At 42.3% G+C, this 57671-nt stretch carries 36 protein-coding genes (2 of these 36 cut by a window edge); 13 read left to right on the top strand and 23 right to left on the bottom strand.

Translation table 11 applies throughout. The annotated features are described in order from the left end of the window. Nucleotides 1-1307, top strand: the 3' portion of a protein-coding gene (locus ACE1EF_RS17115) for a T9SS type A sorting domain-containing protein (protein WP_375721916.1). 1615 nt of this gene lie to the left of the window's left edge; the window shows 1307 of its 2922 coding nt (coding positions 1616-2922); its start codon lies beyond the left edge, outside the window; it ends in the stop codon at nucleotides 1305-1307. 65 nt (nucleotides 1308-1372) lie between these two features. Here ACE1EF_RS17115 and ACE1EF_RS17110 read toward each other — a convergent pair whose 3' ends face one another. From ACE1EF_RS17110 to ACE1EF_RS17090, 5 genes are all read right to left on the bottom strand, one after another. Beyond that, on the bottom strand, nucleotides 1373-2428 hold the full coding sequence (locus ACE1EF_RS17110) for an AAA family ATPase (protein WP_375721915.1): 1056 nt from the start codon (nucleotides 2426-2428) through the stop codon (nucleotides 1373-1375). A gap of 226 nt (nucleotides 2429-2654) precedes the next feature. Beyond that, on the bottom strand, nucleotides 2655-4427 hold the full coding sequence (locus ACE1EF_RS17105) for a TolB-like translocation protein (protein ID WP_375721914.1): 1773 nt from the start codon (nucleotides 4425-4427) through the stop codon (nucleotides 2655-2657). Further along, entirely contained in the window at nucleotides 4424-5317 is an 894-nt protein-coding gene (locus tag ACE1EF_RS17100; protein WP_375721913.1) for a PorP/SprF family type IX secretion system membrane protein, read from the bottom strand. Before ACE1EF_RS17100 ends, ACE1EF_RS17105 begins: the two co-directional genes overlap by 4 nt. 3 nt (nucleotides 5318-5320) lie before the next feature. Then, nucleotides 5321-16162 carry a T9SS type B sorting domain-containing protein gene (locus ACE1EF_RS17095; RefSeq protein ID WP_375721912.1) on the bottom strand — a complete coding sequence of 3614 codons (10842 nt, stop codon included), beginning with the start codon at nucleotides 16160-16162 and terminating at the stop codon, nucleotides 5321-5323. A 349-nt stretch (nucleotides 16163-16511) separates the two neighbouring features. Further along, on the bottom strand, nucleotides 16512-18182 hold the full coding sequence (locus ACE1EF_RS17090) for a T9SS type A sorting domain-containing protein (protein ID WP_375721911.1): 1671 nt from the start codon (nucleotides 18180-18182) through the stop codon (nucleotides 16512-16514). A gap of 617 nt (nucleotides 18183-18799) precedes the next feature. Here ACE1EF_RS17090 and ACE1EF_RS17085 point away from each other — a divergent pair. Beyond that, nucleotides 18800-19882, top strand: coding sequence for a response regulator (locus ACE1EF_RS17085; protein WP_375721910.1), 1083 nt, complete (start codon nucleotides 18800-18802; stop codon nucleotides 19880-19882). A gap of 45 nt (nucleotides 19883-19927) precedes the next feature. On the opposite strand, the gene ACE1EF_RS17080 is transcribed toward ACE1EF_RS17085, so the two are convergent. From ACE1EF_RS17080 to ACE1EF_RS17070, 3 genes are read right to left on the bottom strand one after another with little or no spacing between them, the layout of a single operon-like run. After that, nucleotides 19928-20185, bottom strand: a complete 258-nt coding sequence (locus ACE1EF_RS17080; protein ID WP_375721909.1) for an anti-sigma factor family protein — start codon at nucleotides 20183-20185, stop codon at nucleotides 19928-19930. A gap of 16 nt (nucleotides 20186-20201) precedes the next feature. Further along, nucleotides 20202-20780 (bottom strand): sigma-70 family RNA polymerase sigma factor, encoded by a 579-nt coding sequence (locus tag ACE1EF_RS17075; RefSeq protein WP_375721908.1) that lies wholly within the window; start codon nucleotides 20778-20780, stop codon nucleotides 20202-20204. A 35-nt stretch (nucleotides 20781-20815) separates the two neighbouring features. Next, nucleotides 20816-21544, bottom strand: a complete 729-nt coding sequence (locus ACE1EF_RS17070) for a biotin--[acetyl-CoA-carboxylase] ligase (protein ID WP_375721907.1) — start codon at nucleotides 21542-21544, stop codon at nucleotides 20816-20818. A gap of 158 nt (nucleotides 21545-21702) precedes the next feature. On the opposite strand from ACE1EF_RS17070, the gene ACE1EF_RS17065 reads away from it, so the two are divergent. After that, nucleotides 21703-22119, top strand: coding sequence for a DUF134 domain-containing protein (locus tag ACE1EF_RS17065; protein ID WP_375721906.1), 417 nt, complete (start codon nucleotides 21703-21705; stop codon nucleotides 22117-22119). Nucleotides 22120-22214: 95 nt separating this feature from the next. Further along, a complete protein-coding gene (locus ACE1EF_RS17060) occupies nucleotides 22215-23738 on the top strand; it encodes a GDSL-type esterase/lipase family protein (protein ID WP_375721905.1) in 1524 nt (507 codons plus the stop codon). A 10-nt stretch (nucleotides 23739-23748) separates the two neighbouring features. Here the strand turns inward: ACE1EF_RS17060 and ACE1EF_RS17055 are convergent, their stop codons facing one another. Both ACE1EF_RS17055 and ACE1EF_RS17050 read right to left on the bottom strand, forming a co-directional pair. Then, on the bottom strand, nucleotides 23749-24759 hold the full coding sequence (locus ACE1EF_RS17055) for a radical SAM/SPASM domain-containing protein (RefSeq protein WP_375721904.1): 1011 nt from the start codon (nucleotides 24757-24759) through the stop codon (nucleotides 23749-23751). A gap of 3 nt (nucleotides 24760-24762) precedes the next feature. Then, nucleotides 24763-26865 carry a M3 family metallopeptidase gene (locus ACE1EF_RS17050; protein ID WP_375721903.1) on the bottom strand — a complete coding sequence of 701 codons (2103 nt, stop codon included), beginning with the start codon at nucleotides 26863-26865 and terminating at the stop codon, nucleotides 24763-24765. Between the two features lie 184 nt (nucleotides 26866-27049). On the opposite strand from ACE1EF_RS17050, the gene ACE1EF_RS17045 reads away from it, so the two are divergent. Continuing rightward, a complete protein-coding gene (locus ACE1EF_RS17045; protein ID WP_375721902.1) occupies nucleotides 27050-27631 on the top strand; it encodes a DUF6992 family protein in 582 nt (193 codons plus the stop codon). Nucleotides 27632-27730: 99 nt separating this feature from the next. On the opposite strand, the gene ACE1EF_RS17040 is transcribed toward ACE1EF_RS17045, so the two are convergent. The 8 genes from ACE1EF_RS17040 to ACE1EF_RS17005 form a co-directional block, all read right to left on the bottom strand. Next, a complete protein-coding gene (locus ACE1EF_RS17040; protein ID WP_375721901.1) occupies nucleotides 27731-29473 on the bottom strand; it encodes a bifunctional metallophosphatase/5'-nucleotidase in 1743 nt (580 codons plus the stop codon). Nucleotides 29474-29656: 183 nt separating this feature from the next. After that, on the bottom strand, nucleotides 29657-31813 hold the full coding sequence (locus ACE1EF_RS17035; protein ID WP_375721900.1) for a hypothetical protein: 2157 nt from the start codon (nucleotides 31811-31813) through the stop codon (nucleotides 29657-29659). A 147-nt stretch (nucleotides 31814-31960) separates the two neighbouring features. Beyond that, on the bottom strand, nucleotides 31961-35752 hold the full coding sequence (locus tag ACE1EF_RS17030; RefSeq protein ID WP_375721899.1) for a DUF4450 domain-containing protein: 3792 nt from the start codon (nucleotides 35750-35752) through the stop codon (nucleotides 31961-31963). A gap of 4 nt (nucleotides 35753-35756) precedes the next feature. Further along, a complete protein-coding gene (locus tag ACE1EF_RS17025; protein ID WP_375721898.1) occupies nucleotides 35757-36845 on the bottom strand; it encodes a glycoside hydrolase family protein in 1089 nt (362 codons plus the stop codon). Nucleotides 36846-37173: 328 nt separating this feature from the next. Next, on the bottom strand, nucleotides 37174-38499 hold the full coding sequence (locus ACE1EF_RS17020; protein WP_375721897.1) for a DEAD/DEAH box helicase: 1326 nt from the start codon (nucleotides 38497-38499) through the stop codon (nucleotides 37174-37176). A 12-nt stretch (nucleotides 38500-38511) separates the two neighbouring features. Further along, entirely contained in the window at nucleotides 38512-39696 is a 1185-nt protein-coding gene (locus tag ACE1EF_RS17015) for a class I SAM-dependent rRNA methyltransferase (protein ID WP_375721896.1), read from the bottom strand. Then, nucleotides 39680-40276 carry a 3'-5' exonuclease gene (locus ACE1EF_RS17010; protein ID WP_375721895.1) on the bottom strand — a complete coding sequence of 199 codons (597 nt, stop codon included), beginning with the start codon at nucleotides 40274-40276 and terminating at the stop codon, nucleotides 39680-39682. The genes ACE1EF_RS17015 and ACE1EF_RS17010 overlap by 17 nt, the downstream gene beginning before the upstream one ends. A 3-nt stretch (nucleotides 40277-40279) precedes the next feature. Further along, nucleotides 40280-40909, bottom strand: coding sequence for a DUF5063 domain-containing protein (locus tag ACE1EF_RS17005; protein WP_375721894.1), 630 nt, complete (start codon nucleotides 40907-40909; stop codon nucleotides 40280-40282). 99 nt (nucleotides 40910-41008) lie between these two features. Here ACE1EF_RS17005 and ACE1EF_RS17000 point away from each other — a divergent pair, with 99 nt between their 5' ends. The 7 genes from ACE1EF_RS17000 (at nucleotide 41009) to ACE1EF_RS16970 (ending at nucleotide 48520) form a co-directional block, all read left to right on the top strand. Then, the gene (locus tag ACE1EF_RS17000) at nucleotides 41009-41335 is read left to right on the top strand and encodes an FtsB family cell division protein (protein ID WP_375721893.1); all 327 of its coding nucleotides are present in this window, start codon (nucleotides 41009-41011) and stop codon (nucleotides 41333-41335) included. A gap of 8 nt (nucleotides 41336-41343) precedes the next feature. Beyond that, complete coding sequence (locus ACE1EF_RS16995; RefSeq protein ID WP_375721892.1) at nucleotides 41344-41676, top strand: hypothetical protein; 333 nt, start codon at nucleotides 41344-41346, stop codon at nucleotides 41674-41676. Nucleotides 41677-41772: 96 nt separating this feature from the next. Then, a complete protein-coding gene (lpdA, locus tag ACE1EF_RS16990; RefSeq protein WP_375721891.1) occupies nucleotides 41773-43140 on the top strand; it encodes a dihydrolipoyl dehydrogenase in 1368 nt (455 codons plus the stop codon). A gap of 183 nt (nucleotides 43141-43323) precedes the next feature. After that, complete coding sequence (locus tag ACE1EF_RS16985) at nucleotides 43324-44295, top strand: diacylglycerol/lipid kinase family protein (protein WP_375721890.1); 972 nt, start codon at nucleotides 43324-43326, stop codon at nucleotides 44293-44295. A 35-nt stretch (nucleotides 44296-44330) separates the two neighbouring features. Then, nucleotides 44331-45098, top strand: coding sequence for a 3-deoxy-manno-octulosonate cytidylyltransferase (gene kdsB / locus ACE1EF_RS16980; protein WP_375721889.1), 768 nt, complete (start codon nucleotides 44331-44333; stop codon nucleotides 45096-45098). 86 nt (nucleotides 45099-45184) lie between these two features. Then, complete coding sequence (locus ACE1EF_RS16975; protein ID WP_375721888.1) at nucleotides 45185-46954, top strand: Na+/H+ antiporter NhaC family protein; 1770 nt, start codon at nucleotides 45185-45187, stop codon at nucleotides 46952-46954. Nucleotides 46955-47047: 93 nt separating this feature from the next. Next, entirely contained in the window at nucleotides 47048-48520 is a 1473-nt protein-coding gene (locus ACE1EF_RS16970) for a family 43 glycosylhydrolase (RefSeq protein WP_375721887.1), read from the top strand. Between the two features lie 164 nt (nucleotides 48521-48684). On the opposite strand, the gene recG is transcribed toward ACE1EF_RS16970, so the two are convergent. From recG to ACE1EF_RS16945, 5 genes are all read right to left on the bottom strand, one after another. Continuing rightward, nucleotides 48685-50787 carry an ATP-dependent DNA helicase RecG gene (gene recG / locus ACE1EF_RS16965; protein WP_375721886.1) on the bottom strand — a complete coding sequence of 701 codons (2103 nt, stop codon included), beginning with the start codon at nucleotides 50785-50787 and terminating at the stop codon, nucleotides 48685-48687. 115 nt (nucleotides 50788-50902) lie between these two features. Next, a complete protein-coding gene (locus ACE1EF_RS16960) occupies nucleotides 50903-51508 on the bottom strand; it encodes a helix-turn-helix transcriptional regulator (protein ID WP_375721885.1) in 606 nt (201 codons plus the stop codon). After that, nucleotides 51495-52247 (bottom strand): hemerythrin domain-containing protein, encoded by a 753-nt coding sequence (locus ACE1EF_RS16955; RefSeq protein ID WP_375721884.1) that lies wholly within the window; start codon nucleotides 52245-52247, stop codon nucleotides 51495-51497. The genes ACE1EF_RS16960 and ACE1EF_RS16955 overlap by 14 nt, the downstream gene beginning before the upstream one ends. A gap of 113 nt (nucleotides 52248-52360) precedes the next feature. Further along, nucleotides 52361-54730: a TonB-dependent receptor gene (locus tag ACE1EF_RS16950; RefSeq protein WP_375721883.1), complete on the bottom strand. Its 2370-nt coding sequence runs from the start codon at nucleotides 54728-54730 to the stop codon at nucleotides 52361-52363. 63 nt (nucleotides 54731-54793) lie between these two features. After that, a complete protein-coding gene (locus ACE1EF_RS16945) occupies nucleotides 54794-55150 on the bottom strand; it encodes a hypothetical protein (RefSeq protein WP_375721882.1) in 357 nt (118 codons plus the stop codon). A 314-nt stretch (nucleotides 55151-55464) separates the two neighbouring features. On the opposite strand from ACE1EF_RS16945, the gene ACE1EF_RS16940 reads away from it, so the two are divergent. Then, a protein-coding gene (locus tag ACE1EF_RS16940) for a SusC/RagA family TonB-linked outer membrane protein (protein ID WP_375721881.1) crosses the window boundary here: on the top strand, nucleotides 55465-57671 show its 5' portion. Its footprint extends 907 nt past the window's final position; only the first 2207 of its 3114 coding nucleotides appear in the window; the start codon lies at nucleotides 55465-55467; the stop codon falls past the right edge of the window.

Below are 57671 nucleotides of genomic sequence, written 5' to 3'. Positions count from 1 at the left end.
ATGAGGATACGACCTCTGTCTTAAACGGATTTACAATAACCGGAGGAAAGGGAATACGATATTATGCCAACGGTTCTTATTTCAGGGCTGGTGGCGGTATCTTCAGTATACACGGTGCAAAGATTATAAACAACATTATCTCCAATAACGAATTGACCGTTGGATCCATTTCCACATTTGGTGCCGGAATTGCATGTAATTCAAGCTATGGGAACCTGATTATAAGAAACAATCTTATAAAAGAAAATAAGTCAAATACTGGCTTATATAGTCAGGGAGGTGGAATAGGCATTCATGGAACCGGTTATTTCTATTTGATTGAAAACAATTCCATCATCAATAATTCAGCAATGTCTACTGCAAACAGCACAACAGCAGGTGGTGGTATTTTTTGTTCTTCAGTAAATCCTAAGAACGCCATTCTGATTCTTAGAAACAACAAAATTATTGATAATGAAACAACCGGTACAAATTCTTCCGGGGGAGGACTGTTTTATTTAATTAATCCATTTACAGAAGCACAAAATGGACTGGTTCCAAACGCTGAAATCTACAATAATATCGTTTCAGGAAACAAGGCATTGCGGCGTGGTGGAGGTTTTCTGTTTATTGATACAAATAGTGCATATTCCGATCTCGCTGAACCAGCAATAAAGGTCATCAACAACACTATAGTCAATAATACTGCACCGGCAGGAAGAGAAATTTACAACGAGGCGTTTAAAATACTGTTAGTAAATAATATCATCTGGAATGATCTCACACCTTTATTTGCTACAAATAAGGGTACTTACCAGGCCTGGAATAATTGCATTAAAGGTGGTTACCAAAGTGAATTTGGAAATATAGATACTGAGCCGTTGCTTGATTCATTAACTTTCGAATTGGGAACAGGAAGCCCCTGTATTGATGCAGGCATTGATTCTGTAGAAGTTGATGGACTATGGTATTATGCCCCACTACGTGATTTCAGGGATTCAATTCGTCCAAAACCGGTAAATACCAATCCTGACATTGGCGCCTTAGAGTCCTCAAGGCCCTGGGATGTTGGCATCCGGCAAACAAGGCTTCTTGATGAGTTTGTTTTGATCTATCCAAATCCTGCGTCAGATATATTACAAATTGAAGTTTTACAAGCAGAACAATTCAACATTCAAATCATTTCCCTCAATGGCCAAACAGTCTTTGAAACCGAAATGGATGGTACAGAAAAACAAATTGACGTATCCGCTTTGAAAGCAGGATTGTATCTAATCAGGATCAGCTCGGAAGATCTGGTTGTGACAGAGAAATTAATTAAGCTCTAGGATAAAAATTAGTTGGAATGGAAAGGCGCAGGCTATGGTCTGTGCCTTTCTGTTGCACTTTTCAATTAATTAAAATAATATTTTTTAAGCCAGTTTCTGTATAATGGATCCAAAAATTCAATTTTTCTTCCAACACTATCAATTATTTCCTTGTCGTTTAGAACTTTCTTTATTTTGATTACATTAGCTGAAGTGCCCAGATTATATTTCTTTAATACTTTTTGCGAAGAGACCTGATCCTCATTATTAACCAAAGCGTTTAAAAAATTAACCTGTTTTACACTTAATTCATCTGTTAGCTGCTGAAAAAGCATGCTAAGCTGGAGAATCAAAACTTCAAATGCATCCTTTATAATTTCAGATCCACACTGTTTATCAGTTCTTAACCAGGCCTGCTGTGCTAACTGTTGGACATAATAAGAATGATTCTCACAGTATCGGGCTATTTCGCCTGCATTTTCGGTATTAATGCTTTTCCCTGTATCGTTAAACCTTTTAGTGATAAATTCCACCCATTCTTTTTCTTTGATCTTCTCCATAAAAATTATATCTCCAAATTTATAAAAGGGCATAGAAGGAGAACTAAACACTTCCATCAACATGTGTCGTTTGCTACCATATAAACAATATGATACGTTGTGATGCAATTGCCAGTGAGCCCTGAGTTTCTTCTGGAAACTAAGAGGATCATCGAATGCAGCTATATTTTGAAACTCATCCACACAAATAACTATTGATTTCTTAATTTTTATCGCAACTTTTTCAGCCAGATCCAAAATATCATCCGGTTCTTTCTTTACTTCATCCCAGTTTAATGACAATTTCAAATCCGCACCCGGGTCCGGGCTAAAACTTAAATTTGGAATAAATCTTCCCAGAAAATGTCCTGCATTTTCCAGAATTGTATCAAGCTTTGTGGCTGACACCTGTAAAACTTTTGTTGCCAACAGCTTATAAAACTCCTCTTCCGTGCGGATATTAAACAAATCTATCATGCAAACAACGATATCGTCAGACTGCTTCTGTACCTGTCCGGCAGCTTTATATACCAGGGATGACTTTCCCCATCTTCTTGGAGAAATCAGAATTGTGTTAATAGAAGATTTAAAATTAGAAATCAACCTATTAGACTCAACTACCCTGTTGGTATAATCGTCTTCACCGACTAATTTTCCAAATGTAAAGGGACCTTCATTTGTGTAATTTTTAACAAAAAAAAATTACACCATCTTACCAAAGGGTAAGTTGCCAATTAGTAAGTCACTTGAAGGTAAGTTAATTAATAGTATCCAGTTTATGACAGGATATCCGGCAATTTCTGTTGTTTCTGATATGAGAATTTACATCTTATGGTATATACAATATCCGCTGCCGGTCGTTAATTTCTTCGGTTAATCCGTTGACCTTTAAAAGCTGGCTCAGCGATACATTGTAATCCTTTGCGGTTTCCTTCAGATCATTGCCCTTCCATACCATCGTAATGTCTTTAACAGGCAGAAATATTACATCATCCGGGACCTCGAGAAACGGCTTAATCATTAATTCGGCATAGGTCATAGTAGAAGTGGATATACCAAAACGCTGCGCTACGATATCGCGGTCTTCTGATGCCTGCAGTTTATATGCCGCAAGGAATTCAGGGACTTTACGATTTTTATATAAATACACTACGCCAACATTATTCTTTCCTTTCACACCGAGATCGGATTTTACAGACTGAATGTAATCACCGGCAGCAATGACATGGACATTCTCTTCAGGAACATCATTATACTCCGTCAACTGCATTTTAAAGGTGTTCGCCTGAAAATAGGACCGCATCATATTCAAATCCTGACCACCTGGAGCAGCGGCAAAACCAATAATCATTGAACTTGATCCATCAATATCTTTCATCAGCTGGGCAATTTTTCTCACTCCGATTGCCATGGCCTCATCCAGACTGAACTTGTCAGACTGGAATTCAGGATCATCAAACTCAACCGGCAATAAAAAGGACACATCCACAATGTTATCCGTGTTCATCACCTTCTGAATAGCCCTGACGATGAGCTTATTAAGCTTTATGCTGTCTGTAAAAATATCTTCCGGTTTCTCAACAATCAGTCGTTCGCCATAGTTTACAAAAAACATTTCCTTAGCCCGTTTCCCAAGCTCTCTGTAAATTTTAATGACATCATTGGCAGGAGGTTCCAGCAAAGAATCCGGAATTTCGTTAACCAGTACCGGTTCTTCACCCAGATTGAAATGGACATTCTTGTAACTTATTCCCTTTTTGTTTTCTACAGCCATCAATGAAACCGAATCATTCTTAAAAACGATGGCTAACTCATTATCTCTTGTCTGCAGCTGTTTAGGAAAAAACAACCTTGGGGGATCATCAGTCCGGAAATTATAATAAAAGAGGTCAAAATTGCCCGGCTCTATCCTGTCGGATGAAAAAAACAGGATTGAATCGTTATAAACATATGGGTATTTCTCATCTGCCGGACTGTTGTATTTAAACGGATTGGCATGTCCTGTTTTGGAATCCCATAAATAAAGATCATAACCATTTCCTTCACCAACAAAAACCATGCGCCTGTAATCCTGAATGTAACCCGGAGAATAGACATACTCACCAAAAGAGTTTCCTTCCCATGGCCGGATAACGCGCAAGGTATTCCCCTTGAGATCGACATAATACAGCTGACTTTTTTTCAGAGAATAGCTCAGTTCAGGCATAAGTCCCGACTTTGAACCTGGCCGTAATACCAAACCTCCGTTTTGCGGTGCTGAGTTTACATCGCCTTTTAACAGTATTGTTTTATGATTCTTTTCATTTAAGAAATTCGTTACCAGCACCTGCCTGCTTTCCCTGAATTTTTCCCGGAGCATATCATTTTCTCCGGCTTCCATATCCGATTCGTCAAGTTCCGGAAGGTATTTTGCAGAATAAAACAGCGAGTCGCCATCAAGGGTCATACCCAGAAAGACATCCGTATGCAACCAGGGACAATCCGTAACTTTAACCCCTTTTACAGGGCGTAAGCCAAAGACTTCCTTAACCAGAATCGTATCTGATGCGTGCATCCCCGGAGCTGCAATAATCAGTAATATGTAAATCAGATATTTCTTCATTTTATTTCTGCAAGATTACTCTTTCTGTTTCGTTCGGGAATGGTAATATGTAATTGTATTTCATGGCTAGAGCCGGTAAAATTAGCCAGTTCCCCTACTCCCATGGCATAGCTGTATCCAATTCTGATAAAGTCAGACAGCTTTACATCAAGCATCGTAATTGCTGCGCTTTTCATCCGGTATGAAAGACCTAACCATGCAATGTCTTTAAACAGAAAAAACGCGCCCCCTTCGTAAATTGAAGAATAATTTCCTCTTGTTTTATATAAGCCGGCCAGCTTTAGCCTCCAGGCATCATCAAGCCTGAACCAATATGATACATTTGAATAAAGTGTGAGTTGGTTTGTAAGTTCAGAACCTGTTTCATTAGGTGCTATCTGATAGAATCCACTTGCCCCAAAATGCAGGCGCTGTACAAACAGGTTCACACCGGTCCCGACAATGGTAGAATTATAATTGTAAATATCACTGATCTGGTCAAGGTATGCCGTTGTTGCATTTTCAAGGTTGTAATCAATTAACTGATAACCTCCCATTATTCCAAGTGTAAGGTATGAAGAAGCCCCGATTCTTATATCTGCATCCACTGTCACCCCCCCTGTTCTCAGGTCGCGATGGCCCAACGACTCATTTGTAAATAAAGCGCCAAAACCAAGATGCTTTGATTTCAGTGGAACATGAATATTAGCCACAGCAGTAGTCGGGGATCCCGGGAATCCATTCCACTGATTGGTATAAATAATGGTACTTGTAATATTTTTTTGTATCGCATTATATCCCGGATTAATAAATTCAACCGACTTTATCAGCTGATTAAACTGCAGCTCATATTGTCCTTTTACCAGGGAAAAGGCAGATAAAAATATCAGGGTGATCAGAATCTTTCTCATGCGCTACTTTTTAATAACCTCCACATAGTTCCTGTACTCTTTTCTCACACCCTCATCCGTATAACTTACCGTGTAATAATAAGTCCCGGCCGGATAATTTATAAAATCAAACTCATTCTGATAGTTGTCAACTTCATATATCATATTCCCCCAACGGGTAAATATTCTTATTTTATTATCCGGAAAATGTTGCAGACCACCAATGATTAAACGGCTGTCATGGATACCGTCAATTACAATCAGGTCTATCAGCTGGGCATCCAGTTTAAAATTCAGATTTTCTGACGGCACAGACCTGAAGCTGTTATTGGTAGCTGCCAGACGAACGAGAATTTCCCGGTTACCTCCTATTTCAATTGTTGTGTTAACATCAATCGACGTCCAGTCGCCCAAATCAATTTTATATTCAAGATTATCTGATGCTGTCGCCTTTCTGCTGTTCACATAAATGGCCCCCTTATCACTTACAATGTGTTCGAGTTTTACAAACGGAAGCTCCGGCCTCGAAGGAATGACTACAAACTGTGATTCTGAAGCAAAATGTGTCAGGCCATCGGATTCAATACGGGCTTCGATTGTCACAATGGAATTATCCTGGATAATACCGGTGAGACTAAACCAATCCTGATCGAGCTGATAGACATCTTCTCCCACCACAACCTGCATTTCAGCGGACAAGCCGGTCAATAATTCATTCTCATAATCAATAACCGGTCTGCCCGGTTTATCCGGCCGGATCGGGACTTCAAGCATATAAGACGGACTGCTGTAGCTTGTATCTGTGGCTGCATAGGCAAACCATGTATCCTTACCCGGTGCGAGCGGAATGACATCATTCTCTGCCCTGTTCTTAACCGTAAACTGCGCATCGAGCGACCAGATCACTGCATCCGATGCAATTTCCATCGTTGACTCATTATAATAGTCGATCGTAAATACAGGTGCTTCTGGACGTTCAGGCGCAACTAAAGTATCCACGTATGATTTAAACGACGCATCCGTAGCATATTGCATGAACATTATTTTATCACCCGGCTCAACCGGAATAACGGTATTGTCTCCTCTTACAGAATCAGATTGATCCGGTTCGGTCCACCATATCATAGCCTCCGGAATAATCCGCGAGCTTACCTCGGCCTCAAAATCAATTCCCATATTCAGATCCGGACGGGCGGGAATAACCAGTTCAGATATCTGAGACGCTAAAGTGGTTTGCGTAGCCATCGTTCTGAAATAAAGTACTGAATCGGTGTGATCCGGTTCAAGCGGCAGAACTGTAACATCGTCACCGGCAACGGCATCTCCCATATCAGACTGGGTAGCATACTCATCACTGCTGCTGACAGGTGAAGCCAGCTGTTCGTTATAAAAATCAATCCGATATGTGGGTCCGGAAGCCGGCGGATCAACATACAGGATCATATCCTGATTAAACTCTTTGCCGATCTGACGCATCAGGATTCCGAAATCTCCGTTCTGTGCGTATTCAAATATTGTAGTCTCATCATTGCAGTTTACCCACGTCGTATCGTTGCTCCCCTTTGGCAAAATGCTGTACTGCATCATCTGCGAAGTTCCGGAAAGGGTGTTGGTCAACAGGTTCACATTAACCACCTCGAAGGATAAAATATCAGTATATGTAAACGGATTTTCCGATTCTGCCATCTCACCTTTGAACCGTTGAGCTTCATTGTCAGCCTTAACCCTTAACCTGATAACGCCGGCGTCCAGGTTAATATTTCCAACACTGATGGTGAAATCTTCAGCCACAGTCCATGTCACACCACTATTCAGGGAGTACTCATAGGCATCAGGCGCTTCTATTCCGGTCAATGCACCAAAGCTGAATGTATCAAATACATCGTTATACGTAGTAAACGAAGGAGCTTGCGGCCTTGGCCTTATTGTAACGGTATTTGGAAGAGATGCAAATGTTGAACTGGTAGACAGAATTTTAAAATCAGTAACAACTTCATTCTCATCCGAAGCCGGAATATAATCAACCAAGCTCAGGCTATCTGCCACGGGTTCAAAGTTCCCGCTTATATTCCACTGGCAGTTCGTTGGAACATCGTAAATTATTTCTTTGACATAATTGATTCCAACATCCGGAGTAACCGGTCTTGCCGGAAGAATCAACAAAAGCTTATCCGATGCAAATGACGTATCTGTTGGTACTAATCTGAAATACAACGAATCATTCTTATCTTGTGGATTGAGAGCCAGTCTTGTACCTTCGCCCGCCTTTGCATTAGTCATATCACTGTTATCAGCCCATTCTATTGAATCGTTAAGAATTTCATTGGTTGCTTCATCCGGGAAGTTTATGGTGAACTGAGGCGCATCAGGTCTGGCTGGAATATACAGTTGCTGTACCTCCGAAGGAACCCGCAATGAATCGGCCATCACTCGCAGATAAATAAAAGAATCCTTTTTAACCGGAATAATTCTGTAAGCATTATTCTGACCTGTTATTGCATCTTCCATATCTGATTTAGCGGATATCTGAATGGTATCAGCAACAGCTTGATCCAAATATTCCGTATAGAAATCAACGGAAAAATCAGGAGCCGGTCTTGGTGTTTCAACATCAAAAACCTCACTGAAATTCAGGATTTTATTTTTTTGCCGTACAAACACTTTATAACCGCCATCGATAGGATAATCCACAAAAGTGGTGTCGTTCAATGCTGTGAACCAGTCTCCGTTCTCACCATCTGTAGAGGTGAGACTGTATTCCATTTCAGTACTTGTTCCTGTTAATAATCCTTTTACAATATTGATATAAACCGAATCCAAACCAATTAATGCAATGGCAGTAAATGCAACATCGTTGGTAGCCGCATCGCTGGCAAAATGCTCACTACCTGCGGTATTATTTCCTTTTAACCTGAGTTTGAAACTTCCTACAGGAATAATTATATCACCCACATATATTGTAGATGAGTCGCATTGATTCCATGTACTACCGTTATTCACGGAATATTGATATAAACCCGGGGCATTATAGCCGGGTATTGTACTCCAGGTTAACGAATCACCTTCATCATCTATGGTCAGAATAGCAGGTGCCTGAATTCGTGGATTCAAAGTCACAGTTTTATCTGGTGAGGCAAATGAATTATCTGTAGCTTTATACCTGACCAGCAACTCGTTTGCCGGTTCAGTAGACGAAGGAACAAATGCTGATATATTTTCACCTTCACTTATCGGCTCATAAGAACTGTTCATATACCACTCACAGGCTTCCTCAATATTTATCAATGCCTCATTTACATAGTCTATGCCCGGATCAGGTGCAGCGGGAGGATATGGAGCTGCCAGTTCAAATATAGCAGATGCAAATTTATTAACTGATGCTTTGGTCCTGAAGAACAACGAAGTTCCCGGAGTAACAGCCACTTTTGCGCCTGTACCCTGAACAGCACTGCTCATGTCAGACATGGTACTGTACACAATGGTATCTGCAATATTTTCTGCCGTTGTTTTATTCGCAAAATCTATTGTAAATGCAGGAACAGGTGTTCTTCTGTTCGGCACAACCATCTCATATACAGCCGATTCAAACTGATCAATATGTGCCCTGCGTTTAAACCATATATTCTGGGAAGGTGTAACCGGAATAACTGTTCCGGCACCGACATTGTAATTGGTAAACCCTGAATTCAAAGCCCACTCAACATCCGAATCAATGGCTTGATTGGTTGTTTCATTGATAAAATTAATGGTATAAGACAGAACTTCTCTGGCCGGTATTGTTAAAGACTGAACTTTTGATGCTACGACATACTGAGATAATGCCGTTCTGATATATGCCGTTGTTCCGCTTGTAGTGATATTCAATGTAGGTTCTGTTACACCATCACCCTTTACAAAACCAGTCAAATTACTGTTCCAGGTCATCTCATCACCGGAATCCAAAGGATCATTCAGGGTTTCATTGATATAATCTATACTGTAGGAAGGTGCATCAGCCTGAGCTGCCACATTATATATCAACCGTTTATTTCCTGTGAGATCTGTCTGTCGGACGTATACTTTAAACCCTCCCAAAATATCATAGCTTATACTTGTATTACCATTTGAACAGGTTGTCCAGGTTCCGTTTGTTCCATTGGTGGAGTTAAGACTATACTCCATTTGATTTGTGGTGCCCGTAATTTGTGAAGCAATAAGATCCAGATCAACAGTGCTCAAATCCAAAGGAGGTGTCCCGGTAAACGTAACTGTCGATGCATAAGATTCACCTGCAAATCTTGGTTCATCATTATCGGCTGCCAATCTCAACAACAAATCACCTGCAAGAATCTGCAGATCAGAAGGAACTTCCTGCGTGATATTAGTTGTTGGCTCCCAGCTTGTATTATTAATATTGTACTCGTAATCTGAGTACTGTATATATCCAAATATAAAGCTGTAAGTAAATGAATTCGGATCGGTGGCATCATTATAAAACACAATTGTTGGTGCCTGTTTCCGTGCCGGAATAGTTAAGACCTGTGCTCCGGACACAAAGGACGAGGCGGTCGCCTTAACCTTGAACACAATATTTTTAACCGGATTTCCATAATCAGGAATATAAGCTGTCAATGACGCATTGTTGAACACATCTGTAAACAGTCCTGTCACATCCCACTGGCAATATCCGGGAACATTATAAATGGTTTCATCCACATAATTGACCTGAACCGAAGGCACAGCGGGCCGTGGTGGGACAATAAGATGAAAAATCTGGGACGAGTATCTGTCCACGGATGCTTTTTTCCTGAACCAGATATCCTGTCCCGGAGTAAGTGGAAGAACAGCACCGGTTCCCTGGGTAGCACCTATCAAATTTTCATTATCTGCCCAATATACATCTGTTTCCACAACTTCGTTGGTACGTTCATTAAAATAATCAATTGTAAAATTCAGATCCGGACGGGATGGTACAGTTAAGGCAGGAGATACTGCAGAAGCAAATGTTGAGCTGGTTGCCTTTGTTCTGAAATAGTAACTGGTTGACGGATCAAGAGTGATCTTTGCATCTGTTCCCGTGGTTGATCCGGTCATATCGGGTTGGGTAGACCACTCTACCGTTGACGGAACAGGAGCAGTAGTAGTTTCATTTGTATAATCGATAGAGAATGTCGGAGAAACCGGCCTTCCACTCACATCAAGATATACCGTATTTGATTTTAAGGACACGTCAGGAACAGCAGGTTTAATAAACCACATATCCTGACCAGGTGTAATGGGAACGACAGCACCGGTTCCTGTAGTAGGATTGCTTAAATCGGATGATTTTGACCAGATGGTATTGCTGTATACGATCTGATTGGTCTGTTCCTGCACATAATCTATCGTTACATTTAGTGAAGGCCGTAATGGCACATGTAATTCCGGAGATGTTTCAGATACAAAATTTGCATTTGTGGATTTTACCCTGAAGAAATAATTTGTGTCTGGCGTTAAGGGCAACTCCTGTCCGGTTCCACTCTGTGGACTGGCCATATTAGACTGGTTAGACCATTCTACAGTAGTCGGCACAATCGACTTGGTTTTTTCTGTAACATAATTCGTTTCATACGAAACCGAAGCTGGTCTGTCAGGTACGCTTAACTGAAAAATATTCGATTTATACGCTATACCATCCTGTGCTTTTTTCCTGAAATAAACATCCACTCCAGGCGAAAGTGCAAGGTAGGTACCAGATCCGGATGTTGCACCTGACATGTCTGAGTTGTATGACCATGAATAAGCATTTGTCACCAGTTCAGAAGTATGCTCATTGGTATAATTAACCGTAAAACTGATATCCTCTCTTGCCGGGACTTCCAATGGCGCCGACACCTCGGATTGAAATTTTGTTGCCGTTGCTTTTTCCCTGAAATAATATTTTGTGGCAGGAAGAATTGAAATAACGCTTCCGGTTCCGGTATTGGGATCTGTCATTACAGCAGACAGAGACCACTGAACGGTCGATGGGATCAATTCATTTGTGGTTTCATTAAAATAATCAATAGTGTAAGCTGCCGGTATCGGTCTGGCAGGTACAATTAATTCATAGGGATCAGATGCATAAGACGTAAACTGCTGTGCCTCCTGCATAAACCATAAATGTACACCCGGAGTTACTACAATGGACGAACCGGTTCCATGGAGAGATGAACTAAATCCGCTGTTATCGTCATAAATAACCGTAGATGGAACTGCAGCATTTGTACGTTCCAGAGGGTAATTAATGCCAATCGTAAATACTGGTCTGACCGGAACAGTAAAATTAATTGCTAAAGACGCAAATGTAGTAATTGTAGCTTTTCTCCTGAAATAATATGTTTTCTCAGGATCCAGATTTACATACGTACCGGAACCTGATATTGAAGTTGAAAAGTCCGGTTGATTGGACCACTCAACCGTTGCCGGAACAGTTGTATTCGTTCTTTCATTTACATAATCTATGCTGTAGCTCACAGAGGAAGGCCTGCCAGGAACAGTAAGAGTGAAAGGTGTAGATGCCAACGAAACATCAGCAACAGCAACCTGCTTTAAGTACATATTTGTGCCTGGCGTAACCGGCACTTTAATGCCAGTACCGTTTTGGGGTGAACCAAAGCTGATATTATCATCATAAATTACACCAGCAGGAACAGGCTCTTTTGTTGTTTCATTAATGTAGTCGATGGAGAAATTAATGGTTGGCCTTGACGGAACAGCAACCTGATCCACCAACGATTTAAAACTGTTATCTGTGGCCTTTATTCTGAAATAATACGTTGTACCCGAGCTTAAACTCACATTACTACCGTCGCCAATTGCGGGACTGCTAAATACTGCATTATTGTCCCATTCAACCGTTGACGGAACGGTTTGTTTGGTTTTTTCATTCACATAATCCAGCGTATAATCAGTTACCACAGGACGCGCTTTTATTCGTAAACTTTGAACTGAAGACGCAACGGCAGTTGAGGTGGCTGAAGTCCTGATATACAATGTATCAGCAACCGAACCTGGATTTAATGCTACCGTTGCTCCGGTTCCCTGAACCGGACTGCTAAAATCGGCATTCCAGGAGTATTCATCGGTGGCTGCTATTCCGGTTTTTGTCCTCTCGGTGTAATAATCCACTTCATAAGAAGGAGCAGGTAACTGTGCACCCACAGAATAAACCAACCTGTAATTTTCCGGCAATGCAATCTGCCTGATATAAACCAGATAGCCTCCTGCGGCATCAAAGCTAACAACTGTATTTCCGTTCTCAGCAGAGCTCCAGCTACCATCCGTTCCATCCGTGGAATTAAAGCTGTATTCCATGGCAGTGGAGGTGTTTGTAATTAATCCGGAAGAAATATCAATACCTACACTGTTCAGATCGGTAGCAACCGTACTTGAATAAGCCTTGGTTGATGCAAACTCCATTCCGGCAAACCTTAATGCTGAACTGCTTGCTTTTAAACGTACTTTTAAATCACCAATTTGAATTGCTAAATCAGACTGTATTATTGGTGAAAATGTTGTACACGACATCCATGCAGAACTGTTGTATTTGTATTCATAATAAGATGGATTTGCAAAACCGTTCACAGGTGCAAACGTGAATGTATTGGGTTCGCTTACATCGTTGTACGAAGTAATAACAGGAGCTGCAATCCTTGGATTAAGGGTTAATGTTTGTTGCTCAGAGCGGAATGAACCTGAAGTAGTATCAATTTCAACCTTAATCGCGACCGGAGAACCACCATTTTCCGGTATATATGGTGTTAATGATGTATCGTTGGCTAAATCCGTCATTTGTCCGGATGCATCCCATTGTGTATTTGGGACTACCGCACTGACTGTTTCTGTCTCATAATCAATACTAACAGATGGTGTTGCTGGTCTGTCAGGTACTGGAAACGGAACTGTATCTGACGCAAACAGACTTCCATCATTTTCTTTCCAGAACCATAAATCTGTTCCCGGTGTCACACTTATAGGTACATTATTTCCCTGAACAGACGAACTCATTGCGGCATTATCAGCATACCACACATTCGTCGGAATATTTTCTTTGGTTTCTTCCTGATCATAATCAATACTATAACTTATCACTGCACGAGCCGGCGTTGTTAAGGCATCCGAAGTATCAGATTTAAAATGATAAGCGGTGCTTTTATACCTGAAATAGTAGGATGTTGACGGATCAAGTGACAAAGCAATATTTCCACCATCCTGTGCACCCGACATATTACTTTGACTATCCCACTCAACGGTATCCGGAACAATTTCATTTGTAGTTTCAGCAGCGTAGTTTATAGAATAAGTTGGTGCCGTTGGACGAATACCGACAACTAACTGAAAGGTATCAGACGCAAACAAGCCGCCACCACTTTCTTTCCGGAACCACACATCTGATCCCGGCGTCACGCTAATCGGTACATTATTTCCCTGAACAGGCGAACTCAGTGCGGCATTATCAGCATGCCACACATCAGTCGGAATATTTTCTTTGGTTTCTTCAGTTCCAAAATCAATGGAATAGTTAATTTTTGCACGGGTTGGTGTAGTTAATGCAGTTGATGTATCAGATTTAAAATGTGTAGTGCCACTTTTATATCTGAAATAATAAGATGTTGACGGATCAAGTGACAAAGCAATATTTCCACCATCCTGTGCACCCGACATATTACTTTGACTATCCCACTCAACGGTATCCGGAACAATTTCATTTGTAGTTTCAGCAGCGTAGTTTATAGAATAAGTTGGTGCCGTTGGACGAATACCGACAACTAACTGAAAGGTATCAGACGCAAACAAGCCGCCACCACTTTCTTTCCGGAACCACACATCTGATCCCGGCGTCACGCTAATCGGTACATTATTTCCCTGAACAGGCGAACTCAGTGCGGCATTATCAGCATGCCACACATCAGTCGGAATATTTTCTTTGGTTTCTTCAGTTCCAAAATCAATGGAATAGTTAATTTGTGCACGGGTTGGTGTTGTTAATGCAGTTGATGTATCAGATTTAAAATGTGTAGTGCCACTTTTATATCTGAAATAATAAGATGTTGAAGGATCAAGCGGTAAAGCAATATTTCCGCCAACCTGTGCAGAAGCCATACTGCTTTGCGTATCCCACTCAACGGTATCCGGAACAATTTCATTTGTAGTTTCAGCGGTGTAATTGATTGTATATGATGGAGCTGCCGGACGAGCATTGACAACCAAATGAAAAATCTGAGATGAAAAATTACTGCCATCTGCACTCATTTGAAGCCAATAATCTGTACCCGGAGTTACGCTCAATGAGTCATCAGGTCCAGGATTAGGAGCTGACATATCAGACATTTCTGAATAATTCACATCTGATGGTACTATCTCGTTTGTCTTTTCTCTGTTATAATTTACAGTATAATTTATAGTAGGTCTTGATGTGATTAGTAGGTCCTGTTGCTGCGAAGCAACGGTATATTGTGTCGCTTTAATTCTAAAAAACACTAAAGTATCGGTATTCCCAACAGCAGAAGACAAATCAATTACCGTTCCGGGCCCATCCGTTTTATCACTCCAGTCTGTATGCCAGGCATATTCAGTTGTTGCAGGAATTATTTCAGCTGTTGTTTCATTTACATAACTAATGGTATAATTCGGAGCCGAAGCTGCAAGAGGAATTGTCCTTACCAATTGCTTATTTGTAGTATCTGCAGCTTGTCGTACATACACATTAAAACCGCCGGCTGAATCCAATTCATTCAAAATGGAAGTTTCTGTATCGATACAATTATTCCAGATCGTATCGGTAGTTCCAATTAAGATTACCGAATATTGCATTTCTGTTGTCGTACCCGTTAACTTTGCACTGTCAATATGTACATCCACTCCTGAAAGAATTAATGGCCCAACTGCTGTAAATGTAACGGTTGATGTATCTGCTAAATTAATAAACTGATTTGATCCTGCTTTTAACCGTAATAAAACCTGTCCCGGGGCAAGATCTACAGCACCTATTGTCTGAGGCCTTGCATCGCAATCAGTCCAAACGAATCCGCCATCTTTTGAATACTCGTAATAAGTAAAGCTATTGAACGAAGCTACATCAGTCCATGTTATATTATCATTTTCATCATCTTCGGTCATTACAGGAGCCGGAAAACGTTTTGGAATAATCAACTTCTGTGTATCTGACCTGAAATGTGTATTTGCCAGTGATGGTAGAAATATGAATGCCGTATCATTATCAGCCGGGTATAAAGGAATAGAATCTGTTATTGAAAAACCATCTGAAATTGGTTGATTTCCGGTTTTGCATATCCAGCTTAAGCCACTGGCACTTGTTAGCGTTTCAAGCGTATAGTCAATTACTACATCAGGGGTGTCCGGCCTGGAAGAGATGTTAAGTTTTAAAGTATCTGACCTGACTGTTGTATCCGTTGGCAAGGTAAACAAGAACAAACTCTTATCTGAATTGCCCACTGCCAGATCAACGTTGGTACCTGTTCCTGCTATAGAACCAATTAGATCTGCATTCCAGGAATAGGCATCTGTAGAAGCTAAAACTTCGTTGGTTTGTTCAAGATCATAATTAATAGTATATAGAGGAGGAGATGCCTGAGGCGGTATATATTTCACCACCCTTATACTATCAACATAAGCTGTATCCCAGATATATACGTTGTAATTTCCGGAATCGGGGAAACTAAAATTTGTAACACTGTTAGTGCAGGTGTCCGTCCAGCCCAGGTTTGTCGTATCCAGACTAAGCCTCATACGATCAGTGGTATTGCTCAGCGTATTATCTTTTATGCTGAGTGTTACGTCTGAAATCTGAGCTTTAATCAGGAGCAAACAAAACAGAAACAGTATTACTACAACAGACCTTTTCATAAGCGATTTACCAAGACTACCTCAATTCCTGTTAAAAACTTGTTGACAAGATACGGATATTTATCCACCTAAACCGAAAAGCAAATTTAAATTTTCAGCAATAAAACTTTAGGGATTTGGTTATATCACCCAAGTACATGCACTTTCCAAGGTTAAAGTAATGGAATTAATAACCATTTCTTAAAACGTTCCAATGTATACAACAGCTCAGAACCTTTTGTTTGTTCATTCCCGGCAAGCCATTTAACATTCGCAGGAGGTAAGCGTATATAAAAAAAGCAGGACCCGGATAGTCGGGGTCCTGCTTTTTACTACGCTAAATCTCTATAATAACTACCTGTAAAATTCTTTAATACTGAAGATTTATCTTATTGACCTTAACCGAATCTCCAACGGTGGTCTTTACCAGATATACGCCCTGCGGTCTTCCTGTAAGATCAAACGATTCCGCCGTATAATCAAGATTACGGTGTTCGATGATTTTACCGGTAACATCATATATATCCACCATACAATTTTCGTTTTGGGCAGCTTTAATGTTCACTGTAAAGATGCCGCTTGTCGGATTCGGAAAGGCGCTAACCCCAAAAGCTAAATCTTCCGGTTTGTCGTTAAGTACGATGTTTAGTTTTACAAAAGAGCTTTCAAGTTTTACAAACTTATCAGAGCCTTTCAGATAGATCGGATTTACACTCCTGACCACTTTCTCACCGGCCTTGTATATTTTATAGGTTATATAGTCCCCCTCTTCAAAACCCGGATCCTCAGCAAATGCCGATGCTGCATTAATGACGGCCGCATTTTTAGAGATATGGTCCTCTGTGATTTTTACAGCACCTACACAATATTCACCATCGTACACTGCGATTTCGTCATTGATCTGCAGTTCAGATGCATCAAGCGCCAGAATATTAATATTCATATGATCCAGGCCATTACCTTCGTAGACTGTCGCGAAGTATGTCGGATCAGCACTTAAGCTGTAAATCTCCTGTGACTTGTTAAACTGTGTGGAGATTGTAAGGGTGACATCGCCACTGACATGTACTTCATAACCTTCTCCGGGCCTGCAATTGCCTATATTATTGACCCAGCCACCGTAGATACCCCAGTCTTCCAGAGAATTACCACGTTCATCCTTTACTTTTTCCAGCGATCCATTATCTATGAGCGACTGGAATACATCTTTAGCATCCACCTGGTAATTGACCGGGAATGATATGATATTCCATCCTTCATGCAGATTGATATCCACGGGTACGGTAACCGGTAACCCTCTTAAGGCAAGATTGCAGTCATTCAATACTTTAATTTTGTAACCTTCGGTACTCTTCATGTTACCAATATTGTTTTTCCAGCCACCCAAAGCTCCAAGATCTTCAAGTGTTTTACCGGATTCATCCTGAACCTTTATCAAATCACCTTCATTAATAAGGCTGTCCAGTACATGTTTCATATCTGGATTTTCATCTAAAACATATCCAGAAAACAGGTTCCAGCCTGAAGAAAGTTCGATATTCTGATAAAAATCGGACTGAATTACAAGGTCAACAAACGATGACTCATTAAATCCATAATGCCCGTCCGTTAACCAGGTTGATACGTCCTGCCTATAGTTAATCCTGGTTACAAATTTTTCGGCCTGATCGCTGCTATCCCACACTCTGAAAAGGATTGAATCTCCATTGACAAAACCATTTCCTGTTCCGTCATCAAGTGATGCGACCAGATTGATAAGATCGTTATTTGACGCCGTGGTCAGAGTCGTTGCTCCCACGCATACATCATGACTGAAAACAGCAATTTCATCTCCTGCCTGAAGCGGTAGTTTGTCCAGAGTGGCAGTCACAATATAAATATTCATATGACCAAAACCATTTTCACCATCCCAGACCGTGACAAAATGATTATCTCCTGTTGAATTTTCTGATGCGGCCATCAGATTTCCAAAACTTCCAACAAAAAACAGATTAAGAATAAATAAACTGCATGTTATCTTTCTCTTCAATAATCGTCCCATTATTTATCTATAAAACCAATATTTAACATTAATTTACCTTAACTCGTGGTCAAAGTTACAATTTATTAACAATAAATCAAATTTTAATACCCGAAAGATTTAAGATATGTCATCAATAAATCTTTCAAAGCCTGATTTTATGGATATTATGGACTATTGTTTAGATTTAATACAAATATAACACTGTCAAACAAATCAACCTTATAGATGACTTAATTACGTCTGAATTGTATGTAAATTTAGCCCGGAAGGAATTCGGAATAATTAACACATTGTTTACATTTCCAAAAAATTATCTTTCTCCCTCATTTTCAATCATATAAACACATATTTATCCGTCAAATCAAAATCAATCAACCTGAAAACGATATTTTCAGGTTACTATTTTGTTTTAATTCTTAAAAAGTCTTAATTTTGTTTTTCTGTTGACCTACAGTATTGTTGTTGTAAGAACAATCGGAAACCTGCAACTTGCATCCACGAATAACATTTGTTCTTCTTCCCAATGAGCGATAGATTAATTAAGCTATGTTATGAAATTATTTGTACTTTTAGCGCAGCATTCTTGCTGGGAGCGAAAAGTGCCTTAACATTATTGTTAATAAAATTCTATCCTGATGAGTAGTAAAAAGAAGATTCTGGTAATAGAAGATGATGCGGACATAGGAATGCTAATGACAACTGTACTTAACAGTAACGGGTATCATTGCGTATATACAAAAAACGGTGCCGAGGGTATTCAAAAGGCATTCGAACAAATTCCGGATCTTATATTGTGTGATATCTGCATGTCTCCGATGGATGGCTACCAGGTATTCAATATCCTTTCCGAAAGCTCGTTAACTAAACATATCCCTTTCATATTTATCAGTGGCAGAGCTGCAGCTGAAGATATCAGTCTGGGACTGAAACTTGGTGTGGATGATTACATTATTAAACCATTCCACAATAAAAGCCTTGTTAAAACAGTACAGACCAGGCTGGAGAAACATGACAGGTTAATAGGTGTGGGCAGAACTCAGTTAAGAACCCTTCTTGATATGATGCCAAACGCTGTATTCCTGACAGATTGCAATGCCATTACACAGGTAAATGAATCGTTTAAGAAGATATTTGGTTATGAAGACAAGGATATTCCTAATCTGAAAATCAACCTGTTATTTGACAATAAAAGCCTGAAAAACCTGCAGAACATATTACAGGACTGCAATAATAATGTACTCGATTCCTATAGTGGAGAGATTAATATTCAGTTGAGGGACGGTTCAGTACAAAAGGCTTTACTTTCACTTTCAAAAACGGACCGACATCCAACGGGAGGGAAATTTATTGGACTTATAACTCCCTTAAAAGCTAATATAAGTACAGGGTTTACACCTAAACACATCGAGGCGATATCGAAGGTACTGAAAGATGAAAACATTGATGTAACCGATAGCCTGATCCAGAAACTGAGTTACGTGACTACAGACAAAGAGATCAAACACAAACCGGAGCCTGATGTTGTTTTTTCTAAACGGGAAAAGGAAGTACTGAAACTTTCCTGTGATGGTCTGCCAATTAAACTTATCGCGGACAGGCTTTGCATTTCAGACCGGACCGTGGAAAAGTACAGGGCAAGCCTGATGACCAAGACCGGATCAAAAAATATTGTGGAAGTATTGGTCTACGCCATAAAGAGCAGTCTGATCGAGATTTGAAGCCCACACAACTACCGCTAAAACAGTAGCTGAACAGGTGTAATTTTATACTTCATGAATGGCATCACTGATCACCTTTTTCCTGTGATCGGAAAGTTTTAATTCATTATTTTTTTCTGTCGATTCAATATATGTTCTTACAGCATGATCAATAAATGTATTCTGAGCATCGAATTTACGACAGGCATGACAAACCGTATGGTGCATTTTCAACTGCAACTTTTCAGTGAAAGACAACTTACGAAATGACTTTTGAACCGTAAGCTTTGTTGCTTCCAGGCAGGTCAGCATTATTCTGTTCATCCATTCCCACATTGCCCTAACTATTAAACCAGTTTTTTTCAATACATCCACGGAGCTGCAATTTTGCCCTGTGAATTATTACCCAAAGATTAGACGATGTAATTCCCAAATCCTTACATATTTCATCCGTTGTTTTATCGTCTATACTTTTTAAAGAAAATACAGATGACCACAAATTGGGCAACCGCTCCATACAAAACGCAAGGATTTTCAGAAATTCCTCATTGCTCAGGTCCTGATCAGCATCCTTACTCCAGGGCTTGGGCATTCTCGTTTCATCCCAGAAGCCATCAGGTTTAAAGAAGCCTGAATAAATATCCTGATCATCCCTGTTTTCAGCAGTCCTGCTTTTCGCTGCCTTTCTCCGGTAGAAATCAACAATACGATTTTTAAGTATATTATACAACCAGGTCTTCTCACTGCAATCTCTGCGGAAATTTTCCAGATTTTTCAAGGCTGAAAAAAACGTATCCTGCACTAAATCCTCAGCTTCTTCCCTATCTCCGACACGGGCAAATGCAAACCTGAAAAGTTCATCACTATATGCCTCCACCCAACACATCGGATCGCAAGGGTATGTTTGCTGTTCGTTCATTTAATGCATGCTCACCGGCGAATTTCCGGAAAGGTTTAACCAATTATAAATTCTACTTCTTTGAACCAAAACGTTTTGTCACCGTCATTTGTTGCAAGCACTAACTGCCCTGTCGGAAGAACCTCTTTTATCTCCGCTTCAAAAGGGGTATCATCTGTTTTGAAAAGCCACTTTCCGGATTTACGGTAGAGCGATTCTGTATACGCTTCATCAATCAACTCAAACTGGCGGTCCTGTAAAATATTAAACCAATGAATAAGATACAGTTGTAATTCCTTTACCAGATTCTGAAGATTGTATATTTCTCCGGTAATCATGTTCAGACTCACAGGATTTGGCAGATCGGTACTGAACACTGACTGGTTGACATTTAATCCAATGCCCACGATGGTATTTGAAATTGAATTCCCGATAATACTGTTCTCAATCAGAATTCCCCCGGCTTTTTTGTCGCCAATATAAATATCATTGGGCCATTTCAGCGCCACTGATTTTCCCAGAAAGCCCAGTAACTCTTTACAAGCTATTGCTGCAGCTTTGGAAATATAAAACTGATTTGCAGGTTCCAGAAATTCAAATGAGAACCAGGTGGAACATAAAATATTAAGACCTCTCTCGGACTCCCATCTGTTTTCGGCCTGACCTCTGCCTCCCGTCTGAAAATCCGTTACCACCATAAATCCCTCAGGCAGATTATCATTGTTGGGTAAGTGTGCCAGGTAATGGTTCGTTGAAATTACTTCATCAATGTAGTGAATGTGCATCCTTGAAATTGTGTTTAAAACAAATTTATCCAGAATATTCCTTATGAAGGGGATTTTACGGGTTTAAAAAACATATTGTTTGACATACTTTTAAAAAAGTCTACACAAAAAGCTCCATTATGAGCATATTCTCATTAAATTTGTACTAAACTCAAAATATGCCAAGGAAAAGACGCTTACGAAACATAACAGCACCTCCAGGGTTCAGAGGATATAAACCCTATGGATGTACGAGACCTAACGATTCTGTAAATTTAAATTATGAAGAGTATGAAGCCTTAAAACTGGCTGATTATGACCTGATGAATCATGAGGAAGCTGCTCTTAAGATGGATGTCTCCAGAGCTACATTCGCCCGGATTTACGAAAGTGCCAGAAGGAAAATAGCAGACGCCCTTGTAAATGTAAAGGAGATCAGAACCGTTTTCGGGAATGCCAACCTTAATAACAACTGGTACAGCTGCAAGGAATGCTTTACCCGCTTTACTGTTCCGGAAACCCTGGCTGAACACAACTGTCCGGTTTGCAAGTCGGATCAGGTACTTAAAATCAATAAGGAAAACTTTTCAAAATGACCTCCATGAAGACACAAGAATCAAGACACAGGACACAAGACAATCGTTGTACGAATGTTTTTCATTATTTAAACCCGTTTCTAATATTCATTTTAATGCTGTTCGTATCGTGTAACAGAACTTATAAACCAACGGATACGGAATTGGTTTTTGCAGAACAGCCCAATATTAATATCGATGGTCAGTTTGATGACTGGGACCAGGCGGAACACGTTCGCATTTTTTCTGATGAGTATGGCAACATACCCAACCCGAAAGATTTAAAAGTCCAAATGAGTGCTGCATGGGCAGGAGAAGGCATTTACCTGTACTTTGAAATTAATGATGACATAAACTACATCCATCCTGACTCGTGTTGCAGGAGTGATGCGGTTGACATTTTTATCTCACCCGAAAAAGGGAAAGATGATATTGTACAGTATTCCATTCCACTGACTTTTTACCCCAATGGTGACGCGATTATTTATGTAACGGATCACCGGAAGAAATGTTATCTGCGTTCGGTTGGACCTTCTCAAAAAGCGATGGGTCATACCGAAAACGGCACAACCAAACTGGAGGTCTATATCGCTACCGAAGCCATTGGAAATAAGCCGCAGGTTGGCTCAACGCTCTCTTTACAGATTTATGTAAATGATCCGGATATGAAAAACGATCCCGACATGAACAGTCTAAAACTATATGCCGGAAATTTCAGTAACGAGACATCATTTACCCATTATCCGGTCAGGCTGGGCAAAGCAGAATCAAAACTGTATGAAACAACCAGTAAAGCTACCGTTACTGATGATAAGGATATTACCCTTGCCATTACTGGCTTTACAGGAAGAGGCAAACTTGCAATCTACAAAGGGGATCAGCTTGTCAAGGAGCTGTCTATAGAAAACAACGATGCCGATAAAGCTGTTGAAATTGATCCCGGATCCGGATTTGATGTAATGAACGACACTTTATCTGTCATTCTTAACGGCCAGACCATCGGTTTTCATAATCTGATTGTGTCACCAAGAAAATATGTCCATATTCCGGCTCCTCGGTTCTATGAATCGTTTAATATATTCCATTTAAAGGACAGGATCAGTTTTCCGGAACCTGACGGAGCTCTGTTTATAGGCAGTTCCAGTATGCGGATGTGGGGATCGGTTCATGAGGATTTTCCGGAATTGAATGTGATTCACCGCGGATTTGGCGGATCCAACTCCAAAGATGTGCTTCTGCACATGAATGATATTGTTCTGCCCTATAATCCGGCGATGATCGTTTATTACGAAGGTGATAACGACATTGTTGACAAGTTTCCACTGGATACCATTATCCGCAATATGGAACAGTTTATCAGCGAAGTACAAGCGAACAGGGCAGATACCAGAATATACTTTTTGTCACCCAAACCATCCATAGCGCGTATGGCTTACTGGGATCAATACAAGGAGCTGCATCAAAAAATGAAGGACATGGTAAAGACACACAACGATGTGTATTATGTGGATATCTCCACCCCAATGTTCAATGCTGACGGGACTTTAAAGAAAGATATCTTCTGCAAGGATAACCTGCATATGGTACATAAGGGCTATATTATCTGGAAACACACCTTACGTGAAGCACTGGGACTTTAACTACAGCATATTAACCCTTTAAAGGACAGTTCCGGCATATGGATAAATACTCTCCCTCCGCTACCCTTTGCCGGAATTGTCTCATTTTATGGCCTTGCCAAATCTGATCTGTACTTCCATCCTGAATTTTCCCTGGTGAGAATAATGCGTTTTTATCCATGCAACACAGCGCTGTTTCACCCCCTGAACATACCACCATGCTGGTCCACATTTTTTTACATCCCGATGCGGCACTGTTTTTAATCCTTGAGTTATCGCTGCTACTGTATCGTGCATACCTGCTTTCCTGCGGCATCCAGTTTTTGGCTCTCTCTGCATCGTAAAACTGGGCTGTTTTAAGGACGAACCGGTCTGCTCCCCAATTATATACTTTTTTTCGGGCTTCCTGAATTTCATGCTCATTGAACCGGAATACGATGAACTGAACCTCAATTAGCGGAAACACACTCTTATACTTTTTTCTGGCTTCCACAAGATTGGCAATGCCATCAAGCACATGCTGCAGTTTTCCCCGTACCCTGTACTTCGCATACGTTTCCTGGGTGAACCCGTCCATGGAAACCACAATTTTCTTCAATCCGTTTTTAACCAGTTGTTCTGCTTTTTCAGGTGTCAGGTTTTGGGCATTGGTAGATATGATTGAATAGATGCCGGCATCCGATGTTTCTGCAATGATCTTAAAAAGATCCGGATTCAGCAGAGGTTCACCCTGAAAATACAGATTGGCTACAATAGCATGGGCCTTTGTCTGCGCTATCACCCCGGAGGCATCCCCGGCTGACATCCAGGATGTGGCCCTTTTCAAACCGTTCATCCCCGTGACACATTCCGGACAGGACAGATTACAGCTATTTGTTGTTTCCAGTGTTAAATAGGCCGGTTTGCCACGGTGCAAATTTCGTTTCAGCAGTTTTGAAAGGCTATGTGATCCATACAAAAGAAAAAGGTTCGAAAGCCTCTTCGCAGTCAAACTGCCAAGCAAAGCCCGAACCTCTTTATGATATCCTTTCAGTAACGACATGTATCAGGATGCGCTTTTCAGACCACTGCGCATCAACAGTGCATCGATCGAAGGTTCCTGGCCACGAAACCGTTTGTAGAGTACCATTGCGTTTTCAGTACCCCCTTTTTCCAGAATATTTCTTCTGAATGATGTGGCCACATCCTTATTGAATATTCCTTTTTCACGGAACAGTGAAAATGCATCGGCATCCAGCACCTCTGCCCATTTATAACCGTAATATCCGGCAGCATAACCACCTGCGAATAAATGGCCAAACTGTGTACTCATACACACACCGTCTATTTCAGGAAACAGACGTGTCGGTGCCCAGGCTTGTTCCTCGAACTCTTTCACATTGCCGTCATAAGGCTGTTTCAATGTATGCCAGGCCATATCAAGCAAACCAAAACTCAGCTGACGAACGGATTGATAACCGGCATTAAAGTTCCGTGAATCCACGATCTTCTGAACCAGTTCAGCAGGAATGGGCTCACCTGTTTTATAATGAACCGCAAACTTGTCGAGGAACTGTTTTTCGGGTCCCCAGTTCTCCATAATCTGGGACGGTAGTTCCACAAAATCCTGGAAGACATTGGTTCCGGAAAGTCCGGGATAAGTAGTGGCGGCAAACATACCGTGCAAAGAATGGCCAAATTCATGCAGAAAGGTCTCCACTTCGTCATACGTCAGAAGCGAAGGAGCATCTTCAGTGCTTGGTGTAAAGTTCATCACAATGGTAATATGCGGTCTGCTGTCTTTTCCGTCTTTTTTCCACTGTCCTTTAAAATCGTTCATCCAGGCACCGCCTCTCTTTCCCTTTCTGGGATGGAAATCGGCATACAACACGGCAAGAAAGGAACCATCCTGATCGTATACCTCATACGGAATGACTTCAGGATTGTACACCTGAATATCCCTGTTTTCTTTAAATGTGATGCCATACAGATCAGTTGCCAGGCCAAATACACCACTGATCACATTTTCAAGCTTGAAATAGGGCTTCAGCATTTCATCATCCAGATCGAACTTTTCGCTTTTCAGTTCTTCAGAATAATACGACCAGTCCCAGGGCATCAGTTCTCCCTTAAATCCCAGCGCTTTAGCTTTGGCAGTCACTTCTGCTTTTTCTTTTTCAGCAGCAGGCAAGGATGCAGCAAGAAGCTTGTTCAACAAATCATAAACATTATCCGGATTTTCTGCCATGCGGCGTACCAGCACATAATCGGCATAGGTATCATAACCCAGAAGATGGGCTCGTTCAAGGCGTAACCGGGTCAGCCGTTTAACAATAGCTTCATTGTTATTTTCATTGTCCTGAAAACCTTTTTGTCCGTAGGCCATGTACAGCTCGTGGCGTAGATCACGGTTATCTGCATATTTCATCATGCTCACATATACCGGCATGGTAATATCCACCAGCCAACCCTCCTTGCCTTCTTTTTTAGCCTTGGAAGCCAGAATCGATTTCATACCTTCAGGTATACCTTTCAGTTCTTCCTCGTTGGTGACCAGTTTTGTCCAGGCGTTGGTTTCAGCCAGTACATGATTATTGAAATCCAGTGAAAGTTTTGACAACTCCTCGTTTATGGCCCGCAGCTTTGTTTTATCTGCGTCATCCAGATTCGCACCGTTACGGGCAAAACCGGAGTAGGTATCTTCCAGCAATTTCGTTTGTTCCGTGGTCAGTCCCAGCTCATTCCGCTTATCATACACAGCCTTCACACGTCCGAATAATGCATCGTCCAGCGTGATATCGTTATGATACGCTGTCATTTTAGGCGACAGGATCTGAGCTATTTCCTGCAATGTGTCCGATGTTTCAGAACTCAACAGGTTATAGAACACACCCGATGTTCTTGACAACAAGCTCCCGGCATAATCCAATGCCGCAATGGTATTCTCAAACGTCGGTTCTTCTGCATTGTTTTTTATGGCATCAATTTCTTCACGCCCCTGTTTAAAAGCCTCCTCAAAGGCGGGCATAAAATCTTCATTCTTAATCTCATTAAACGGTGCAGTTTGATGAGGGGTCTTAAATTCTTTAACTAATAATGGATTCATCTCTTTTTCTTTACAAGACCATACTGCCAAAACCAGCAGTAGTAATAGTGTTTGCTTTTTCATGTTGGTGATTGTTGTGTTCAATCACAAATATACATAACAGAATGCATGCGATTTCGTTTAATGTTATTTTTTTTGATTTTTCATCCTGTCATGATTATTCCGACCTACCCTTTGTATATTAGTTCAATATAATCCGGTTGTTCAACCATTAACACATCCTCCTTGTTATTAAAAATAAAATCGTATGCGGAAACACCTGATCATAGTATTACTGGCATTAAGCCTGCCCATTCTGGCCCAGGATTATCCTGACCTGTATGCTAAATCGTTGAATATAAACCAGACCGGCATGTATGTATTGGGAGGCTGGGCATTGGCCAACATAGCCACCGGGGCCTATGGCTGGAGTAAATATGATGGCAATCAAAAATACTTTCACCAGATGAACCTCTTCTGGAATACGGTCAATCTGACCATTGCCGGCATCGGGCTTTACAGTGCGATCCATACAGATCCTTCTCTGATGGATGCAAAAAGCATTCTATCAGCACAACAAAAAACTGAAAATACGTTTCTGATCAATGCGGGTCTTGATGTACTCTACATGGCAGGTGGCTATTATATGACTCATCTTTCGCAGAAAAAGGAAAAATACAGGGATCTGCTGAATGGTTACGGAAAGTCGGTAATGCTTCAGGGCGCATTTTTGTTTGTGTTCGATCTTGTTATGTATGGCATTCAGCACCACCATGGCAATTCATTTGGCGGTGCATTATCACAGGTAGCTTTGTCTCCGAATGCTTTAACGTTACGGTTTGTGTTTTAGTTATTCTCCTTTGAAAAAGGAGATCCCGATGTTCATCGGGAGAGGATTTATAATTAATTTTTTAGACCTTGGTCAATCAGATATAGTACAATAGTTCTTTTAATTAAATTCAATTTTATACCTTTCCGGTACATCCGGAATGCCGTTGCCATCTAAATCTTTAAATGATCCGGCATATTCTATCAGACTTTTCCACACTTTGATTTCCTGAACTCCCGGTTTTATTTTATCGCCATCAATTATGGTTGCATTAATATCCACAACAGGCATACCGTCTTCCATTTTGGGAATTACTTTGAGTAATCCAAAGCTTTTCTTTTTAATCAGCGAAAGATTCCGCATCATGTAGGTATCCGCCGTTACCGCATATAATTTCTTATTCTTTTTTGAAAGATCAATTGCTTTAAATATTCCGTTTTGATCCGGCATTTTTATGGCAGCAATCTTCTTAAAGAACCCTCCATCCTCATTCCTGACGATCTCCATTCCACTTGCATGAATAAAATAGGTGGGATCATTCTTTGCCATCATCTCCAGCATTTCCAGTACCGTTTTAATTTCGTGTGCCGTAAAATACATGCGGGATAAGGCATAGCCCGGAACCTTGTCATTCCCTTCTCCCAGCGATGCCACACTGAAAATCTGCGGCAGGGCATAGCTGCCCGGCTCGAGTCCCGAGCGAATCATCCCCTGGGCAATGAGTGAAATATCGGTTCCTGTCGCGTCTTTTTGATTCACATTATATTGAATAGCATCGGCAATCAGCGGCGCAATATTGCTTTTGGCTGGTTCTTCATCCATATACTGCAATGGGAAAGCTGTTTCCAGTATCTTTTTGTTGTAATCGATACCGACGTATTTTTGCAAGGTATCCTTCAGATGCTGAAACTGTATCTCAATCTTTACTTCCACTGTACCGTTCTCAGGTCTTTCACCAGTCACCGGAATCAGTTCATATTTTAGTTCTGACGGATTGTTCTTTACAAGCGTTAGCTTGCCGATATTCTCACCATAAGCTCCGGTTTGCACGATGGGTGTCCCGTTATATATCAATGGCTGATCCAAACGCGTATGGGTGTGTCCGCTGATAATGGCATCAATGCCGTCGGTTTTCGAGGCCAGCTCAATATCTTCTGACATATCCCACTCCCCTTTTTCATTTTTATAAACACCACTATGCGATAGACAGATGATAAAATCCACCTGGTGCTCCTCCTTCAGAGTTTTAATGATCTTTTTGGCAGTCTTAATCCGGTTCTCCAGCTTGTAGGCATAAAGGTTGGGCGTGTAGTCGTAGGCAATATCTCCCAGAATGCCAAAAAATCCGACTTTTACGCCATCCTTTTCCACTATGGTATATGGGGCTACAATGGAATCCCTGTAAAGTCCGGCGAGACCTTCATCATTTTTATTTTCTGCATAATCTATATTGGCAAGTACTAAAGGCGGACAACCTATGGCACTGGCTTTCCTTGCATAATCGACAAAGGGTTTAACACCAAAATCAAATTCATGATTCCCGATACTAACGGCATCGTAACCCATTGTTTTCATCAGGTTCAACTGAAAACCCGATTCCATCTCAATCATCTGAAACAGCGTTCCCATAAGGAAATCACCGGCATCGGCTACAAAAACCGGGTGATCTGTTTTATGCTTTTCTTTCTCAATCACTGCGGAAAGCTGTGCAAAGCCACCCGTTAATGTTCCGTCGGGTGATTTTTCTTCCAGAATATGCGCATGCATATCGTTAGTATGCAAAATGGTAATGGTCTGAGAAAAAAGAGGGAAACATATCAGACTGAACAGCACAATTATTGTGCATAGGTACCTGAATTTCATAAACTATATCAATTTAAACCAAACACTAAAGTAAGTGATTTCTGTTTCTCTGGTATTTCAAATCGTTTAAATAGATTATAAAAATTATAACCATTCGATCTGAAAAAATCCCCTGTCCCGATCTGAATCGGTACACCCCCTTTTGAAAAAGGGGGACTTTTCAAACAACCAAAATGCTCCTAGCTAAAACACCGGTTGCAATCCTTCCCATTTCACGTTCCAGTCTTTGGGGAATCCCGGATTATTTGTTGTACTCCCCTCATAACCCGCACACATCATGGCAACAGCTGTGAGCAGTCCGCCATTACCCGGCAGATAAATGCGCAGACGTGTACCCTGATAATTATGTCCATTGGGCAGATAGGTATTTTTCAGCACATCTTTCATCAGCAGATCAATGGCTTTGTCTGGTTTTCCAAGGCGTGTAGCACTCATGGCTGCCATCGGGTAATCCCAGCCCCAGGTTCTGTCCCAGTTCCAGTGTTCCTCTATATAATCAAACGTATTTGCCATTACCGAAGTATCCACACCAACTGTATTCGGCAGGATACCAAACGCGCCCAATACCATCGGATGATCCGAGTAGTGTTCCTCGTTGGTATATGAATCCGGCGCACTTTCAGCCGCCAGGTATAGTCCATCCTTCCGGGCGAAAGTCGGCAGGCCTTCGATCACTTTCTGCCATTCCGGATTCGGTTCTTTACCCATTCGTTCCTTCCATTGTTGTGCAATACTAAGGCCCCAGTACCAGTAACCCAGTTCAAAAGGCGGATTCACAGTCACCTCGCGTTGCAGGCTTTCCTGAGCCGGGATCAACGGAGGACCCAGATAATAGCGGTCATTTTCAGCATCGTAACGCGCAAAGTCAGCCATAAAATCTGCGGTGGCAAAAACGACTTTGGCATATTTCTCCAGGGTGGCCTGATCAGGATGTGCACGATAGCACAACTCTGCATAATAGATGATGTGCGGCTCCTGCCAGATCAGAAATTCGCCCACACCGGACGGACTGTCATCGCCCTGATGATCGGTCATTTTGGGCCAGCGTACACCGGCATACCCCTGGATCTCTGCCTTGGTTTTAGCTTTATCATAGATGTGATTATAATAATCCAGACTTTTTTCCAACAGATCGGTCCGATTCCAGTAAGCCCAGTGCACACCATGCCACCAGTGCATTTCCAGATGCGGTTTACCATACCAGCTGTTAAACGTCAGTCCCGTTTCCTGCGGTGGAAAATCCGAAGCACATTGCAGGCGTGTAAGATATTGCGACAACACAATGCGACGTTCCAGTTCTGCAGCACGTGTATCTTTGGTTCCTGAAAAATCCACGACACCAGTGGTTGTCCAGTAATTTCCCCACATGCCAGCTGATGCCGATTCCACATCGGTGTATGCCACGGCTGTTTCAAAATTGTTGTGAGCATTGAATTCAACAGTAGCTTCAAACGTTGTATTCTCAGCATCCGGCATCAAAACAAAATAATGTGCCTTTTTCTTATTCAGGTCTGCTTTACCGGTCCATACAAGCCTTGCAAAATATACCGTAGTATCAATGGTATGTTTAAAAATCACACTGTTTTCGTCCTCAGATACGATCTCAGATTTATGTTTATCATCGTGTCCGAAGTCGCAGGCATCATCCACATGACCACCTGTCGGATAGGGGAAAATTACTTTTATACCGGTTTCACCCTTCACAATTTTATTGGTTTCCAGACGAATTCCAATCAGGTCCTTTTCAGGGTGACAAACGGTTTGAACCATAATATTTTCACCGTTCACATCGAATGAACTGGAGATCAGACCTGACCACATATCCAGTTTCTGGTCAATATTCTTCAGCGTTTCAATCTGAACCGGTGATTTATCGTCGTTGAGTAATTCAAGACCGACAATACCCAGATGCAGGCGGTGTGGATTTTCGCGCAGATAATTCGCTGCGTCCCTTTTTCTTCCGGGTTCACGCCACTGTACCGCATACGGAATCTCCCGTCCTTCCACATCGTAATATTTGTAGGTATCGCTCAGTTTGTAATCACCGGTATTCGGGAAGCTGTGCCAGCCCCACTCCGACATGGTCCCCAGGCAAACACCTTTTTCATATACCTCAGGAAAAGTCTGAAGTCCGGTAACATCTACGGTATAGGCAAAACTGCCATTCCCGACGGAAAGTGATGCCAGTGTATCGACAGCGGTCAGTTCCACATTATGGCGGGTGACCAATACTTTGCGGTCAATTTTTGAAGCCGTTTGTTCTTTTGTGCCACACGAAGAAACCAGTACGGCCATAACCAGCAGCACCAGCATCAGGATTGAATTGGATTTTAAGGTCATATTATTGTGTTTTTAATTTCAAACTTCCCGCAGTCCCGATAGCTATCAGGATCGCTGATTATTCAATTGTTTTTAAATTATTATTTTCCATTATAATTACGATTCTACAAACGTTGTATTATCTGTGCAATCAGCGGGAATAACTTTTTATTTCACCCGCTGTAATGTTGCCGCCATCAGTCCGATCACCACATCGGTGGTATTGGTCATAAGGGTCAGCGACTTCAGCTCCTTATCCGGATTTAACGGCAGATCCAGAAGCGTGGCCGCACCACCTTCAATCTTATTGGTGCCGTTCTTTCTCAGCACATCATAGGTATCCATATGCCATTCGCCGCTTTTCAGATAAAGACGCGGAGGACGTGGCGTGTGCACCTCAAAGGCATAGCCATCTTCATAATAATCCTGCTCGATGGGCCACCAGTTTTCAGGACTTTTCAGCGGCAACACGACATTTGAACCATCGGCATATTCCACCCGAACCCGGCCATTCATCATGTTCACCTGCATGTGATGCATTGATCCGGCCATCAGCAAATAGATATGCGATGCCTTTCCGGACAAATCAACCTGTGCTGAATCCGGATAATTATCCCATTGCGATGTAAAGAGGATATTTTCACCCTCTTCAGATGAAATGGCAAAGGGGATGCCCTCCGGTGAAGTGATTTCGCCCTGTGCACCGGCTTTTTCACGAATTCCAGCATCATCAATCTCTTCTGTCTCGCGGTAGGAACACCAGTCGCCTATGCCCTGAACCGGTATGCTCAGTGTTGGATACGGTGAGCGTGGATGGTAATACTGCTCCTTAAAAATGCTCGTTACCCTGTCATTAAATGCCTTGTCCAGTGAAACAGTTTCAAATTCTGCTCCGGGTGCCTTTTTTATATTCCAGTTGATGACTTCTTCCGCTGTAGCACTTTCTCCGGATGTCACCAATATGATATTTGTTCCGGGAACCAGGTATTCAACGGGGACAGATTGCAACGGGGTTTCCTGACGGGGCTGCAATGTCAGTTCCTGTCTGAATGAGCCAATACTGTAAAACCCTTCAAATTCGTTTTCAGAATTATTCCGGATTCTAAACTCAATTTTATCTTTCGGCTGTGCTTTGTCATAGACAATATCAACCGGAGCCCGAAGTTCAAAGGTCAGGGGCTGCCACCAGGTCATATCGCCCTGACTGAGCCTGACAAACATAGTCCGCCAGCCTTTTTCACCGCCCAGTTTTAATGCAACACCATCTTTCGATCTGTTGATTTCCCGTAATATCTTCTGCGGGTCGTTGTAATCTTTTACAGTCCACTCCTCAGAGTTTAAGCGAAGATGATCGCCAAGCGCATAAACCGGTAAAATTTCAGGTTCATTTATGGGTTTTCCGGACCATTCCACGTTAATATTAAATTCTGTAGCCTCCGGTGTTTCAATGCGTATTTCGGGTGATCCGATGGCATCCTCGTCAACCTTATAATCAACAGGGGCTCCGTTCAACGTCACTGATTTCACCTGATCAGATGAAGCTCGTAGTTTTAATAGCAGCTTCACTTTCTTCGGAAAATGAGATACAATGGTATAACTGTCTGTTTTCCCGTTCCGGCTGTAATCAATTTTTATATCCGGTGTTTCCAGTCTGGCATAATTCCAGTCTTCCGGCCATCCGGGATTAACGGTAAGTTTCCCGTTCAGCATATCCGGTTCAACACCGAAGAGCCCTTCCACCAACGCACGTGATGCCATGCCAATAGGATCGGCAAAATCGCGGTAGAGTTCACCCCTGAAGGCATCGTAATAAGACAGCTGTCCGAAATTTCCAGGACTTGCTCCCATGAACATGTAATCGAGGAATGAACTTTTGGTCAGTTCGAAAGCCTTGTCCGAACGTCCTGACTGCCAGTAAGCAAGAGCAGTATGCAGCACCTCAGCCAAAGCTACGTTATTAATGGACCAGGTATACGGCATCCAGTTGGTGGTTGAAATGGTATAGTATTTTCCGGACTCCAGACCTACTGCTTCTACCGGAATATGCGGAATATAATGGTCTATATAGTCGGTTGACTGCCAGGCCTGAAATGGATCAGCCAGACCTTCATCCACTGCATGGTACACGGTCCAGACAGCGGCATCCGGATGGACCAGCTGATTACCCAGAAGATCTTTATATTCAGCAAAGCGGCCTAAATCAGACAGCCAGAGCTTTTCGCTGACAGCCTTTTTTATTTTTTCGGCTTCCGCAGCATAGGGTGCAGGATCTTTCCCAATCAGTGGTGCCAGTTGAGCTGCTATTTTGTTGGCGCGGTAGTTATATGCCGAAGAATGCGTGACATCACCACCACGGTATTGCAGGGCATCGCTGGCCCAGATACAGGCGTATGCATTGTAAAGTCCATCGTCATCCGGATCAAAACACCGCTTTTCCCATGCCAGATGACGTTCCAGTACCGGCCAGCTCTCACGCAGAAAATCCAGATCACCGGTCCAGTTAAAATGCGATAACAATTGTGATATAAACACCAGGTTCATGTCGTAGTGGTGCGGTTTATTAATACCTCCGGGTCTTCTGCTGATATACCCACTGGTAAACAACGCGGTCCCCACCTCCTCTTTCTGGCGTGCCAGGTGTGTTTTCGGGTCCGGCACACTTGGTCCGGATGGAGGTTCTGTATACTGTGACTTAAAATAGCCGCGAAAATGCGTTTCCGCCCTGTCGTGCCAGCCCAGCCAATCTGCAGCATATGCACCACGCCAGCCGTTTAGCGGCATGCGCCAGGCTATCGCGCCATGCATGAATGATTTCCCATCCCATACGGCATCGGCAGCTGTTGCCAGTGTGGCTCCAACAGCATTAATGTACGGATCCGGCGTTTCAATCTTTATTCGGTCCTCCAGTGCCTTTCTCGATAGATCGGCTTGAGTAAACAGTTCCGGCAGCTCATTATAATCCGGTCGGATCCTGGTATCAGGATTCACCAGGAGGAAGAAGTTTTCCTCGTCTCTGTTAAGTTTCAGTATACCTGAGATTGCAGGCAGATCTGATTTTCCGGACCTGTAAAAATCCAGTGGATTATCCTGTGACCCAGCATCACCAATCTTTATTTCCGATTGAACCGGAACAAGTCCAAAAATCCGCTTCTTCTGAAGCAGTTCAGGATGTTTCAGTTCCTCCGGGGAGGGTTTATAGTCGCTTACCTGATTATCCGAGGGTGTTCTGCCTGAGGCATAATAGAGATTGAAGCTGTTATCTTTCGTAAAGTACTCATCACCTTTACAATATTCCGGTTTCAGATAAAAACTTGATTCCGGATCAGCACCCAGATCACCGTCTCTTGAGAACCGTTTACCGCTGGCCCCACCAAATGCCCAGAAGAGGTCCACATCGCCCGGAACCTTTTCTCCCGAAACCTTTAGTATCATGCCATCGGCATCTTCCAGAGCCAGTACCTGGATATGGATCGTTCCGCCTTTTAAAAGCGGATCCCCAATGGCATAGGTCATTGTTCCTGCTTCATACCGGGCCTTTATGGATTCAGCCGCGATAAGCCATTTCGACGTTTCCCCTGCTATCAGACCAAATTTCAGGTTTCCTCCCATGCGGGGCATGTACATGGCAAATTCCGGCAGATCACCGGCTTCAACACGAAAACCGGTATTGGATCCGTAAAGTGCCCTGTTAAACCGGTGAGTGCCGTTATGGATTACAAAACCGTTCCCATCCGGCTGGTAGCGCAGCTCCCTGGTCTGATTGTGCCATTTACCTGAAGGTTTTGCTTCCTGCTCAACAGAAGCACAGGAGGCAAATAAAAAAATCAAAATGACACTGATGGAATATTTCATCACTTTCTTAATAAAATCCTCCGATTCCGACTTATCAGTCGGAACCACCTCCTTTTGAAGGAGGACAAACGTTCTCAGAGAACGTATATAATGATACAACTTTTTCACAATATTATTTTATTTTGAACACAAAGCCACTGGATGTCTGATATTTCCCACCCTGAGATGTTGTAAAAAGATATTTTGGTAAGCCGTTTTTCATGAGCAGCTGTGGCCTTTCGAACCGCCCATAACGACTTAAATGTTTGGGGGCCGGAGGTTGGTTGATATAATGAGCGGCTTCGTAATATGCCACTTCCGGATCGTTCCAGTGAAGACCATCGGATGATTCAAAGATCAGGCCATAGTCGTGGTTAAAAAAGCCCATATCCCGTGCAATAAGTTTGAAAGTATTTTTTTCGTACCACACAAATGCATCTTCCAGCTGCTCATTATTTCCCCTTGATGAAAAATCAATCACCGGATTACCCTCAAACTTTTTGTAGGGCCCTTCAATATTTTTAGCGATAGCCAGTCCGTACTTCCGGTTTCCCCGGATTCGTTTACCTTTGGCAGCTTCATATTCTTCGGTATTCCACGATTTATAATACAGCCAGTATTCTCCGTTCGGATGAACTAAAAGCGCAGGGTTTGTGGTACAGTGATCATCCCATGCACCCTCCTGTCCGGCCTCCAGAAGTGGTTCATCCGTTCTTTTCCACGGACCATTCAGTGAATCTGCAACAGCCAGCCCAATGCGTTTGGTATTGGTCTTACCATTGGAGTTCCCCATATAAAACAAATAATATTTCCCGTTGACATGCTGTATGTGCGGATTATGGCAGGTTGTCGCATCAAAATAACCCGCTCTTGATGACAAAACGGTTTCCACATATCTGAATACCGATTCCGGTGAATCGGCGATGGCATGTGCGATTTCACTTTTATGAATCCAGCCGCCCATTCCGTATTTGTCCGGCCAGCGGGAATAAAACACATGCACTTTTCCGTCCTCACCATAAATCGGTGCATTACACCATACGTAATACCCTTCTTCTTCCAGTATACGGCCTACAGGTTTCAGATGCTGACTGAAATCAGAGGCCCTGGCTTCCAATCCTGTAAAGTCATTATCCGACCAACCATATAATGCATTCCGAAAACCGGCAATCATTCCGGGAATTAAAATGGCGCCTTTTATGAAGGTTCTTCTGGTAGTCATAATTTAATGCCCTAAAAATAGCAAAAACGCAAGAGAAAGAAAACGTTTTCCGGAAGACATTAAGAGGAATACTTGCATTGCAGCAAATATTTTTCGAAATTGGATTTATAGGTCAATGTGCTGTTGCCCTTACAGGGCGCTTTATCCGTTCCGGCTGGCAACACAGGATGGCATCCTGTGTTACAGCAGTACGTCCTTCGGACTTTTTTACATTTGATATCCCGCATTGGAAAAATTTCGCCAACGGCGTAACAACACTAACCCCGGCCACTACCTTATAATTTAATAAAGATGAGAATCTTTCGTTCTGGGCGGACTTCTTTTTTTACTAGTCTTTTTTCCCGTGATCGGGTTTGTGATGTTTGCCCTGTTGTTTTCTGTCGCCATGGCGGGCATTGGGGTGGGTATTTTTATTATCTTTTTTATGAAAATGTTTTTTCCCCTTATTCCCTGATTTATTGAATTTTTTACGGTAATTTCTGTTTCCTCCGCCTCCACGTCTTCCCGGATTATATTCCGGTGTTTCACCAAGTTCCGGGGGAACAGGTGCCTTATAAATTTCCCTTTCAATCAACTGTTCTATCCTGGCAAATTTATCCTGATCATGTTCAGTAATAAACGTTATGGCCAGACCGTCTTTCTCTGCTCTTGCCGTACGTCCTATGCGGTGTACATAATCTTCAGGATCGGATGGCACATCATAATTCATCACCAGATCAATGTTCTCAATGTCTATACCACGTGCAAGTATATCGGTAGCAACAAGAATCTGAACCTTTCTGTTTTTGAATTCCCGCAGTATTGCCTCCCGTTCTTTCTGATCCAGATCGGAATGGATAGCCTCAGCATTCATCTTTTTGCGTTTCAGATCCATGGCCATCTCCTTAACAGCCGTTTTGGTACTCGAAAAGATGATGACACTGGTCATTTCCTTATCGCTCAACAAGTGTCGGACTAAGGGGATCTTCTGGTTAGGATAGAGCATATAGGCCACCTGCATTATTTTTTCAGCAGGTTTTGATATAGCGATGCTAACCTCCTTTGGGTCATGCAGAATTGTCTTTGCCAGGTCCCGTATTTTTTTCGGCATGGTGGCAGAGAACATCAATGTCTGTTTCTTTTGAGGCATGTATTTGTGAATCTTCACAATATCATCATAAAACCCCATATCAAGCATCCGGTCTGCTTCGTCCAGTATAAAATGTTCAACCCCGGTAAGGTCGACATACTTCAGGTTAAGATGCTGTATCAGTCGCCCGGGAGTTGCCACGACCACATCCACTCCTGATGTAATGGCTTTGCGCTGCACATCCCAGTTCATGGAGTCGTTTCCACCATAAATAGCAAGCGATGACACATTCAGAAAATACGCAAATCCCTGGATCTGCTGATCAATCTGTATAGCCAGTTCCCGCGTGGGAACTAACACCAGCGCTTTAACTTTATGACCTGTCCGGCTGTTGTGCAGTGCATTCAGAACCGGCAGCATAAAAGCAGCTGTTTTACCTGTACCGGTCTGGGCACAGGCTATCATATCCTGACCTTCCATAATAAAAGGCATGGCCTGTTCCTGAACAGGGGTCATGGTTTCAAAACCCATGGCATCAATACCTTCCAGTACAGAATCGTCAAATTTCAGTTCGTTAAATTTCAAAATTGTTTGTTTTTATTCCACATAAAGTACGAGCCCCTTCAGATACTCGCTTTCGGGATGGTAAATATTCACAGGGTGGTCAGCAGGTTGCTCCAGCTGGTGAAGGATGCGCACAAAGCGGCCGGATTGTGCAGCAGCAGTGAACACTGTTTTACGGAACATATCGCGCGTTACAACCTGGGAACACGAAAAGGTGAAAATAATACCTCCCTTACGGATTTGTTCAAATGCCTTGGCATTCAGTTTTTTGTAGCCCTGCAATGCGTTATGCAATACATTCTTGTGCTTGGCAAAGGCCGGAGGATCCAAAACAATCAGGTCGTATTTATCTTTTATATCTTCAAGGTATTTAAAGGCATCCACTGCGAATGCATCATGCCTTGGATCATTCGGAAAATTCAGCTCCACATTTTCTTTGGTCAGATCAATGGCACGTGCGGAGCTGTCTACGGAATGAACCAGACCGGCACCACCACGCATGGCATAAAATGAGAAACCACCGGTATAGCAAAACATATTCAGTACATCGCGGCCTTTGGAATAGTTTTCAAGAAGTTTCCTGTTTTCGCGCTGATCCACAAAAAAACCCGTTTTTTGCCCCTTCAACCAGTCAACCTTAAACTTCAGGCCATATTCAAGTGCGATATCTTCTTCACTGTCACCAAGCAAAAAGCTGTTGTTAGGATCGGCTCCTGCCATAAAAGGAAGCGTATTTTCTGATTTATCATATACCGCTTTCAGATTATCACCCATAAGCTCCTTCAGCATGGCTGCCAGCTTTTCCCTGATCAGCCACATCCCAAGCGAATGCGACTGCATTACAGCGATACCATTATACATATCTATAATCAGGCCGGAGAGGCCATCACCTTCGGCATGAACCAGACGGTAAGTGTTATTTGTATCAGATATGAGTCCGAGCGATCTGCGCAATTCCCATGCTTGCTTCAGTTTATTGAACCAAAACTGATCATCCGGTTCTTTTTGTGTAAACGACAGAATACGCACCATAATGGAACCGGGCTGGTAATGCCCCATCCCCAGAAACTCATCCTTATTGTCGTAAACATGCACCACATCACCTTCTTTTACCTCACCAATAATTTTTTTAATGGCACCGGAGAAAATCCAGGGATGATATCGTCTTACAGACTGGTCCTTACCTGATTTAAGAATGACTTTAGCGTAATTCCTCATATTTTTCAGTACTGATGAGTTCTTTGTAAATTTCGAGACAGATCCATGCATCGGTCGCAGCATACCGTTGCTGAGCCTCAGTAAGCGTTGTACTTTCCCAGTTGGTTAGCCGCTGTTTTTTTGATATCCTTTTATTCAGAACGATACCCGTGATTTTCTTCAGACTGCGGTCATCAATTCCATACTCCGCCACTTTTTCCTGAAGATCGATAAAACCTTTGGGTTTAATATCGGCCAGTCGTCTCAGGCCACGGATGTCATCCCGTAGAGAAAGGCCAATTTTTGTGATATGCTCATCCTCCATCAGTTGACGAAGCTCATCAGTCAGACCGGTCATGTTCAGTCTGAAAAGATAGCACGTGTTATGCGTAGAAAGCTGTATGAGACTCACATCATTAATCACACCTTTTTTAAAGGATGGCTTGGTTTCAGAATCGAAACCGATAATATTGTGCCGCTGCAAATGTTCCAGTGCCTGTTTTATCTGGTAGTTATCATCAACCACTACAACATTTCCTTCGAAACCACACAACGGCAGACTGCTCAATTCTTCCTTAGTAATACTTTCAGGATAAGTCATCTGTTATATATCCTCCTCTTCATTTCTCCACTCATCCTGCCTTCTTGCGACAAAACTTTTGCTGACATCAGTTCGTTTGTAAAAATCATCTTCTTCCTCTATCGATTCTATTCTTTCTTCACTGTATTTCAGGTTGTGGAGCGCTCTGAGAACATTGACCAGTTTTTGTCCCCAGTATTCTCTGAAACTATCAACAACTTCAGCCAGTGCGTCGTTCATTATTTCTGTTGATCCGATCTGATAAAGAGATATGAAATCCTTAATGTCCTGGTAAATATCGGCAACATCTTCTGAAATTTTTACTCTAACCGGCGCATCACTGTATTTGATCTCGGGATGAAAAACCTCCAGGTAAATATCACTTTTCCCTAACAGGTATTCCACAAAGTCCCGAATGGCAAGATAGTCCTCTTCAGTGACAATGCGTTCCAGGGGATCATCAAATTCACGCTCGGCTTCAGGAAGCAGCGTCCCCTTCAGATACAGCAAAGGAAGTATTTTTACTGCATTACCAACAAACTCCTCTGCCGATTGTGTAGAGGCTTGTTCTATGAACAGACAAAACTGGTTTGCTACAGTAACGAACTCTACAACATCCCTGGAATATACTATGTGATCAAAAACATCATCCATTGGTGCGTTGTTGAAAAATTTTCACAAAAGTAGGAAAAATTGTTTATAAGTTCCGGTCGTTATATTATGGTAATGCATACGGTTTAAAATAAATTTGTCATGAGAGATGAAATAATTACCATGAGTGTAAAAGATTTCTTTATACGCATTTTCCCTTTTGTAAAGAATAAGTTTGTTCTTACAACGGCTTTCTTTATTGTCTGGATTGTATTTTTTGACCAGTACAATCTTGTCAGCAGGGTTAAAAATAACCAGAAACTGAATCAACTCGAAAAAGAAAAGCAACATTACAAGAATGAAATTGATGAAAACACCCGAATGTTGAACGAGTTGAAGGGAGATAAAGAAACACTGGAAAAATTTGCCAGGGAACAATATCTGATGAAAAAGAAAAATGAGGATATTTACCTTGTCATTGAAGATTAATTTGGCGTATGAACAAACAAAAGCTCAACAACAATCTCTTTTATTTTTCAACTCTATTAGTTTTAGCAGGCATTTTATTAAAGATATCAAACTACCAGACGGCAAGCTATGCCTATCTTGCAGGTGCCTGTTTATTTACCTTATCGCGGGTCTTCAATTTTATTCTGAACCGGACAAAGGTACGCGGACGTTTGTTACAGATTCAGATTTTCAGCGGCATGTCGCTGATTTTTTCTGCCGCATTAATGTACCGTGGCAGTAACAGTTGGAGTGTTTTTGTATTACTGACTGCACTCCTTGAGCTCTATGTCAGTTTCAGGGGAGGTGAATTTTCGAAATAATTACAAGTTTTATTTCAGGTAATTCATACATGCAATAGCATACATTTTATTGAACAATACATTTGTGGTTCTGTTTTTAAGATAAAAAAATTTTATATGTACGACTTAGCAATTATCGGTGGCGGCCCGGCCGGTTACGATGCCGCTGAAAGAGCAGGCGAGAAAGGCCTTAAGGTTATCCTTTTTGAAAAACGTGAATTGGGTGGTGTATGTCTGAATGAAGGATGTATACCTACAAAAACAATGTTATACAGTGCAAAACTTTATCACAAGGCCCTTGATGGTGCCAAATATGGTATTGATCATGGCGAGGTAAGCTTCAATTATGGCACGCTTTATAAAAGAAAGCAAAAGATTGTTAAGAAACTTGTCGGAGGTGTTGGGCACAAAATGAAATCCAACAAAGTTGAGGTGGTAAAAGCATTTGCCAATATAAAAGGTAAAAACGGCGATGGTTTTAACATTGAATCCGATGGCAAGGAGTACCAGGCTAAGAATATTATGGTCAGCACCGGTTCAGAAGCTTTTATTCCTCCGATAAAAGGTATCGACGGCGTGTCGGATGTTATTCTGACGAACCGTGAAATACTGGAGCTTCAGGAACGGCCTGAATCTTTGGTGATCATTGGTGGTGGAGTTATCGGAATGGAATTTGGTTGTTTCTTTAATACCATCGGAACCAAAGTGACCGTCATCGAGATGCTTCCTAAAATCCTGGGACCAATGGATGGAGAACTAAGCAGCATGCTGCAGAAGGAATATGAAAAGAATGGCATTGCATTCCACCTTGAAAGTAAAGTGACCGAAGTTAAGGGCAACGAGGTGACATTTACAGATAAAGACGGAAAAGAGCAGAAGGTATCAGCCGATAAAATCCTGCTTTCTGTCGGACGAAAAGCCAATGTTCAGGGCTTTGGTCTGGAAAACCTCGGCGTAGAGGTTGAACGGGGAGGAATAAAGGTAGACAATAAAATGCGTACCAATGTACCGGGCGTATTTGCAGCGGGCGATGTAACCGGTTTTTCACAGCTGGCTCACACGGCATACAGAGAAGGTGAAGTCGTTGTTAACAACCTTACGGGAAGGGAAGATGTAATGCGCTACAACGCAATTCCTGCCGTAGTATATACCGATCCTGAAATTTCTGCGGTTGGTTTAACGGAAGACGAAGCTAAAAAGAAAGACATAGAGTATGACGTAAAAAAACTTCCTATGACATATGCCGGTCGTTTCATGGTTGAAAACGAAAATTTCAACGGATTATGTAAGGTATTGGTAGGAAAAAAATACGGCGAAGTTCTGGGCGTTCATATGATTGGTAATCCAAGTTCCGAAATGATTTACGGTGCCTGCATGGCCATTGAAACAGAACTGACATTAAAAGAGCTGGAAGAAGTTATTTTTCCGCATCCAACTGTTTCAGAGATTTTCAGAGAGACTGTTTTTGCATTCGGACACAAATAATCAGTTGTGAATGTACAATTAGGAGTTAAGAATTAGAGAGAATAAATATCTCAGATATATTGGAACGGATCGCATTTGCGGTCCGTTTTTTTATGCGTATTATAAACGGTATTCACAACGGATAGCAAAATAATTCATCATACTCCATTTCTAATTCATAATTAAATTCTATTTTTAGGGCTTATGTCAGCCCCATTAAACAGCAAATGGTTTGTCATTCTAAATCCGCATGCCGGTGCCCGTCGTGGCGAGAAGGATAAAGAAAAGATATTGAACCTTCTTAAAAGGTACAATTTTGATTTTGAATATGCGGAATCCAACTATCGGGGTCACACCATTGAACTCACCCGGAATGCCGTTTCATCCGGACAGAAACAATTTATTATTATTGGAGGTGACGGGTCGCTCAACGAAGCACTCAACGGCATAATGAGTGTAAAAAAAGAGGGCGTAAATGATGTCTGCATCGCGATGATCCCTGTTGGAACCGGAAATGACTGGATCCGGACTTTTGACATTCCCAATGATTATAAAAAATCTGTTGAAGTGATCCGACAGGCAAATCTTGTGCATCAGGATGTGGGTATGGTGACCTGGGGATCAAACGGGACGACAGAAAAACGCTTTTTTGCCAACATGGCTGGTTTCGGATTCGATGCTGTAGTGGCAGATAAGGTAAACTCCATGAAAGATAAAGGCTGGTCAGGAAAATGGCTTTATCTGTGGAGCCTGGCTTTCAGTTACCTGAAATATAAAACCTGTATGATGCGCTTCGAAGTAGATGGTCAGCGTTTTAACGAAACCATATTTACAGTGAGCATAGGCATTGGGAAGTTCAATGGCGGTGGAATGATGCAGGCTCCGGATGCTGTGCCGGATAACGGCGAGTTTACTATGACGATGATACGGAAAATCGGCATTTGGGGAATACTGAAAAATCTTCGGGGCTTATATAATGGATCCTTTCTGAAAGACCCTCATGTTCTGACAACCTCCGGCCGTGAAGTTCGTATTGAATCGAGGTGCCTGATTCCCGGAGAGGTTGACGGCGAGCAGCTTGGCAAATCAAATTTTTCCATTGCACTTATACCTAAGGGAATCAGTGTGTATTGCGGCAGCGACAAATACCTGAAGCAAAAATTGAAAACTCACTAATTCTGCGTATTTTTGAAATAATAATCCAGTTTACCATGAATATTCTCATCGTCATACCATCGCGTTATGCTTCCACCCGTTTCCCGGGTAAACCCTTGGCACTTATCGCAGGGAAACCTATGGTACAGCGGGTTTACGAGAAAGCTACCGAGTCTGGCTTCCCGGCAGTTGTAGCAACTGACGACATGCGGATATTTGAAGCCGTGGAGGATTTTGGAGGTCGTGTGGTAATGACTTCGGAACGCCACAAAAGTGGTACGGACCGGTGTCAGGAAGCAGTGCATAAATATATGCAACGTGAAGGCGAGGTGGTGGACGTGGTAATTAATCTTCAGGGAGACGAACCCTTTATAGAAGAAGAACAGATTCTTACACTGGCCGGCTTTTTCAAAGACCCTGACTGTGAAATTGCCACGCTGGCAAAACCATTCAATGTGGATGAAGGATATGAGGTGTTGTTCGATCCCAATAAGGTGAAACTTGTTCGTGGTAAAAATGGGAATGCGCTCTACTTCAGTCGTTCTGTTGTGCCTTACCAAAGAGGCTTAGACCGGAAAGAGTGGCTTTATAATCACACTTACTATCTGCATATCGGGATGTATGCTTACCGGACAGATATACTGGAGAAAATCACGCAACTCAAACAAACGCCTCTTGAAATTGCAGAATCACTGGAGCAATTAAGATGGCTGGAGCATGGGTTTAATATAAAAACAGGCATTACCCACCACCAAAGCATGGGCATTGATACACCTGAAGACCTCGAAAAAGTGAATAATCAACCTGATGTGCGTTTATTATGAGGATGCTTTCAGCGGTCTTTTTCTGTCTTTTCTTTTCTTTCTCAGTTTTCTCGGGCACTGTTGTTAAAATCCAAAAACCATGGCCGGTGATTGAAGGCATACCGGCAACTGTAAAAGTAGTATTGTCGGACGATTCACTGGATGGTTCATCACTCATACTTCGGGTCAATGAAAATGAGGAAATATGGAAAGTTGAAGGTAATATAGCCAAAGGTGATGTTGTTTTCAGTAAAGGGGAAAATGTCACACTTTACATAAAGGCACAAACCTTTACAGTAGATGTTAACCCTGTACCTTTATGGCTCTCTGTGATACCTCCGTTAATCGCCATTTTGCTGGCACTGTTATTCAAAGAAGTGTATGTTTCCCTTTTCTTCGGAATATTTTCGGGCGCCTTCATTATTAATTATTATTCTGACATGTCCGTCTGGACCGGATTAAGACGTGGATTGTTTTCTACAGCCGACACCTATTTTGTGGAAGCACTCAAAGATAGTGGTCATGTATCTATCATTGTATTTTCGATGCTTATAGGTGGCATGGTCAGTATTATCCATAAAAACGGAGGCATGCAGGGACTGGTGGATCGCCTGGCAAAATATGCCCGTAGCCCACGTTCCGGACAACTGATTACCTGGTTTCTTGGCGTGTTTATATTTTTCGATGACTATGCCAATACACTGGTAGTTGGAAATACCATGCGACCGGTCACAGACCGTCTTAAGATATCCCGGGAAAAACTGGCTTATATTGTAGATTCCACAGCGGCCCCAATAGCAAGCATCGCATTTGTTACCACGTGGATCGGCGCAGAACTGAGCTATATAAAGGAAGGCCTGGTTCAGGTTGGCATTGAGCAAAGTGCCTACAGCATATTCCTCAGTTCATTAAAGTATTCTTTTTATCCTGTATTCACCGTAATTTTTGTACTGATGATCATTCTGATGCGCCGTGATTTCGGGGTGATGCATCTGTATGAAGAGCTGGCCAGAAAGGAGTCAAGAAAAGACAAACTGAAAGATGATCACATCGCATCAACCCACTGGATCAACGGTATTATTCCTGTTTTGGTGATTATTATTGGTACCATAGCAGGACTCATTATTACCGGGTTTGATGTGGAAATATGGCATAGTGATATGTCTCTTTTTAAACGGATTGCTGAGATAATTGGTGAAGCTGATTCCTTTGTGGCGCTTTTGTGGTCTTCATTGGCGGGTGTAATCGTTGCAGTACTGCTTTCCGTTGGGCAGCGCATCCTGACCCTTCAGAAAACAATGGATGCACTGCTGGATGGATTTAAAAGTATGTTACCGGCAGTAACCGTATTGGTCCTGGCATGGTCACTGGCCGAAATAACAACACAGCTGCATACGGCCACATTTATTTCACATGTGTTGATAAACTTTAAAATGGCCCCGTGGCTAATGCCGGCGATCACATTTGTGATGAGTGCACTGGTGGCTTTTTCCACCGGATCATCCTGGGGAACAATGGCTATATTATATCCGCTAATTCTGCCTGCCACATGGCTGATTTGTCATAACGACGGGCTAAACCCGGCCGACACCATGGCCATTTTTACAAATGTTGTATCTGTTGTCCTTGCCGGATCTGTTATGGGAGACCATTGCTCTCCTATTTCAGATACAACCATAATGAGTTCGCTGGCAAGCGGCTGTAATCACATCAATCATGTTAAATCACAAATGCCCTATGCCCTGACTGTCGGGTTGATTGCAATTTTATTCGGAACAATACCTTCGGCAATAGGAATACCGGTTTTACCGTTAATGATAGCAGGGATTATTATCATCTATTTTACCATTAAATTACTCGGGAAGAGAATAGTTTAATACTGGTTCCGGGCACTGATTAGTGTTAAGATTATTACGATTATCCCTTTAAAAAGTTATATTTGTTAGCGGGGAACAATAAATGATGATGCGATGAAGAGGATACGGCTAATTTTACTTCTTTTTATTTTTACTGTCCCACTGGTTCAGTCACAAAAGATCTGGCATATATTCGGTGGTGATCATGCAGATCCGACCATCATTCGGGTCGATAAGGATTATTACATGACATTTTGCTCATACAACTACGTTCCGGGATTACAGATTTATCATTCAAAAAATCTTAAAGACTGGACTATGATAGGCTATGCCCTGAAGAAGTATATCGGGGATATCTGGTCACCCGAACTGGTATATCTGGATCAAAAGTATTACATCTATTTCCCTGCTAACGGCACCAACTATGTGGTTACAGCTGACAAGCCAGAAGGCCCCTGGAGCGATCCTGTAGATTTGAAAACCAACGGTATTGATCCGGGCCATATCATCACACCCGAAGGAGACAGGTATTTGTATTTTAACAATGGCTGGGTTACGAAACTTACCCCGGACGGACTGGCTACCGTAGGTAAGAAAACCAAGGTTTACGATGGATGGCCAATCCCAAATGACTGGATCATTGAATGTTTTTGTCTGGAATCTCCAAAACTTATTTTTAAGGATGGTCTTTATTTTATGACCTCTGCTCAGGGAGGAACTGCAGGTCCGTCGACCAGTCATATGGTGGTCTCTGCCAGATCGGAGAATGTACTGGGTCCCTGGGAAAACAGTGCATATAATCCGGTACTTCGAAGCTGGTCACCTAATGAAGAATGGTGGTCCAAAGGTCACGGAACCATTTTTGATGATCCTAAAGGCAACTGGTATATCGTATATCATGCTTACCGGCATAATGAAATAAACAGGGGACGACAAGTATTGATTGAACCCATAAAATGGACCAGTGACGGTTGGTTCAGGTTAAAACGGAAACCTACAGAAGAGCCTTCAACTGTTGACTATCAGAATATTAAACTTGTTAACGATTCCTTTAATACAGTGGTATTAAAGCCACAATGGCAATTTGCAGGGATCAAAGACCTTGGAGAGATTGTTGTGGTTGACGGCGAATTAAATATAGGTTCAGTAAAAAATAAGGTTAAAGCGATGGTTGCAAACACCCCTGATGTGAATTTTGATGCGACCATTAAACTGACCACTGATTCAGATAATGATTCCCTCGAATATGGTTTTGTACTCTATTATGATGATAAAAACTATACCGGTATTGGCATGAACGGAGACAACATGTATGCACTGGACTGGGGAGAAAAGGGCAAGGGACCGGATCTGAACAAGGAGGGTTACACTTTTTTCAGGTTGATCCGGAGAATGAACGATCTGCAGATGGCCTTCAGCAAGGATGGTGAATCATGGCTTTATTATCCAACCAGCCGGGAAGTTTCGGGTTACCAGCATAACGTAGTTCACGGTTTTAAAAACCTTAAAGTGGGCGTTTTCTGCAAGGGTGAAGGGGTGTTGAAAATTGATGATTTTAGCTACCAGGGTTATATTCTGAAACAATAAGGATATTCTTGTCTGTTGTATGTAGAGTTCCGGGCTGAAAGCCCAGTTTAATTCGCCTTTAGCAAAGCACAGTAGCGTTTTGGCTACCAGGGGATACAAATTATTCATTCGTCCTTCCCCGCCTTCGCCGAGCTATGGCAGAGCAAGGAAGGGCCGTTTAAAAGCTAGGAAATCAGGCCCCAGTTAATGCGTTTATAGGAAAGTTTCGTGAGTTGTTTGGAGAAAATAGTATTGGATTCCTTCTCCAGCAGAGGATCATCATCAAGTACCTTTCCGGCCTCATCGCGGGCCAGTTGCAAGATCTGCCCATCCTTTGCCAGGTTGGCAATTTTCAGATCGAATGGCAGTCCGCTTTGCTGCGTTCCTTCCAGATCACCCGGTCCGCGAAGTTTCAGATCAGCCTCCGCAATTTCGAAACCATCGGTCGTTGCCACCATCGTTTCCAGGCGCTTTCGCCCGTCTTCAGAAAGTTTCGGCGATGACACCAGAATACAATAGGACTGCTCTCCCCCACGACCAACTCGACCACGCAGCTGATGCAGCTGGCTGAGGCCAAACCGTTCTGCACTTTCAATTACCATCACTGTGGCATTCGGCACATCCACACCGACTTCAATCACCGTTGTAGCCACCATTATATGAGTTTCGCCCTTTTTAAAACGCATCATTTCCGCATCTTTTTCTGACGGTTTCATCTTTCCGTGTACCATGCTGATTTTTAAATGCGGAAAATGCTTTTTCATGTATTCATAGCCCTCTTCCAGGTTCTTGTAATCGAGCGCTTCAGACTCCTGGATCAATGGATAAACCATATAAACCTGCTGCCCCAATGCCACCTGTTTATCAATAAATTCATTGATGGTTTTGCGTTTCTTTTCGTAAAAATGAGCCGTCTTTATGGGCTTGCGACCGGGCGGTAATTCATCAATCACCGACACATCCAGATCGCCGTAAAGAGTCATAGCCAGCGTCCGCGGAATTGGCGTAGCTGTCATCACCAGCACATGTGGCGGAATTGTATTTTTTTTCCATAAGCGTGCGCGCTGAGCCACACCAAACCGGTGCTGTTCGTCAATAATCACCAGACCCAGGTTATGAAACTTCACTGTATCTTCTATCAGGGCATGCGTACCAACCAGTATCTGCATTCCGCCGTTCTGTAGCTGCTCATGCAGTATTGTCCTTTCTGATTTTTTAGTGCTTCCGGTCAGCAGTCCTACTTTAACATCCATGCCATCCAACATGCCAACCAGTGTATTATAGTGTTGATTTGCCAGAATTTCGGTCGGCGCCATCATGGTGGCCTGATAACCGTTATCCAGTGCGATCAGCATCACCATGAGTGCCACCAGCGTTTTACCACTCCCTACATCACCCTGCAACAGACGGTTCATCTGTTTTCCGGATCCTGCATCCTGCCTTATTTCACGGATCACACGTTTTTGAGCTTCCGTCAGTTTGAAAGGAAGACAGGTTTTATAAAAGGTGTTCAGCAGATGACCAACCGTGCTGAAAACATGGCCTTTCATACCTGCAGAGCGCCTGTTTTTTAAACGCAGAATATTCAACTGAATATAGAACAGCTCCTCAAACTTTAAGCGTTCAGTTGCTTTCGCAAGTTTCTGGTGACCCGTTGGAAAGTGTACCTCACGCAGTGCCTCTGTTAACGTTGGAAAATGATGCTTTTGAAGCAACCAGGCCGGTAGCGTTTCCGTCAACCGGCTGTTCATGGTTTCAAATGCGTTGGTCACCAGTCCGAGCATGGCTTTGGAATTCAGAAAGCTGCTTTTCATTTTTTCCGTGGTGGGATAAGCTGCCTGCAAGCCTGATGTATAAGCTTTCTTTTCTGCTTCGTCGTATTTTTCCAGTTCAGGATGAACCACATTTACCCTGCCGTTAAAAAGTGAAGGCTTCCCGAACAGGATATAATCCACATCCGTTTTCAATGATTTGGCAATATATTTTATTCCTTTGAACCAGACGAGCTCAATGGATCCGGTATCATCCGAAAAAATAGCATTTAAACGTTGTTTGTATCCTTTTCCGGTTGTATCCATGGTTTTAATCCGGCCAATCAACTGCACATAAGGCATTCCGGCTGTAATTTCCCGGACCTTAAAAAACCGGGAACGGTCAATATATTTATAGGGGAAATAGTACAGCAGGTCTTCAATGGTTCCGATTCCGGCTTCCTGTTTCAGGATGATAGCCCGCTTCGGCCCAACACCTTTTAAATAGGTTATATCTGTTTCGTACAACTCTGCCATGGTGATGCAAAAATAGATAAAAGACGCAAGAATCAAGACACAAGAATCAAGACATTATGTCTGAAGAAGTGCAGGAATAAACTTTATCCTCCATTTACATCTGATCAAATATCCGTTACATCCTCACATCGTCAGGTTCAATAATTTTTTTCATAATGGCGTATACGGTCAATCCGGCAATGGTCTTGATGCCAAGTTTTTCGGTAATATTTTTTCGGTGGGTAATCACAGTATTGGCACTTATAAAAAGCTTTTCTGCAATTTCCTTATTGGAGTAGCCCTGAGCCACGGCTCTCAGCACATCTATTTCGCGGTCACTTAACACATCGGGCATCTCAGAATCTGCAGCAGATTCAGACGCATTAAAAAAGTCCTGCAATTCCTCCAGAACCTCTTTCTGATTATCTGCATTCAACACCTGATATGGTAGTGCGTTATCCTTTTTAAGGTCTACACCAATCACCATAATCTTAACTTCGGCATCCAGTTTACGAAGCTTCTTTACGCTTTCAGCTTTGGGTTCCGGTAAAATATCATCACTCATGATGAGATAATTCACCGGATTTTCACGGGTAAGATGGTGAATGATACTATTAAAATCGTTCATCTCAATAATATCCGGTTCATTACCCAGCACGCTCAGCATGGTTTTAATTCCAAACCGGCACATAAACTGTCCGGAAGCAATAATAAGCGTGTCTTTTTTGTCAGTGTGAACCATTGATCTCCAACGCGATTTTTTCGAGTAGTTTAACTTTCGGTATCAGAACTTTATCCTCAATGCGGGAATGGTCTTCCAGATCCGCTTCCAGTCGAAAGAGTTCGGTCAGCAGTTTCTGACAGAGCTCCTTGCATAACAAGGGCGGAAGATATTTAATAATCAGGTTCTTCAGATCGCTGAGCTTAACCTCCAGATCTTCATGATTACGCTCGTATTCCTCTATGGGCTCATGATCCAGTTCATTCTTCAGGTGAGGCGGAATCTGTGCATGTTCCACGGCCTCCTCCAGCTCCAGCACATAAGGGAATATATTCTTATCCTCCTCTTCCAGGTGTTTGACGAGTTCTGTCCTGTAGTCCCTGAAAAAATCATTTAACAGTTTAATGTTTTTATGGTTTTCCTCATTGACTGTTTCCTGCATTTTGTCAATATATCCCTGAATCTCAGGAATCTTATCTTTCAGATACCACCGGTGTGTATTGGACAAATATTTTATTATCAATTTAGCCGGATAATTCTGCAGCTGTTCCTGCGGGAAATACTGATGATTATGAAAAGAGTTGATGATCTCCAGAAAAAACAGGGCATTGATCCCGTTATCGTGACACACTTCAGAGATCGTTTTATTCCCAAATCCATATTCGATACCAAAGCGGCCAATAATGGGAATTAAGCGGTAATCCCTGTGGATCACATCCGCCATCTTTGTATGTTCTGTAAAAGGTAAAACCGAATTCATTATATCAACACATTATCACATTCATTATTTAAACGCTTTGGAGTCAATTAAGTTGACCTCACATGTGAAAGTCAGATAAAAAGGACACTGCCTGAATGAATTTATTGGTATAACTACAGCACATTTCCGAATTTTACGCCCACATAAACTGTTCGTGGTGTAACGGGTCCGTACATATAGGCCGGATCGCGGTCTTTACCCAGATCAAAATCCGACTGGTATGCATTGAACACATTCTTCACACCACACAGCCATTCCATCCGGGCATTTTTAAGCTGAACCGTATAGCTTATCTTCGCCCCAAAATCGAAAAAAGCCGGTGAAATTCTTAATTCACCAAGATCAGGATCCGTATCCGGACCGAAATATGGCACCAGCATTTTCCCTGTGTAATTTCCTGTGGCTGATAAACAAATATTTTTAGCAAAGTCCCAGTCCAGGGCAAAAAACCCGTAGTGGTTTGGTGTTCTGAAAAAGCGTGTTTCATTAAATTCCTGTGGTACGTCGTATTCACTTTTCTGAATTGTAAACCCGGATGTCAGTGAAAAATCTTCTGCCGGTCTCAACTTGAACTCTACATTTAATCCCGCAACAACAGCGCCATCCTCTGCATTTTTACGCGTATATACCACACGACCTGTTTCATCAGGAATTCCAATTTCATTCACAAACGGATCCTGCAAACGGGTATAAAATCCTTCGAGCAGCAATCCGGTGAATACCTTGCCGACCATCCCGTTATAATCGAGCGATGCCATTACACTGTGGCTTGTTTCCTGCTTCAGATTCAGATCATTAACATTAATGACCTGACGAGAACCGGATGTTTCAATATGCAGGTCTTCATCGAATATTTGCGGCGCACGATAGCCCTGTGAATAGCTCATCCGCGCCTGCAGATTATTTATAATTTTATACATCAGGCTTAGTCGCGGACTAGTGACATTGCCGCTTTTCACTTCAGAATCAGCCTTGGCATGATCCTGAATCCTGTAATGGTCGAAACGGGCACCAACAGCCACCGTGGCCCTGTTAAGCTTCAATTCGTACTGTGCAAAAGCACCGGTTGTAACGGATGACTGATCCGACACAGTTGTATTTTCGGTATGAGGCACACTCACGATTGAATCACCCGAAATAACGGCATTCGCATAATCCGGATATCCCAGTTTCTGATCTACCAGGTAACTACCGGTGTTTTCAATACCTGTAACCAAAGATGAATGATCGAAAACGGCCTTATACTGAGCACCAATATTGTATGTACGGTCTTTTGAATTACCATAATCACTTAACGAATAGTTCGCACCGTAATAAGAATCCCTGTTCAGAAACTGTCCGGATGCAAAGACAGATAGCATATCATACTGCCTGAAATACTGTTCGTATGTAATCGCTGCTGTTTTCAGATCGTGTGAAACGGCTTCGGCCACATCACGCTCATGCAGCGGATAATCCTGTTTGTTTCCACCTTCGCGGTTTTCATTTATGGTAAAAAAATCAATGGCTACTTTATTATGGAATCCCAGCTTTTGGAACACACGTGCACCCAATGTGAGGTTTTTCATAGGTGCCAACTCGGAATATCCATCCCCGTTGGCATCAAACATCTGGCGATCACGTGTAAAACCATAAATGGCCAGTCCGGTTCTCTGATCTTCTGAAACCAGTGAAGAATTGAAATTTAGGGAATACTCCTGCGCTGCACCGCCGGATCCGTTTATCCCTGCACCGGTCATGGTATAGTTTGAACCGACTTCATAAGCGTTACGAACCGGATCTTTCAGAATCAGGTTTATGGTTCCGGCAATGGCATTACTGCCAAACAATGCTGAACCACCCCCTCGCACAACTTCAACTTTTTCGATCATGTTCGACGGAATCAGCTCCAGACCATAAACTCCGGCCAGTCCGCTGAATATAGGACGACTATTTATCAGTATCTGTGAATACGGCCCCTCCATTCCATTCATGCGAACCTGTGTAAAACCACAGTTCTGACAATTGTTTTCCAGACGTAATCCGGGACAGAAATTAAGCGATTCGCTCAGCGTAACAGATTGCGTGGTATTGAATAGTTTTGGCGAAAGGGTATTTACAATAACCGGTGCGTCGGTCCGTTTCATCGCGCTGCGGTCAGCCGATACCACCAGTTCATGTAAGTCCAGAACATCTTCTTCAAGATCAAACCTTATCTCAATTTTTTCGTTGGGCCTCGTTATCACCGTTCTTTCCTGAGGCTTATAACCCACAATGCGTGTTACTATGGTCAATTCACCAACAGGCAAATCCTCCAGTTCATAAAATCCGGTTGCATCGGTAAGCGTCCCTACCGTACTCCCTTTCACAGCCACTGATGCAAAAGGTATTTCGTTTTCTCCTGAGGTTACCCGGCCTTCGATACTGGCAGATGCTTTAGTATTTTCAGCCATAGCCATATTTAATCCGGCTGACAATACAGCCAGTAATACAATACGTTTCATGATTACATTTAAATCGTTAGTAATAAATTAGGATCAGCATAAATGCTGAGAAAAGAGAATATGTCAGGTAAAGCTTGGTGGAGCTCTGCCCAATACAGAAGCAGAGAAGGGTGTCATTACATTTCTGAACAGATCGGCTAAACGAATCAGATGTGTCTTTGTGATCTGTGCAAATGCAAAACTTATAATAACAAAGAATAAAAGGTGAAGGTGATGCAGCATCATAAAATCTACCGATGTATGATGATGCGTTTTGAACGGTGCTTGTTCTGTTGTTTTATTGTATGGATGAGCATGTGTGATTGCAGTTCCGTCAGGCATCTTATGTGTATGCAGGAATACCGTTTGTGTTACCACATACATGGTAAATGCTGCAAGCAAAAAACAGGAGATGGCTCTATGTAACGCTTTAACTCTCATCCTTTAAGATTTCACTACAAAGATAGAGCGCGTATTCCGGTTGGAAATACCAAGATGTTATGATTTTCTCCGCAAGGGTTTCACGCTTAGTTTGCTTAGCGAGGGTTTCGTTACAAACGAAGCCCTCGCTTGTCGCGCCGTTTTCAAATCAACCAAATACCTGTTTAGTAGTACAAACGGCATTCTGCAATCAGGATAAGCCCATAATCAAGACACAATAACTGTATACGTATCAAAAAAGCACGCACGCTGATATAACCTCTGCAATATCAATAGGTTAACTAATTTTAACAGTTAACTTAAAAAAACGAGACATGCGACTAAAGACCTTTTTACTCCTATTAGGAATTCTGATGTCCTTTACATTTAAAGGACAGGTAAGGACTGTTACAGGTGTTGTTACTTCTGCGGAAGATAATTCGCCTATACCAGGTGTAACAGTAGTTTTGGAAGGCACCTCTTCCGGCTCCATCACTGATGTTGATGGGAAATATTCCATTGAGGTACCTGCCAATGCAAAAGTCCTGGTGTTTTCATTTGTGGGAATGGAGACACAATACGTAGATGTAAGCGGTAAAACCGTTTTAAACGTGACCCTGAAACCAGCCAACATTAACATTGAGGAACTTGTAGTTACGGCCATGGGGATTAAGCGTGAAGCCAAAGCATTGGGATATGCCACTTCCCAGGTTTCATCGGATGACATTATGAAATCCGGCGAGCAGAATGCCATTCAGGCCTTGTCCGCCAAAGCTTCAGGCGTTCAGGTGGTAAGTTCAGCCGGCGTACCTGGAGCTTCCAGTAAGATCATCATCCGCGGAAGTTCGTCGTTTACCGGCAATAACCAGCCGTTGATTGTTGTTGATGGTGTTCCTATAGACAATTCCACTATTCAGACTGTGGCCGGAGATAATCCGTACAACAAGGACCTGGAAGGTGTAGACCCGTCGAACGGTGCGCTGGACATTAACCCGGCTGATGTGGAAAGTGTAACCATCCTTAAAGGGCCGGCTGCAGCAGCGCTGTATGGTGTGCGGGCAGCAAACGGCGCCATAGTCTATACCACCAAACGCGGCTCCAAAGGTAAAATCAGGGCATCATACGATTATTCCCTGGAATTATCTGAGGTGAACAAACTTCCTGAATTTCAGAATGTGTATTCACAAGGCAGCAACGGGGAATTCGGCATGGATACCTATGTGAGCTGGGGTGCCAGACTATCAGATCTGGGCATTCAGCCAACTGATAATGTTGACAATTTCTTTCGTACCGGCGTATCACACATTCATAACTTTTCGGTATCGGGAGGTGATGAAAAAGGTTCTTTGAGGTTATCCATTGGTAATTCAACCCTTGAAGGGATCATTCCCAATACGTATTACGACCGTACATCTGCCCGTTTAACCGGCGATGCCGATGTGGCTCCAGGCCTAAAAATAAACGGAACGGCTGCCTATATTAAATCCGGTGGAAACAAAGCACAAAAAGGGAGCAACCTCGCCGGTCTTATGCTTTCTCTGTTTCGTACGCCGGTAAGCTACAATCTGAATGATCCTGCAGAAGGCGGTTATGAAACGCCTGAGGGTGTGCAACGGAAATACATCGATTATTTCGATAATCCTTACTGGTCAGCATACAACAACACGTTCAAAAACAGCCAGGACAGGTTTATGGGAAATACCGGTTTCAACTATAACTATAAATGGCTGACCCTGGATTATAAAGTAGGCATTGACTTTTATACGGATTCCAGGAAGGGAATAATCGCCCTGGGTTCAAACGGTGGAGACGCAGGTGATGGCTTAGGTGAAGTGACGGAAAACATGAAACGCAACCGCGAATTCTACTCCAACTTTATCCTCTCCGCCAAACACAAATTCGGCAAAAACCTGCTGGGGAATTTAAGTCTGGGTCATAACCTGAATGAACAGTTCTACCAGAACCTGTTCGGAAGGGCAAGGAATTTGTCTGCTCCTGACTTTTACAACCTTAGTAATGGCTCCGACCTTTACAGTTACGAAGAACAATATACTGTACGGACAGCAGCCCTGTTTTTCGTCGCCGACCTGGAATGGCAGGATATGTTATTTCTGAATGTGACAGGACGAAATGAATGGGCTTCAACTCTGGGAAGTGCTAAAAAAGATTTCTTCTATCCTTCTGTTACCGGTTCATTTGTATTTTCTGAAGTATTGCCGGAAAATAATGTCCTCAGTTTTGGTAAAGCCAGACTTGGATGGGCAAAAGCCGGTAATAATCCACAGGCTTATAAATATACATACGAAGCATACCGGACACAAACCTATTATACCCAACCTTCTGTGGCAGCTGGTATGACAAACGGTCTGGGCTGGCCTTACCTTGGTCAGAACGGATTTACACGATCAGCCACAATGGGGAATGATGAACTGCGTCCGGAATTGACTACCGGTATTGAAGGTGGTCTTGACCTGCGGTTCTTTAACGGTAGAATTTATACCGACCTGACGTATTACCATCAGACCACAACAGATATTCTGGT

The organism is Quyinboa sediminis, from assembly GCF_042219855.1.
Taxonomy (GTDB): domain Bacteria; phylum Bacteroidota; class Bacteroidia; order Bacteroidales; family UBA5342; genus JBHJHP01.
This window is presented reverse-complemented; position numbering and strand designations above follow the sequence as displayed.

Coding starts and splice junctions, on each gene's coding strand:
- ACE1EF_RS17105 (WP_375721914.1), bottom strand. CDS start 4,427: ATGAAGAAATATCTGATTTACATATTACTGATTATTGCAGCTCCGGGG.
- ACE1EF_RS17100 (WP_375721913.1), bottom strand. CDS start 5,317: ATGAGAAAGATTCTGATCACCCTGATATTTTTATCTGCCTTTTCCCTG.
- ACE1EF_RS17095 (WP_375721912.1), bottom strand. CDS start 16,162: ATGAAAAGGTCTGTTGTAGTAATACTGTTTCTGTTTTGTTTGCTCCTG.
- ACE1EF_RS17090 (WP_375721911.1), bottom strand. CDS start 18,182: ATGGGACGATTATTGAAGAGAAAGATAACATGCAGTTTATTTATTCTT.
- ACE1EF_RS17085 (WP_375721910.1), top strand. CDS start 18,800: ATGAGTAGTAAAAAGAAGATTCTGGTAATAGAAGATGATGCGGACATA.
- ACE1EF_RS17080 (WP_375721909.1), bottom strand. CDS start 20,185: ATGAACAGAATAATGCTGACCTGCCTGGAAGCAACAAAGCTTACGGTT.
- ACE1EF_RS17075 (WP_375721908.1), bottom strand. CDS start 20,780: ATGAACGAACAGCAAACATACCCTTGCGATCCGATGTGTTGGGTGGAG.
- ACE1EF_RS17070 (WP_375721907.1), bottom strand. CDS start 21,544: ATGCACATTCACTACATTGATGAAGTAATTTCAACGAACCATTACCTG.
- ACE1EF_RS17065 (WP_375721906.1), top strand. CDS start 21,703: ATGCCAAGGAAAAGACGCTTACGAAACATAACAGCACCTCCAGGGTTC.
- ACE1EF_RS17060 (WP_375721905.1), top strand. CDS start 22,215: ATGCTGTTCGTATCGTGTAACAGAACTTATAAACCAACGGATACGGAA.
- ACE1EF_RS17055 (WP_375721904.1), bottom strand. CDS start 24,759: ATGTCGTTACTGAAAGGATATCATAAAGAGGTTCGGGCTTTGCTTGGC.
- ACE1EF_RS17050 (WP_375721903.1), bottom strand. CDS start 26,865: ATGAAAAAGCAAACACTATTACTACTGCTGGTTTTGGCAGTATGGTCT.
- ACE1EF_RS17045 (WP_375721902.1), top strand. CDS start 27,050: ATGCGGAAACACCTGATCATAGTATTACTGGCATTAAGCCTGCCCATT.
- ACE1EF_RS17040 (WP_375721901.1), bottom strand. CDS start 29,473: ATGAAATTCAGGTACCTATGCACAATAATTGTGCTGTTCAGTCTGATA.
- ACE1EF_RS17035 (WP_375721900.1), bottom strand. CDS start 31,813: ATGACCTTAAAATCCAATTCAATCCTGATGCTGGTGCTGCTGGTTATG.
- ACE1EF_RS17025 (WP_375721898.1), bottom strand. CDS start 36,845: ATGACTACCAGAAGAACCTTCATAAAAGGCGCCATTTTAATTCCCGGA.
- ACE1EF_RS17015 (WP_375721896.1), bottom strand. CDS start 39,696: ATGAGGAATTACGCTAAAGTCATTCTTAAATCAGGTAAGGACCAGTCT.
- ACE1EF_RS17010 (WP_375721895.1), bottom strand. CDS start 40,276: ATGACTTATCCTGAAAGTATTACTAAGGAAGAATTGAGCAGTCTGCCG.
- ACE1EF_RS17005 (WP_375721894.1), bottom strand. CDS start 40,909: ATGGATGATGTTTTTGATCACATAGTATATTCCAGGGATGTTGTAGAG.
- ACE1EF_RS17000 (WP_375721893.1), top strand. CDS start 41,009: ATGAGAGATGAAATAATTACCATGAGTGTAAAAGATTTCTTTATACGC.
- ACE1EF_RS16995 (WP_375721892.1), top strand. CDS start 41,344: ATGAACAAACAAAAGCTCAACAACAATCTCTTTTATTTTTCAACTCTA.
- lpdA (WP_375721891.1), top strand. CDS start 41,773: ATGTACGACTTAGCAATTATCGGTGGCGGCCCGGCCGGTTACGATGCC.
- ACE1EF_RS16985 (WP_375721890.1), top strand. CDS start 43,324: ATGTCAGCCCCATTAAACAGCAAATGGTTTGTCATTCTAAATCCGCAT.
- kdsB (WP_375721889.1), top strand. CDS start 44,331: ATGAATATTCTCATCGTCATACCATCGCGTTATGCTTCCACCCGTTTC.
- ACE1EF_RS16970 (WP_375721887.1), top strand. CDS start 47,048: ATGAAGAGGATACGGCTAATTTTACTTCTTTTTATTTTTACTGTCCCA.
- recG (WP_375721886.1), bottom strand. CDS start 50,787: ATGGCAGAGTTGTACGAAACAGATATAACCTATTTAAAAGGTGTTGGG.
- ACE1EF_RS16960 (WP_375721885.1), bottom strand. CDS start 51,508: ATGGTTCACACTGACAAAAAAGACACGCTTATTATTGCTTCCGGACAG.
- ACE1EF_RS16955 (WP_375721884.1), bottom strand. CDS start 52,247: ATGAATTCGGTTTTACCTTTTACAGAACATACAAAGATGGCGGATGTG.
- ACE1EF_RS16950 (WP_375721883.1), bottom strand. CDS start 54,730: ATGAAACGTATTGTATTACTGGCTGTATTGTCAGCCGGATTAAATATG.
- ACE1EF_RS16945 (WP_375721882.1), bottom strand. CDS start 55,150: ATGAGAGTTAAAGCGTTACATAGAGCCATCTCCTGTTTTTTGCTTGCA.